At 67.9% G+C, this 57,671-nt stretch carries 45 protein-coding genes and 1 pseudogene (1 of these 46 running past the window's edge); 21 read left to right on the forward strand and 25 right to left on the reverse strand.

All coding sequences use genetic code 11. The features are described 5' to 3' along the window. Nucleotides 1-149: pseudogene (locus Ssi02_RS26015) on the forward strand (IS5/IS1182 family transposase); the annotation flags it as partial. 39 nt (nucleotides 150-188) lie between these two features. Here Ssi02_RS26015 and Ssi02_RS26020 read toward each other — a convergent pair. The 8 genes from Ssi02_RS26020 to Ssi02_RS26055 all read right to left on the reverse strand — a co-directional run bounded on the left by Ssi02_RS26020 (nucleotide 189) and on the right by Ssi02_RS26055 (nucleotide 12,192). Then, the gene (locus Ssi02_RS26020; protein ID WP_204030199.1) at nucleotides 189-1,349 is read right to left on the reverse strand and encodes a Wadjet anti-phage system protein JetD domain-containing protein; all 1,161 of its coding nucleotides are present in this window, start codon (nucleotides 1,347-1,349) and stop codon (nucleotides 189-191) included. After that, nucleotides 1,346-4,756 carry an ATP-binding protein gene (locus Ssi02_RS26025; protein ID WP_204030200.1) on the reverse strand — a complete coding sequence of 1,137 codons (3,411 nt, stop codon included), beginning with the start codon at nucleotides 4,754-4,756 and terminating at the stop codon, nucleotides 1,346-1,348. Before Ssi02_RS26025 ends, Ssi02_RS26020 begins: the two co-directional genes overlap by 4 nt. Further along, on the reverse strand, nucleotides 4,753-5,553 hold the full coding sequence (locus Ssi02_RS26030) for a DUF4194 domain-containing protein (protein ID WP_204030201.1): 801 nt from the start codon (nucleotides 5,551-5,553) through the stop codon (nucleotides 4,753-4,755). Before Ssi02_RS26030 ends, Ssi02_RS26025 begins: the two co-directional genes overlap by 4 nt. Further along, nucleotides 5,546-7,057, reverse strand: a complete 1,512-nt coding sequence (locus tag Ssi02_RS26035; RefSeq protein WP_204030202.1) for a DUF3375 family protein — start codon at nucleotides 7,055-7,057, stop codon at nucleotides 5,546-5,548. The genes Ssi02_RS26030 and Ssi02_RS26035 overlap by 8 nt, the downstream gene beginning before the upstream one ends. A 253-nt stretch (nucleotides 7,058-7,310) precedes the next feature. Next, nucleotides 7,311-8,657 (reverse strand): AAA domain-containing protein, encoded by a 1,347-nt coding sequence (locus Ssi02_RS26040; RefSeq protein WP_204030203.1) that lies wholly within the window; start codon nucleotides 8,655-8,657, stop codon nucleotides 7,311-7,313. Beyond that, a complete protein-coding gene (locus Ssi02_RS26045; RefSeq protein WP_204030204.1) occupies nucleotides 8,647-10,167 on the reverse strand; it encodes a hypothetical protein in 1,521 nt (506 codons plus the stop codon). Before Ssi02_RS26045 ends, Ssi02_RS26040 begins: the two co-directional genes overlap by 11 nt. Beyond that, complete coding sequence (locus Ssi02_RS26050; RefSeq protein ID WP_204030205.1) at nucleotides 10,164-11,315, reverse strand: hypothetical protein; 1,152 nt, start codon at nucleotides 11,313-11,315, stop codon at nucleotides 10,164-10,166. Before Ssi02_RS26050 ends, Ssi02_RS26045 begins: the two co-directional genes overlap by 4 nt. Nucleotides 11,316-11,358: 43 nt before the next feature. Further along, entirely contained in the window at nucleotides 11,359-12,192 is an 834-nt protein-coding gene (locus tag Ssi02_RS26055) for a hypothetical protein (protein WP_204030206.1), read from the reverse strand. 134 nt (nucleotides 12,193-12,326) lie between these two features. On the opposite strand from Ssi02_RS26055, the gene Ssi02_RS26060 reads away from it, so the two are divergent. The 5 genes from Ssi02_RS26060 (at nucleotide 12,327) to Ssi02_RS26080 (ending at nucleotide 19,620) form a co-directional block, all read left to right on the forward strand. Continuing rightward, the gene (locus tag Ssi02_RS26060; protein ID WP_204030207.1) at nucleotides 12,327-13,643 is read left to right on the forward strand and encodes a metallophosphoesterase family protein; all 1,317 of its coding nucleotides are present in this window, start codon (nucleotides 12,327-12,329) and stop codon (nucleotides 13,641-13,643) included. After that, nucleotides 13,640-16,837, forward strand: a complete 3,198-nt coding sequence (locus tag Ssi02_RS26065) for an AAA family ATPase (RefSeq protein WP_204030208.1) — start codon at nucleotides 13,640-13,642, stop codon at nucleotides 16,835-16,837. Before Ssi02_RS26060 ends, Ssi02_RS26065 begins: the two co-directional genes overlap by 4 nt. 629 nt (nucleotides 16,838-17,466) lie before the next feature. Further along, a complete protein-coding gene (locus Ssi02_RS26070; protein ID WP_239129711.1) occupies nucleotides 17,467-17,721 on the forward strand; it encodes a nucleoside-diphosphate kinase in 255 nt (84 codons plus the stop codon). A gap of 91 nt (nucleotides 17,722-17,812) precedes the next feature. Next, nucleotides 17,813-18,976, forward strand: coding sequence for a hypothetical protein (locus tag Ssi02_RS26075; protein ID WP_239129713.1), 1,164 nt, complete (start codon nucleotides 17,813-17,815; stop codon nucleotides 18,974-18,976). Nucleotides 18,977-18,984: 8 nt separating this feature from the next. After that, nucleotides 18,985-19,620 (forward strand): 3'-5' exonuclease, encoded by a 636-nt coding sequence (locus tag Ssi02_RS26080; RefSeq protein WP_204030210.1) that lies wholly within the window; start codon nucleotides 18,985-18,987, stop codon nucleotides 19,618-19,620. Nucleotides 19,621-19,689: 69 nt separating this feature from the next. Here Ssi02_RS26080 and Ssi02_RS26085 read toward each other — a convergent pair whose 3' ends face one another. From Ssi02_RS26085 to Ssi02_RS26095, 3 genes are all read right to left on the reverse strand, one after another. Next, complete coding sequence (locus Ssi02_RS26085) at nucleotides 19,690-19,896, reverse strand: hypothetical protein (protein ID WP_204030211.1); 207 nt, start codon at nucleotides 19,894-19,896, stop codon at nucleotides 19,690-19,692. A 171-nt stretch (nucleotides 19,897-20,067) separates the two neighbouring features. Beyond that, nucleotides 20,068-20,277 carry a hypothetical protein gene (locus tag Ssi02_RS26090; protein ID WP_204030212.1) on the reverse strand — a complete coding sequence of 70 codons (210 nt, stop codon included), beginning with the start codon at nucleotides 20,275-20,277 and terminating at the stop codon, nucleotides 20,068-20,070. Between the two features lie 349 nt (nucleotides 20,278-20,626). Then, nucleotides 20,627-21,286 carry a GntR family transcriptional regulator gene (locus tag Ssi02_RS26095; RefSeq protein WP_204030213.1) on the reverse strand — a complete coding sequence of 220 codons (660 nt, stop codon included), beginning with the start codon at nucleotides 21,284-21,286 and terminating at the stop codon, nucleotides 20,627-20,629. 102 nt (nucleotides 21,287-21,388) lie between these two features. Between Ssi02_RS26095 and Ssi02_RS26100 the strand changes: the two genes are divergently transcribed. After that, nucleotides 21,389-24,208, forward strand: coding sequence for an FAD-binding and (Fe-S)-binding domain-containing protein (locus tag Ssi02_RS26100; RefSeq protein WP_204030214.1), 2,820 nt, complete (start codon nucleotides 21,389-21,391; stop codon nucleotides 24,206-24,208). Between the two features lie 150 nt (nucleotides 24,209-24,358). Here Ssi02_RS26100 and Ssi02_RS26105 read toward each other — a convergent pair whose 3' ends face one another. The 3 genes from Ssi02_RS26105 to Ssi02_RS26115 are packed head-to-tail and all read right to left on the reverse strand — an operon-like array spanning nucleotide 24,359 to nucleotide 26,843. Continuing rightward, on the reverse strand, nucleotides 24,359-24,895 hold the full coding sequence (locus Ssi02_RS26105; RefSeq protein ID WP_204030215.1) for a gamma carbonic anhydrase family protein: 537 nt from the start codon (nucleotides 24,893-24,895) through the stop codon (nucleotides 24,359-24,361). 2 nt (nucleotides 24,896-24,897) lie between these two features. Beyond that, nucleotides 24,898-25,659, reverse strand: coding sequence for an enoyl-CoA hydratase/isomerase family protein (locus Ssi02_RS26110; RefSeq protein WP_204030216.1), 762 nt, complete (start codon nucleotides 25,657-25,659; stop codon nucleotides 24,898-24,900). Further along, the gene (locus Ssi02_RS26115; protein ID WP_204030217.1) at nucleotides 25,656-26,843 is read right to left on the reverse strand and encodes a CaiB/BaiF CoA transferase family protein; all 1,188 of its coding nucleotides are present in this window, start codon (nucleotides 26,841-26,843) and stop codon (nucleotides 25,656-25,658) included. The genes Ssi02_RS26110 and Ssi02_RS26115 overlap by 4 nt, the downstream gene beginning before the upstream one ends. 59 nt (nucleotides 26,844-26,902) lie before the next feature. Between Ssi02_RS26115 and Ssi02_RS26120 the strand changes: the two genes are divergently transcribed. From Ssi02_RS26120 to Ssi02_RS26130, 3 genes are all read left to right on the forward strand, one after another. Further along, a complete protein-coding gene (locus Ssi02_RS26120) occupies nucleotides 26,903-28,258 on the forward strand; it encodes an aldehyde dehydrogenase family protein (RefSeq protein WP_204030218.1) in 1,356 nt (451 codons plus the stop codon). 96 nt (nucleotides 28,259-28,354) lie between these two features. Beyond that, the gene (locus Ssi02_RS26125; protein ID WP_204030219.1) at nucleotides 28,355-29,329 is read left to right on the forward strand and encodes an aminopeptidase; all 975 of its coding nucleotides are present in this window, start codon (nucleotides 28,355-28,357) and stop codon (nucleotides 29,327-29,329) included. 38 nt (nucleotides 29,330-29,367) lie between these two features. Further along, nucleotides 29,368-30,636, forward strand: coding sequence for an aminotransferase class III-fold pyridoxal phosphate-dependent enzyme (locus tag Ssi02_RS26130; RefSeq protein WP_204030220.1), 1,269 nt, complete (start codon nucleotides 29,368-29,370; stop codon nucleotides 30,634-30,636). 64 nt (nucleotides 30,637-30,700) lie between these two features. On the opposite strand, the gene Ssi02_RS26135 is transcribed toward Ssi02_RS26130, so the two are convergent. Then, nucleotides 30,701-31,426: a FadR/GntR family transcriptional regulator gene (locus tag Ssi02_RS26135; protein WP_204030221.1), complete on the reverse strand. Its 726-nt coding sequence runs from the start codon at nucleotides 31,424-31,426 to the stop codon at nucleotides 30,701-30,703. Between the two features lie 170 nt (nucleotides 31,427-31,596). On the opposite strand from Ssi02_RS26135, the gene Ssi02_RS26140 reads away from it, so the two are divergent. From Ssi02_RS26140 to Ssi02_RS26150, 3 genes are all read left to right on the forward strand, one after another. After that, a complete protein-coding gene (locus Ssi02_RS26140) occupies nucleotides 31,597-32,577 on the forward strand; it encodes an aminopeptidase (RefSeq protein WP_204030222.1) in 981 nt (326 codons plus the stop codon). A gap of 33 nt (nucleotides 32,578-32,610) precedes the next feature. Next, complete coding sequence (locus Ssi02_RS26145; RefSeq protein ID WP_204030223.1) at nucleotides 32,611-33,933, forward strand: MFS transporter; 1,323 nt, start codon at nucleotides 32,611-32,613, stop codon at nucleotides 33,931-33,933. Between the two features lie 540 nt (nucleotides 33,934-34,473). Beyond that, nucleotides 34,474-36,819, forward strand: coding sequence for a hypothetical protein (locus Ssi02_RS26150; RefSeq protein ID WP_204030224.1), 2,346 nt, complete (start codon nucleotides 34,474-34,476; stop codon nucleotides 36,817-36,819). 187 nt (nucleotides 36,820-37,006) lie between these two features. Here Ssi02_RS26150 and Ssi02_RS26155 read toward each other — a convergent pair whose 3' ends face one another. Beyond that, the gene (locus Ssi02_RS26155; RefSeq protein WP_204030225.1) at nucleotides 37,007-38,593 is read right to left on the reverse strand and encodes a hypothetical protein; all 1,587 of its coding nucleotides are present in this window, start codon (nucleotides 38,591-38,593) and stop codon (nucleotides 37,007-37,009) included. Nucleotides 38,594-39,472: 879 nt separating this feature from the next. Here Ssi02_RS26155 and Ssi02_RS26160 point away from each other — a divergent pair. Then, the gene (locus Ssi02_RS26160) at nucleotides 39,473-40,312 is read left to right on the forward strand and encodes a type II CAAX endopeptidase family protein (protein ID WP_204030226.1); all 840 of its coding nucleotides are present in this window, start codon (nucleotides 39,473-39,475) and stop codon (nucleotides 40,310-40,312) included. A gap of 233 nt (nucleotides 40,313-40,545) precedes the next feature. On the opposite strand, the gene Ssi02_RS26165 is transcribed toward Ssi02_RS26160, so the two are convergent. Beyond that, nucleotides 40,546-41,196, reverse strand: a complete 651-nt coding sequence (locus Ssi02_RS26165) for an ester cyclase (RefSeq protein ID WP_204030227.1) — start codon at nucleotides 41,194-41,196, stop codon at nucleotides 40,546-40,548. 588 nt (nucleotides 41,197-41,784) lie between these two features. On the opposite strand from Ssi02_RS26165, the gene Ssi02_RS38890 reads away from it, so the two are divergent. Then, a complete protein-coding gene (locus Ssi02_RS38890) occupies nucleotides 41,785-41,952 on the forward strand; it encodes a MerR family transcriptional regulator (protein ID WP_239129715.1) in 168 nt (55 codons plus the stop codon). On the opposite strand, the gene Ssi02_RS26175 is transcribed toward Ssi02_RS38890, so the two are convergent. Then, a complete protein-coding gene (locus tag Ssi02_RS26175) occupies nucleotides 41,939-42,277 on the reverse strand; it encodes a DUF5997 family protein (protein ID WP_239129717.1) in 339 nt (112 codons plus the stop codon). The genes Ssi02_RS38890 and Ssi02_RS26175 overlap by 14 nt on opposite strands. 112 nt (nucleotides 42,278-42,389) lie before the next feature. Here Ssi02_RS26175 and Ssi02_RS26180 point away from each other — a divergent pair, with 112 nt between their 5' ends. Then, nucleotides 42,390-43,097, forward strand: a complete 708-nt coding sequence (locus tag Ssi02_RS26180) for a LysR family substrate-binding domain-containing protein (RefSeq protein WP_204030229.1) — start codon at nucleotides 42,390-42,392, stop codon at nucleotides 43,095-43,097. Nucleotides 43,098-43,204: 107 nt separating this feature from the next. On the opposite strand, the gene Ssi02_RS26185 is transcribed toward Ssi02_RS26180, so the two are convergent. From Ssi02_RS26185 to Ssi02_RS26205, 5 genes are all read right to left on the reverse strand, one after another. Next, on the reverse strand, nucleotides 43,205-43,540 hold the full coding sequence (locus Ssi02_RS26185) for a nucleoside triphosphate pyrophosphohydrolase (RefSeq protein WP_204030230.1): 336 nt from the start codon (nucleotides 43,538-43,540) through the stop codon (nucleotides 43,205-43,207). 81 nt (nucleotides 43,541-43,621) lie between these two features. Beyond that, nucleotides 43,622-44,017, reverse strand: a complete 396-nt coding sequence (locus Ssi02_RS26190; RefSeq protein ID WP_204030231.1) for a hypothetical protein — start codon at nucleotides 44,015-44,017, stop codon at nucleotides 43,622-43,624. 54 nt (nucleotides 44,018-44,071) lie between these two features. After that, entirely contained in the window at nucleotides 44,072-44,455 is a 384-nt protein-coding gene (locus Ssi02_RS26195; protein ID WP_204030232.1) for a VOC family protein, read from the reverse strand. 141 nt (nucleotides 44,456-44,596) lie between these two features. Then, complete coding sequence (locus Ssi02_RS26200) at nucleotides 44,597-45,679, reverse strand: NAD(P)/FAD-dependent oxidoreductase (RefSeq protein ID WP_204030233.1); 1,083 nt, start codon at nucleotides 45,677-45,679, stop codon at nucleotides 44,597-44,599. Beyond that, complete coding sequence (locus Ssi02_RS26205) at nucleotides 45,676-48,858, reverse strand: LodA/GoxA family CTQ-dependent oxidase (protein WP_204030234.1); 3,183 nt, start codon at nucleotides 48,856-48,858, stop codon at nucleotides 45,676-45,678. The genes Ssi02_RS26200 and Ssi02_RS26205 overlap by 4 nt, the downstream gene beginning before the upstream one ends. A gap of 307 nt (nucleotides 48,859-49,165) precedes the next feature. Here Ssi02_RS26205 and Ssi02_RS26210 point away from each other — a divergent pair, with 307 nt between their 5' ends. Continuing rightward, nucleotides 49,166-49,855, forward strand: a complete 690-nt coding sequence (locus Ssi02_RS26210) for a class I SAM-dependent methyltransferase (RefSeq protein ID WP_204030235.1) — start codon at nucleotides 49,166-49,168, stop codon at nucleotides 49,853-49,855. Nucleotides 49,856-49,988: 133 nt separating this feature from the next. On the opposite strand, the gene Ssi02_RS26215 is transcribed toward Ssi02_RS26210, so the two are convergent. Continuing rightward, complete coding sequence (locus tag Ssi02_RS26215; protein WP_204030236.1) at nucleotides 49,989-51,350, reverse strand: GTP cyclohydrolase IIa; 1,362 nt, start codon at nucleotides 51,348-51,350, stop codon at nucleotides 49,989-49,991. 149 nt (nucleotides 51,351-51,499) lie between these two features. After that, nucleotides 51,500-52,018: a MarR family transcriptional regulator gene (locus Ssi02_RS26220; protein ID WP_204030237.1), complete on the reverse strand. Its 519-nt coding sequence runs from the start codon at nucleotides 52,016-52,018 to the stop codon at nucleotides 51,500-51,502. Nucleotides 52,019-52,247: 229 nt separating this feature from the next. On the opposite strand from Ssi02_RS26220, the gene Ssi02_RS26225 reads away from it, so the two are divergent. The 4 genes from Ssi02_RS26225 to Ssi02_RS26240 form a co-directional block, all read left to right on the forward strand. Beyond that, nucleotides 52,248-53,960 (forward strand): DUF885 domain-containing protein, encoded by a 1,713-nt coding sequence (locus Ssi02_RS26225; protein WP_204030238.1) that lies wholly within the window; start codon nucleotides 52,248-52,250, stop codon nucleotides 53,958-53,960. Between the two features lie 14 nt (nucleotides 53,961-53,974). Continuing rightward, nucleotides 53,975-55,294, forward strand: a complete 1,320-nt coding sequence (locus Ssi02_RS26230; RefSeq protein ID WP_204030239.1) for an alpha/beta hydrolase — start codon at nucleotides 53,975-53,977, stop codon at nucleotides 55,292-55,294. A gap of 35 nt (nucleotides 55,295-55,329) precedes the next feature. Then, nucleotides 55,330-56,679, forward strand: a complete 1,350-nt coding sequence (locus Ssi02_RS26235) for an alpha/beta hydrolase (protein ID WP_204030240.1) — start codon at nucleotides 55,330-55,332, stop codon at nucleotides 56,677-56,679. A gap of 130 nt (nucleotides 56,680-56,809) precedes the next feature. Beyond that, a protein-coding gene (locus Ssi02_RS26240) for an MFS transporter (RefSeq protein WP_204030241.1) crosses the window boundary here: on the forward strand, nucleotides 56,810-57,671 show its 5' portion. 572 nt of this gene lie beyond the right edge of the window; the window shows 862 of its 1,434 coding nt (coding positions 1-862); its start codon is at nucleotides 56,810-56,812; the stop codon falls past the right edge of the window.

Raw genomic sequence — 57,671 nt, forward strand, 5'->3', positions numbered from 1 at the left:
CGCTGGGTTGGATGATGCTCCACCGCCGACTGGCCCGCGATTACGAGACCCGGCCCGACAACACCGAAGCCATGACCCGTATCGCGTCGATCGACAACCTCGCCCGGCGCATCACCGGCGAAACCACTCCAACCTGGCGAGACATATAACCGACGATTAATCGTGAACTTCGCTTTTCAGATGCCCTCTCAAGAGTCCCTGATGGCCGACTGTACTGCTACGTTTGCAACACTCAAGGGAACGCGTTCCTGCTCGATTCGCCGGTGACCCCGCAGTGCCGGGTCCAGCAAGCGCTGATACACCGCCCGCTCGGCGTCAGTCAGGTGTGGCAAGGGTTTGGGGACCCCGGGCTGTAGTGGCTTGCCATTGCGGTCGGTGTTGGTGCCGAAAGGTTCGTAGGCGTCGTAGGTGGCCTGGTCCATGAGGATACTGGTGGCCAGGACTCCGTCGTCGCGCCAGCCGTTGAGGATCTCGAAGCCGTAGGCGTCGATATCGCCCCAATACAACAGGTGGCGTGCGCTGGTGAGCCAGCTGAAGGCCGCTGCGGCCTTGCCGCCGAACCCGTCCCCCTCCACAGCGATGCCACCAGGTAGCGGCGGAAAGTGGATCGCGGTGTCCTTGTTCTCGGAGACGATCACGATGTCCGGCTGGTACGCCGGTGTGAACGTGTCGCCGACGGTCGCGCTGTCGTGGCGCCGCCCGCCCGTCGCGCGGTGGCCGGGGTCGAGGTAGGTGAAGTGGATCCGTGACGGGTGGGCCGGCAGCAGGCCGAGGGTTTCCCGGCCTGCGAGGTTCAGGATCAGTGGCTGGTGGGTGTTGAGCCATTTGGCGTGGATGCCGGGGATGGGGACCTGCCGTGGGGTGTATCCGGAGGCGTCGTTGCGGGTGAACCAAGTGGCAACTTCCAGCAGCAGGGCGAAGTCGGTGTCGGTGTGGCCGTCCGCGGCGCGGATGATGCGTTGTGGTTCGGGCACGGCAGGAAAGACATCGGCGAGTAACGCTGCTCGGCGTCGGCCGCGTTCGAGTCGTTCGGCCCAGTCGCCGCCGACGACGACAGCGGCATCGTCGGCGGTGAAGATCTCCAGGTGGCTGGGTACGTCTTGGACGGTGGTGAAAACCTGCCGCGACGCGGTGTGCAGTCGGGCGGGGTGTTGCGCGGCCCAGTCGCGCCAGGTGCGGATCAGCGGGTGAATGATCTTCTGCCATCCACTTTCCAGTGCGTCCTTCTTGTCGGGCACGCTCAGCGGGAACTTGTGCGGCCACGCCTGGCCGACTCCGACGGCCTGGTCGTGCCAGGTGCTCTCCAGCCTTCGTCGGGCATCGGCGACAACCTGATCCGGAGTCTTCACGCCGGCCCCTCATCGTCAGAGGTCTGCTGGGCAGGGGTCTGCCGACTCGGTTCGATCGCGTTGACCGACGAGTAGCCCTTGGGGCTCTTGACCATCAGCAGGACGCGGTCGGCGTGGGGCTCCAGCGAGGTGAACTTGTCGAACGGCGCCCCGATGATCAGCTGGAATCCCAGGCCCTTCCACGCATCGACTGAGCGGCCGGTGAACTCGCTGTCAGCTTTGACGAACCCTTCATCGAGGAACACCGGGGCGTAGCGGGGCCGGACGTTCTCGTCGTCGCCGAGTTGGAAGCGCAGCGCGGCCCCAACAATGAACGCGACCAGTTCCTGGGCTTCGCCTCCGGACTTTCCGCCGATCCTGTCGAAGGTGGCACGCTCGCGGCCTTCGGCATCGTAGGCGACGGCGGTGACGTTGATGTGCTTGCGGACGTCCAGGAAGTAGTCGCGGGTGTTCTTACCCCTTCCCTCGGGGCGGATCTGCTTCATGAATTGCTGAAGCCGGGCGAAGGCGGCTTGGACGTGGCCGTCGGTCATGCCGTCGACGTTCAGGCGCGCCAGGGCGTTGAGTTCGCGTTTGAACTTGGTGATGTCGTCGCGGTTCAGGATCCGTAGTTCGATCTTTAGTCGGTCGCGGCGCGCGCCGAAGGGCAGCCCGGCCAAAATGTTGTTGATGGGCGTGAGCCGATCGATGATCTCGTCGATGGCGTTGCCGAATGCTCCGGCGAGCGGGACAAGGTCTTGGCCGGACCAGTCAGTCAGGCGCCTGGTCCACTCCTCGCGACGTTTGTGCAGTCCGGTGGTCAGGATCCCGTCGAGGATCTTGCGGTAGGAGGGGTAGTCGTCGATGGAGTCGGACAGGTTCGGGTCGTTCCAGGTGTGCTGATAGTGACGGAACACCGTCTCCAGGGCCTGAGTGGCCTGCCGTGCCTTGGCTCGAGCGTCCTCGGCGGATGCGGCCAGGCGCTTTTCGAGACGTTTGACGCCGGTGGTGAAGCCGTTGAGATCGTCGGCGGTGGCGACCTCGGCGAACTCTGTGTTCAGGTAGGCGGTCTGCTCGTCGGTGAGGGTGACCGCCTGCTGGGCGTTGATCCGATCGATGGCGCCACTGATGGCGTCTTTTCGTTCGACCAGCTCGCTCCACGCCTTGTCGAGCCCTGACATTCGGGTGTCGGCACTGTAGTAGGCCTTGTTCGCCTCCCCCAGTTCTCGCTCGACGCCTTCCAGATCGGTGCGGAGTTTGCGCAGCGTGTCGTCGACTTTGAGGATGTCCTCACGCAGCTGCTGCTTGGCCCGGATGTCGTTTTCGATGCCGTCGGGGTCGATGTCTCTGAAGCGGGCGACAGCTAGGACGTGGCCATGGGCCACGCGATCCTCGGCCAGTGCGTTGATCTTCCGGTCGGCATCAGCCAGCTTTTGATCATGATGGATCAGGATCTTCTCGATCTCCTCGATGTCTTCGGCGATCTCGGCGAGGCGTTCGGTGTTGGTGAAGCCGATGACGTTAGGGGCACCTCGTTCGCCGTGGGCGCCGGAGGTGCCAGATCGGGTCTGGCCACTTGCGGTGACGCGAAGGCCGGGGCCGCGCAGGCCTTCCGGGCTGTCCACGCACAAGGCGTCGGTGTTGTCGGCGGTAAGGCGGTTCTGGACCCACGCGGTGAACGGGGAGTCTTTGTATTCGAGTTTCCCTGAGATCCGGTCGGGATGTCGGGTACGTGACCGTGCCGTGGCAGTCAGGTCGACGCCTTCGAAGCTGATCCGCCCTCGCAGCCGCAGCGGGTCGATGATCTTCGAGACATGGTCCAGCTGATCCGCGTCGACGAGCATGACCCTGGCCAGTCCGAACAAGGTGGTCTCGATGGCTTTGCGCCAACCCCGCTGATCGGGCGGGACGTCGATGAGTTCGCCGACGAACGGCAGCATCTCAGCATTGAGGTCGGTTTCTTCGGCGATCTGCATGCGGATCGCGTGGAGCTTGGGGTCCATACGGCCGGCGCGGCCAGACAGGGACTGTTGTTCCTCGAGCAGTTCACGTTTGAGCCCCAGCGGCTCGCGGGCTTCGTCTCTGATTGCGTCTCGCTCCTCGCGAGCGACCTTCGCGGCGTCTTCGTAGCCGTCCAGGAAGGCTGTGGCAGCGGTCTGCGTGCCAGCGAAATCGGATTCGTCGGACAGTACCAGGTGTAGGCGCTGGGTGTTGGTGTTGAAGGTTTTCCGTCGTGACCGGGCAGCCTCGCGATCCTGTCTGAGTTGCTCAATGGCCCGTTCCAGGCCGATGATCGTGGCGTTGGCTTCGTTGCCGCCCAGGTCGGCTTCTAGGTTGGTCTTGCGGCCGTTGAGCTCGATGCGCGAGTTCTCCGCTATGGCTTTGTCGGTCTTGGCTTCGCCGTGCAGGATGCGGTTCGTGGTCTCGGCCGTCTCCAGCAGCTTCTCCTCACACGTCAGCTTCCACAGCCCGAACGGGGAGTCGCCAGACATGATGTGGATGCCGAAGCCGTCGATGAGCCGGGCTTTGGCCAACTCGGCTTCACGGGTGTCGTTCAGCCCCGGGATCGGCTCCAGGACGCTGGCCTTGGCCTCCTCGGTGGCCATCGCTGTATGGGCGTCCTCCAGGTCGCCGAAGTGCTCCAGCGCCGCATCCGCTGCGGCATAGGTGCCGGGCAACTCCAGCACCATGGCGGTGTACAGGTCGTTGACGGAGCTGACCTGGTGGCCAGCTTGGATACGGGCCAGCAGCCGCAGCGCCCGGGCGCCATCGCCGCCGACGCCGATGCCCAGGCGGGTGAAGAACGCCTGCGAGAACGCGGCGTAGCTAGGGTGCATGCTCAGGTTCGGGAACGCGGCGGTCACTGAACGCTGATCGAACTTGTCGGCAGCGAACCGTTCCAGGGCACGCAGGTCGATGGCGCCGTCGATCGTGCACATCTTGCGGACCAGCTCACTGTCGCGCGCCGCCGAGCGCGGCACGTAGTACAGCCGCGCGACGGTGTAGCGCCGCTGCCTGTCATCGATGAACGTCAGCGCGATCGCGCCCCAGGTGGCGCTGTTTTGTCCCCGCAGCACCTGGTCGGCGAGTTCCCCGGTGGCGCTGTCCCGTCCGATGTCTTTCTTGCCGCGTAGGTACGACAGCAGGCTGCGCTGGTCCGCGCTGCGGGCCCGGCCGACGGTCGCGTCGTTGGAGGCCCCGTTGAACGGCACCGAGGAGTCCATTATCACGGCGATGTAGGCGTCCAGGAGCGTGGACTTGCCCGTGCCGGACGCCCCTGACAGCAGCGTCGAGGTGGGCGAGAACGACACGCTGGCGTGGCCGGCGAACCCGCCCCAGTTGACCAGCTGAAGAGTCTCCACCTTCCACTGCGTGATGCCAGCGTCAGCCCCAGGGATGTAGAACATCGAGTCCTGATGCACATTCACGCTAGCGCCTCCATCTCCACCACGTCCTCCGCGTCCTCCACGTCTTGCGGGTCATCGTCGATGTCGGTGCCGAGGTCCTCGGCGGTCGTGCCCTGTCCACCGTTCTTGGCGATCAGCCACTCGTGCAGTTCGGCCAGCCGGGCAAGCGGCAGCAGGACGGCGATGACCGAGGAGATCCGCAGCCGGTCAACGTCGTTGGTCCGGGTCAGGACCCGGCTGGCGACCATGTTGTCGACAGCTTTCTCCGCGCGCCCCTTGTCTCGCGACCGGTCGGTGGCATGCGGTGGCCGGAAGGTGGCGATGTAGTCGAGCAGCTCCTGCCGCTCGACGGTGACGTCGTCGTGGCCGGCCTGCTGCTCGGCGCGGTGCCGGTGCCGCAGATATGCCAGCAGGATCGTCTCCTCGCGGGTGTAGGCGGTGTTCTGCAGCAGGGTCGGGAAGTCGGCGCCATCGGAGATGACTTTCCTCTTGTAGGCGACCTCGTGCTGCAGGTCCAAGTGCAAGTCGAGGAACATGTCGTTGAGCCGTGACTTGATCAGCTGGCTGTGTTCGCGAATGACGCGCCACTCGGCGGGGTTGCCTGTGGCAGAGACGAACTTGTTCCGCATAAGGCATACCAGCGCGCGCCGTTGCTCCAGCGACAGGCCGCCTTCGTCGCCGGAGAACAGGGCGAGGGTGGACCGGTCGGCGTCGCTGTCGTCGGCGAGATCCTCGCCTGTCGCCGAGAATTGCTCGTCGTATCCGCTCAGCGCTTCCTCGAGGCTGTCGTCGATCTCCGACGAATTGAGCTCAAGCATCAGTGATTCCTTCATCAGCTGCGGCGGCAAGTCGTTCGGCGTGGTGGGAGGACAGCAAAGCGGTAGGGGCCAGGAAGGTGCGGCGGTGCCCGTCAGGGCGGATGGCACGGAACTCCTCGGTGGTCCCGTCGGCGATGGAGGAGTCGTCGAGGCCGGAGAGTATGTGCAGAAGTCCCAGGATCTCCACCGGTCGGCGAAGATCTGTCGGGAGAGCGTTGAACACCTGTGCTGCGGTTGCCACGCCGGACTCCATCAGCGCGTCGATGAGGGCGGCTCGCATCTGCTCTAGCGACGGGCCGCCCGCGGCCCTCAACTCCTCCACGCTCGGCGGGGCCGGAATGTCGTCGTCGGCCTGCCGCAGCGGAGGTGGTGGGGCGGCTGCGGCCGGGTCGTACATCTTCTCCCGCAAATGGCCGATCTTCGCCACCGGCGGCAGCAGGTCAACGTCGACCATCGATCTGGGCCCTGCTGTCTCCATCCAGGTCATCAACTCCCGCTGGATACCGCGAAGGACACGCTCCAACTCGCGCTCGGCGAGCGGGTCGTTGTTGACGATATGCTCCTTGAGGGTCTTGGACAGCCGGTGCCGCTGGTCCAGAACGTCCCTGGTGCCCTGGCGGATCACTGTAACCGTGCCCCGCAGCTCGGTCACGTCGCGCCCGTCCAGCGCCTCGGCAGCCGGGTGGCCGAGCAAGACCTGGATGTTCTCGCGCAGCTCGTTCATTAGCTCTGCGTCTCGCAGCAGCTCGAATGCGCCGTCGAAAGCCCGTCCCTCAGGGGTGGTCCGCAGTAGGCGGTCCTGGCTCTCCAGATACTCGTCCAGAACCTCGCCGACCACTCGCTCTTCGTCACGCAGGTCCCGCAGGATCTGGCGGTGCATATCAAGCATGGATTCCTCGACGCGTTTGAAGTCCGATGGCAGCTGGCCGATTAAGTCCATGAGGTTGGCGTATCCGTCGAGCATCCGATCCTCGGATGCGGCGGCCACGCCGCCGCCGCCGGCGATGCGGTCGCGCTCGACCTCCAACTCGCGGATCTGCGCGTTCAGGCGATCGACACGATCCTGGGGATCTGCCGAGGCCTCGGTCGCCCAGCGCCGGACCGTGTCCAGGATCATCGTCAGGCGGGACTCGGAGACCAGCGCCCGATCTCGCGACAGGTTTTGAATCAGGTCGAGAGCTTCCAGTGACGACGATGTCAGCGAGTACACCAGGCTGCCGTCCGGGGCGTTGTCGCGGAACAGCCACTGGTTCTTCACCCACGCGTTGCACAACACCCTGCCGCTCTCCGAGGCCGGCACCTCGATGCCTTCACCGAGCATCTCGCCGAGGTACGTGTCGACCTGCGTATGGAGGGCGTCCACCTGGATCGAACGCTGGTCTCGGGAGAACGCGCTGCGCAGCACAGCCACCCGGAACGCACCCCATTTACCATCAAGCAGCCTCAGAGTAGGGCGAGCTAGGGCATCTCCGGCACGTGCCAGTTCGCCGACAACGCCACTCATTCACCCACCTGCCATAGTTTTCGCACGGATTTCCTGTCGCAGGGTAAGTCACGCTCAAGACCGCATATCGATATGTCGCATTCGCTACGATTCACGATCAGCGAATGACGGATCTGTGGGAGCTGCGCCATCGTCGCTACTCGATTCGGCCGGAATAGTGAGGCACGCCTATAGCTGCGGCCAATTGATTGAAGGCCCCGCGCCGACGGCGTGTTCTGCAGTACCGCGTTGGCTCCCCAGCGTGACATGGCTTCTACCCCGCCACGCGGTGCTGGGCGAGCTTGCTCAGCACCACCTGGTTGGCCTCCCAACCGTCGGGAAACTTCGCCTCGACCGACAGGTGTACCGGCTCGGTCGAAGCATGGCTGTCCAGCAGATCACTGACTCCAGTGCGTGCGACCACGATGCACGCCTGGCGGTGGCGAGAGGTGAGCACGCACAGCCGTCCCGCCTCCAGGTGGAACGTGCTCGCATCCCGGCGACCCGACAGCGGATGCACGACGATGACGACCTCGAACTCGCGGCCCTGCAATCGGTTGGCAGTGTCGACCGTCACTGCTGGCGCGGCGGAGTTACCGCTGAGGACGAGCGCGGCGCGCACCAGGTCGGCTTGGTCCCGGTGGGCTACTCCGATTGCCAGATCGCTGGCGTTCAAGGGCCGGCCGCTCGGATGGCGCTCGCACGTGCCGACCGCGCCGCGCTCCAGCAGGCGGGCTGCTAGGTTGGCGGCGGCCTGGATGGTTTCGGTGTCGGTGCGCGCGACATGACGGCGCGGTAGCTCGTGCAGCGCCCATCCGGTAGTGAACGCCATCTTCAGGGTCTCGTCCAGGTAGGTGTCGCCGAACCCGGCGGTGCGGAACTCCAAGCCACGGACGTCCGGGCCGGTGCCAGCGCGGAAGCCTTCGAACGGGTAGAACGCCGCAGAGATGGTGGGTGCGGCCGATGCCGGAAGTCGCCAGGAGACCGGTAGCCGATGTACAGGGATGCCCTTGTTGTGCTCCAGCATCACCGTCACCCCATTGAGCGTCGGGTCATGCGGCAACCCAATCCACCGCTCGGTGCCAACGACGGTGAAAGGGTCCAGCTGTCCGGGATCACCGACGAACAAGCCGCGGTCGAACCGCTCGACGATCTGCAGCAACATGTCCGAGCGCATCTGGTAGGACTCGTCCAGGATCGCCCAGCCGAACGTGCCGTCGCGGACCGTGGCCCACTTGGCTGAGGTGCCGACGATGATCTGGCAGCCGGCCAAGTCTCGCAGCGTGTTGCCGACGACGGTATTGAGCGGGTCGGATACGGCCGGCGGCGGGAGGTAACTGGAGGCGGACAGCCTGCCGATGGTGACATTGGGGCGTGCGGCAGCCAGACGCACTATGAGGTCGTCGACCTGGTTGTTGGTCTGCGCAACGATGATCGAGTGCTCGGCACCATCGGCGAGTTCGCCGGCGGCGCGCACCACTAGGGTGCTCTTCCCAGCTCCCGGCGGGGAGTCAACGACCACCGCCTTGCGGCTGGTGTGGGATAGGTCGTCCATGATCGCGTTGATCGCCGTATCGGCGGCCGCGGCCGGGTCGAACGCCGCCACATGGTCAGTCTGCATTGCCCCACTCCTCGGCGGCGTTGTCTTCAGGGTTGGTGTCGGGGTCGTCGTCGGCCGGGCTGCTGTGCGTCCACGGCATGCTGTCCGGCTCTGGGAACACCGGGGTCGGCCGCCAGCCGGGGTCGGGCAGGTAGTCCATGTGTTGCCCCAGCACGGGCACGGAGCCTTTCAGGGGGACGACGCCACGACCCATGCCGCCGGTGACCTCGACGAGGATCTGCGTCGATGCCCCGTCCGGGACCGAGGCGATGATCAGCGCCTTGTGGCTGTTCGGCATCGACGGGCTGATCAGGGTGACTCCGGGAGCCAGGCGAACTGGGTCGTAGGTGGTCACGGTGATCCGCGGCCGGGGGACGCGCCTATTCTTTGCGGTGGTGACCACCCGGTCGGGCTCGGCGCCGGTGACGACGCCGGCGAACGCCTCGCCCATGCTGCGCCGGTCGGCGAGGGCCAGCGGGTCATCGAAGGCCATGTCAGCCTCGAAATCGGCCTGGGCCCGCTCCAGTCGGCTCAGCCGCCGTGCTGCGCCGATCGCGCCGTCGTGTTTGCGCTGCGGCAGGCCGCCACCATCCTGATAGTCGGAGTAGGCGGTGAAGGAGGCGAGGTCGCGTTCGAACCGAGCGGCGGTGCGTGGCGCTTCCGGGACGGCACGCAACAGGGAGACCGCTGCCCACATTAGCCGCCAGGTGGGTTTGATCTGCTCGCCGATCAGCTCCCGCAGGTCAGCCTCAGCAGCGGCAGTCGCCGCGATGTCGCCGCGGGCATAGGTGTCATCGAACCGACGTATTGCCGGTGCGAGGTAGGTCTTGTCGAACTCCGGAGAGGTCGCGGGGCCCGCCGGCGGGCACACGGCCGGATTCTCGGCGTCGGCGATGGCCTGCGCGACGCTCAAGCCCTCGGGCGGGTCGATCCATCCCATGATCGAGGCAAGGTTCTGGTCCTCCATGGTGCTCTGCCCGGTGGCCCAGTGCTCGGCGAGCATCCCGGTGACCGGCAGCAGCATTGAAGTTCCGGCCTGCTCGGCGGTCTCGGCCAGGAACGTCAGCCACATTCCCAGCTGTGGCACCACCGGCGCCACCGGGTAGGGGCCCTCAGCCTTGCGGTACCGACACATCCGGCCGAGGTCGATCAGGGCTTTGATGCCGCCGGGGTTGGGGACCAGGATCTGGGGAGCGTCGGTGTACCGGGAGGTTGGGCCCTCAACGCGGGAAGCCACCTCGCGACGGTGCAGTCGGTGGGAGTCGATGTAGTTCATCACGATTCGGCCGAGATCGGCGGCGAACGCGAAACGCTGGTCTCGGTTGCGTGGCTGGGCGACGACCAGCAGCTTCGGGGCCGTCCGGGACGTCCCTGCCATCGCCGCCAGCGGGGCACCGGCCTCGCCCGCCATGGTCAACGGCACGATCACCAGCGGCTTGGCTGACAGACGCCGGTGTCGGAAGACGGTGAGCGACACCGCCCGCATCTGCTCCATCGCCTCCAGGTGCGCCATCGCTGACACTCTGCTCATGCCGTAGCCCCCGCCCCGTCGGCCTGGCCCAAGACCTCGGTGCGCAGGCGAGCGGCGTGCCGCAGCGCGGCGGCCATCTCGGCCTGGTCCGCGTCTGGTGTGAGCTCGCCGCGCGCCAGGCCCAGGGCCATGGTGGCGGTGTCGATTCCGCCGAGCTGCTCGCGCACCGCAGAACCGAGTACATCCAGCGACGCGCATGCGCGAGCACGGGACCGGCAGAAGAAGGCCATCTCGCAGTGGCTCAAGCAGTCCGGGCGATACAGCGCAGGCACCTGATCCAAGGCCTCGGCGAGTTCTTCGGCCGGGCGCAGCGCCCGGCCGGACTTATCGATGGCGAGGTCGAAGGTGAGGTCTTCGGGTAGCAGAGACACCAGGTCGCCGATGTGCTCGATCCGGGTCAGCTGGCGGGTCAGCGTGGCGACCTGCTTACGGGCGTCGACGAACGCCGCGGTGGGGCTGTTGGTGAAGTCCTTGGGCGCGACGAGCAGCATCGTGTCGGACACGGCGTCCGGGCCGATCCCGGCATCCGCCAGCATCGCGCGCAACGCGATGACATAGGCGCTGGCCTGCGTCGTCGCCGCCTTGACCTGGGCCGCGTCGGCCCGGCCGTCGATGATCGGGAAGCTCTTGATCTCCACGACGTGGAACCGGTCTTCGATGCGGAACGCCACCAGGTCCGGCTCGAGGAACACCGTGTGCCCGCCGACCTGCAGACGCAGCATGGGGTGGTCATACAGCGTTCCGGGAGATTTCCCGAGAGCCGTGTTCACCAGCAACTGCCGGGTGCGGGAGTGACGAACTTCGGGGCTGGCGTTACCGCCGACGTCGTTCAGGTCCTGATACGCCACCTCCGGCAGCGTCAGTTTCAAGGTTTCGCGCAGCACGCGGATCAGCTCCGCGCAGCCGTTCGCCTTAACCAACGCTTCGAATACGTTGCCACGGGCGATAGCGAAGGGGGACTGGCCGAACGGCGTCGGGAAGCCGGCATGCGCGGCGATTGCGGCCTTGTCGGAGCCGGAGGCATCCAGAACGGCCCGAAGCGTACAGCGGGGGTTGTTCTCCAACGCGGCCAAAGACCGGGCGCTGTAGGTCAGGCGCGGTGCGGAGCCGCGTAGCCCGTCGAGACGTTCGTCGACTGCTGCTTTCACGGTGTCGGGATCCTTGAAGGGGACGAAGGGATCGCTGGCGGGGTCAAGCTTCGGCTTGGTGTTTGCTGACGTTACCCAGCGGCGCGCCGAACAGCTGCTGGGCATCGGTGAACCGGTGTGCGCGCCGGGCTGCCGCCGCGCGGTCGGCGCGGTCGGTGTCTATGTGCACCTGCAGTTCCGCACCCGCGGCGTCCATCACCTGCCGCGGGTCTACGGGGTGCTCGTGGCTGGCCGGGCCCGTCGGCGCCGCATCAGGGATACTCGCCGCGAAACGCCACAGTAGCCGCAGCGCCGCCGGGCTGGGTCCGGTTTGACTGGACCCGGCCACAGCCTGCACCGCCTCGGCCACGCGGATCGCACTGGAGAGGTAGTCGACGCGAGGTGACAGCGGGCCGATAATGCGTTGCTCCAGTGCCCAGGTGCTGACTGTGATGAGCGCGCGCATCGGGGACAGCAGGTCATACGCAAGTGCAGGACACAGGTAGTAGGGCCGCGAGCCGGGGGTCGCCCGATAGGAGCGCTCCTCGTCCCGGCGCAGGCTGGAAAGTTTGGCAGCAGTCAACTCACCGACGAAGAACGCCTCATGCACGCTGACGATCAGCTTCGGCGCCGCCGGCACACCGAGGAGCATCAACACCCGGTGCACGTGTTCCCGGGCCGGCAGCATCGCCCCCCCCATTCTCAGCGCGGGTGCCGACGGTGGCGCATGCGTCTCCGCTGGAGCGTCATCGGTGTCGACGAGGGCGTCCCAGGCCCGTTCAGCGCGGCGGAGTTGGGCGCGCAGCTCCGCGGTACGCTCAGCGTCCCCGGTCGCATCACGGATGGCGCGGCGCAGCTGGTTGATGCGCGTTTCTAGTGCGTCCAACGGATCACTCATGGACCACACCATACCAGTCTTCCCGAGTCTTCCAGACTTTCCCCTGGTCTTGGTGTACGGTCGTCTTCAACATCCTTCCGACCGCGTCGTCGCCGCCAGCGGCGATCCCGCGGATCTTCCCCTGGAGGCATCCCGTGACGGGACGCGTATTCCACACCTCCGACTGGCACCTGGGCCGCCAGATCGGCCGCCACCGACGCGACGCCGAATTCGACGCCGTCCTGGCCGAGATCGTTGAAATTGCCGCCGATTTCCGGCCCGACCTCATCGTGCACAGCGGAGACCTATTCGACAGCTCCCGGCCAGGGCTGGACGACATCGTTCGCGCTGCGCAGACGCTTCGCCGCCTCGAACAGGTCGCCCCGGTCGTCGTCGTCGCCGGCAACCACGACACGCGCAACGTGCTGACGTTCCTGGAGTTCATCCTGAACGACATGGGCAGACAGGACAGAACGCAGGCGCGGGTCCGCTTCGCCACCGACGCCCGCCCCGACGGGCTTCTCATCGCTGAATACCCCGCTGCCGACGGGGAGTCGACCATCCGGATCGGCGCGCTGCCGTACCTGCACCCCAACCGGTTCGCCTACGACTTTGCCGACCCGGCGACTGCGACCGCGGCCTACGCCGAGCGGATGCGCGCCGTCCAGGCCGACGTCCACCAGCGCCTGACCTCGGGCGCCAGGCCGGACCACCTTCTGGTCTTCGCCGCCCACCTGTTCGTCGAAGGCGCCGTCCCGTCGCGTTCGGAGAAGCCGATAAGCATCGCAGACGACTACGCCGTCGTAGCGGGCGCCCTACCAGGCGTCGTTTACGGCGCTCTGGGCCACATCCACAAACCTCAAGCGATCACCAGCGCCCCCTTCCCTGCCTATTACGCTGGCAGCCCACTGCAGCTGGACTTCGGCGAGATCAACGACACCAAGAGCGTGGTGCTGGCCGAGATCGCGCCGGGCCGCGAACCCCGCATCACCACCGAGCCGCTGACGTCGGGCCGCCGCCTGGTCAAACTCGAGGGCACGTTGGACGAGATCGCACAACGCGCCGGCCGCGTCGGCGACGCCTGGGTGAAAGCCGTGGTGAAGGCTGAAGCCTCCAACCCGCATCTGGGCGAGACCCTGCAGAAGATGCTTCCGGAAGCGACGCTCGTCATCATCGACGAGATCCGCCCCGGAGCGGCGAACCGCGTGCTAGATCGCAGCGCGGCTGCCGAAGAACTGCCCGGCGTCGACGAGCTTCTCCGCTCGTACCTGGACGACCGAGGCACCAGCGGCGTCGGCCTCGATCGTGTCATGGCCGCCTTCGGCGCCTTGTGCGACGAGCCGGACCCGGAGGCTCCCTCCCCGTGCTGTGAGGAGACGCTGCTGTCTGCGGCCATCGCCGGCTCCGGTCTGGACGGGATCGACCGGTCCGGCCTACTCACCGCGATCCCCTCGCCGGAGGGCGTGCGATGAAGCCTTTGACGCTGTCGCTGACCGGGTTCCGCAGCTATCCCAACCCGGTCACCGTAGCCTTCACCGGCAAGACCCTAATCGCCGCGCTCGGCGACACAGGCGCCGGCAAGAGCAGCCTGCTAGAGGCCATTACGTTCGCCTTGTTCGGCAGGAGCTCCTGGGACGGCAAGGCGTCCCGCCAGCTCATCGCCGACGGTACGTCGGCCATGAGCGTCGAGCTGCTCTTCCTGCACAACGACGAGCGGTGGCAGGTGCACCGCACGAGCCACGCCACCAACCCCAACGCTGGCCGGCACCACCTGAAGAACATGGACACCGGCGAAGAAGCCGACGGCGCCACCAGCGTCAATATGCGTATCAAGACCCTGCTGCATATGAACGACGAGACGTTCCTGCGCGCCGCACTGCTTCCGCAAGGCCGCTTCGACCGGCTGCTGGTCGCCACCATGAGGGACCGCTCCAAACTACTCCGTGAGCTGTTCGGCGCCGACTCCCTGGAGACCGTCCGCGCTCAAGCCGACCGCCAGCTGCACTCCGTCGAGCAGCTATTGGCCGTGGCCACGGTAAAGCGGGACACCATGCCGGCCGACCCCGAGCAGACCGCGAACGACGCCTGCCTCGCCGCCGAAACCGCCGAGGCGATCGCTGGCCGCCTGGAGAGCACCATCACCGCCGTCAAGGCGTTGCAGAACCAGGCCTCTCAGGCCGAAACCGCTGCCGCAGCGGCACGCACGCAGGCACAGACCCTATCGACGCTCGCCACCACCGACGCCGACGCGGTCCTGGCCCGGCTCGAGCCCATTACTGCTCAAATCGCCGACCGACGCAATGATCTGGACCGCCGCGCCAGCGCCGCCGTTGCCACCGAAAGCGACCTCACCTCAGCCATCGGGGGCGCGGACCGCGATGGCGAAGGACTCGCTGCGCTCGGCCAGGCGGCAGCGTTGCTGGAAACCCTCGCCGCCCGCACCGAGGAACAGCGGACAGAACACGACCGGCTGACTGCGACCGCCGACCAGCTTGCCGCCGAAGCCGCCGACATCACCGATGCCCAGAGGGAACTTGCGGTCCGTGCCACCCGTGCCGACCCCCTCACTACCGCCGCTGCGGCCGCAGCCGACCTCAGCGCGAAGGTCCGCACTCGCGTATCGGCAACCCGCGAGGCGGTAACAGCAACGGCAACCGCGGCCCGGCAGGTCGCCGATGCTACGCAGGCCCAAACGACCGCGGAACAGAAGCGGGATGAACTCCAGGTTCGCATCGCACCGGCCGAACAACAGGCCGAGGACGCCCAAAAAGAGCTCACCGCCGCGCAGACGCTCCTGGAATCCTTGCGCTCACGCGACCGCGTCGCCGAGTTCGCTGCTGAACTGCACCCCGGCGACGACTGCCCAGTGTGCCAGAGGGCCGTTCCCGACGACTTCGAACCCGTGAGCAAGGCCGGCACCGCCGCCATCAGAAAGGCGAACGCGGACCTGCGCACCGCCCAGGAACTGCTGGTGGACGCCAACACCCGAGTCGCCGAGGCTAAGGCTGCACTGGCAGCTGCCGAGACCAGTGTCAAGGAACGTGAAACTGCACGCCGAAAGGCTGCCTCCCGCGCTGCGCAGGCCGCCGACACCGCCGACACGATGCTGCAGGAACTCTCCTCGTCGGCGAGTGACGCCGTGCCAGGCGCCCAATTCGACACGGTTGCTGCCCAGGCGACCCTCCAACACGCCATCGCGGTACTGACCACCGCTCCCGCCGACGACGCGGCAGCATCGGAACTCGCCGCGCCGATCACCACCGCGCTGTTCGAGTACGAACAGGTCGCCGCCAGTCACGCCGAACAGCTGCACAGCAAAGCTGCCGGCTACACCGCCACTATCGCCGCCGACGGCAAAGCCCTGGACCAACGCAAGGCGGCCTACGAACGAGGACTGGCCGACAATGACGCCGCCAATAAGCGGCACACGGCCGCAACCGCCAGACTGGCCGCCGCCGTTGGTTCCTTGCCTTCGCGCTTCAGACAAGTGCTGCCCGCCGAATGGCTCGCCATCACCGCAGCCGAGGCGAATGCCGCGGCCGCTCAGGTCAACGCCCGCATGGCCGAAGTCCAGAAGCTTATCGACGATCGGGAACGAGCCCGCGCTGAGGCAGCCGAGGTGAGCAGACTGCAGCGCGACCTCGAGCGGGAAGCGGCGGCCGCAGTCGATCGTCCGCTGGGCCAACTGCGTGCCTCCCTCGAGGTCTGGTCTCAAGCCGCCCAGCAGGCCGCCTCCCGGCTGAACGACGGCCAGGCCGCAGACATCGAGGTGCCCCGCGTTGACACCGATGCCGCCGACATCGGGGAGCTGAGATCGGTTGCCGCGGCCCTGTCGACGTCCACCGCCGCACTGGACCGTGAACTGCACGCTGACGCGGCCCGGTGCGCTTCGCGCGAAGCCGACGCCGTCGCCGCTCTCGGCGAGTACGCCAAGGAACTCTCCGACATCGAAGGTTTGGACACCTCGATCGATCTGACAACCCCGGACGCGCTAATCACCCTGGCGACCGCCGCCGGCCACGCGAAGCGCGAGGCCGCCGGCCGGCGCAAGGAACAACAGACCGCGCAAGAACAGATCAGACCGGCTGCCGACCTGGACTTCGCCATCACCGCCGGACAGACAAGGCTGGACACGTTGAGCGTGCTGCGCCGGGAGCTCGTCGACGCCAAGTTCCTTGGGCACCTGACCACGCTGCGGACCCGCGCTCTGCTCGGCGTTGCCAGCGACCTGCTCGGGCAGATGTCCGACGACCGGTTCGGCTTCGCCGAGACCTTCGACATCATCAGCCGAGGCTCCGGGGTGGAACACCATCCCAACCGGCTCTCCGGCGGAGAGAAGTTCCTCGCCTCGCTCGCCCTCGCGCTGGCTCTGGCCGAGATGCATTCCCGCGGCGGTACGCGCCTTGGTTCGCTGTTCCTCGACGAAGGCTTCGCGGCGCTGGATACCACCACCCTCGAGGCGGCGCTGGAAGTGCTCCGGGCACAAGCCGGGGGTGACCGTCTGGTCATGGTGATCAGCCACCTGCACGCTATCGCCGAAGCCGTCGACGACGTGTTGTGGGTGGAGAGGACCCCTGCAGGATCCTCGGCGCGCTGGCTGACCCAGGAGGAACGCGACGAGTTGGTGCAGGCGAATCTGGCCAGCGGGCTGCAAACGCTGGCATGACGCAGAGAGCATCCCGTGTGCCTCTACTTGGCCCCAAGACCGCAGCGGACGATGGCACACGGGATGCAACTCTCTGCGCGCACACTCCTGCATTCCTCGCCGGAGCCGCACGGCACACGCACTCTGAGAGCGGCCGGCAACCTGTCTGCCAGCCTCGGCGGTAGCCCGATTACCGACAGCGACCGGGGTCGACGTCGCAGACGGTAATCGGATTCGGGAAGATCGACGATCTCGCCTCTTGCAAGTAGTCGCCAGTACGGCCCGCTCGTCGACGAACTCGCCGTCGCGCCGGTGCTCGGTGGGTGGGACCACGATCGCGAGGACGAGCGTGTCGCTGCCCACGTTGCGGCCGAGTCAGAAGACCAGCCCTTCGTTGGACCGGTGCTCACCACTGCTGGCCCTGCAGCGCGGACCTGGTCGGGGCTCCATCGGACTTTTTGACCTGTGATTATTTGCTATGGCTTTCGGCGTTGTGTTTTAACGTGGCGTTCCGGGTAGCGCCTTAGAGCGTATCGGCGAGCAATTGATGTTTGAACCGGTCAGCGCGATTTCGGGCGGTGTGTTGCGCGGCCCGACTCGCCTTTAGGAGCAGGCACGCGCACTACGTCGGCCAGGAGGTCACCGTCGCAGTGGGCCATGAAACCGGCGAGGACACAGCTCAACGAGTTCGGGACCTGCTCGGCCACTACGACCCCTCCCGCGCTCGCTCCGACACGATCCGCGGCCACTTCGGTGTGGACAGCGCCGCCATCGCGGCGGCAGAAGGCCGGTTCATCGACAACCTCATCCACACCAGCGACGACGCCGCAGGCGCGGCACGCGAGTTCGCGGTGTGGTTCGGGCCGGCGCACCTGCCCGCACTCCGCCTCCAGGAGGTCCGATGAAGCAGCCCGTCTACCTTGGTGACATCTCCCTGTCCCGACGCCCGCTGAAGCTGATGCCCGCCCAGCAGCAGGCCGGGTTGGACACCCCTACATGGCGCAGATCGTCACCAACCGCAAGTCCGGACTCTCGCTCAACCACATCATCGGCTGCCCCCTGGACTGCGGCTACTGCGTCCGGCACTTCTGGGGGAACTTCGAGCAGAAGATCCCCCAGCTTCTCATCCCCACCGAGGACGCCGTCGAGATGCTCCTCACCCACCGCGAGTTCCGGCCGCACACCACCCCTGTCCAGCTCTTCAACAAGGCCACCGACCCGATGCTGCCGGGAGTGAAACCGCACACGTTCGCGGTGCTAGAGGAGATGGACCGGCGCGGCCTGAGCAACCTGGTGCTCGTCATCACCCGCTTCCACGTCACCGCGGATGACATGGCCCGCTTGGAAAGGCTCCGCCATGTGCGGCCGACGCTGCTGTTCACCTACTCGGGCATCGAGGACGCCCGGATCGAGCCGATCGCCAAGTCCACCACGACGGTGGACTCGATCCTCAACGCGGCACGCCACCGCGAACGGTCGCGTGTCATCCTCTACTGGAGACCGATCGTGCCCGGCTGGAACGACACGCCCGAGACCATGGCCGGTGTGCTGGAGGTCGGACGCCACGTGAACGCCATCGTGTTCACCGGCTACTACCACAAGGAGGAGAACGCCGGCCATCTGCGTGACCTGGGGGTGGAGGTCCCCTATGGCACCGGCTGGGAGCGGCGCAAGGTCCTGCCCGCCGAGGTTGACGCCCGCGTGGTCCAGGCGTGGAAGGACTCTGGCATCGCCACGCCTCTGTTCCGCAAGGCCAGTTGCGGGGTGACCTACGCACACCGGGAAGCCGACTACAACGGGCACCTGGGCGTGCCCGAGCTGTGCGACATCTGCCCCGCCGCCCAGCTCGCACGCTGCACGGACGCGCACCGCGCACCGACCCGCGCCGAGTTCCGGGCGGCGCTGGAGTCGTTCGGCTACGACGAGACCACACCGTTCCTCGTGGAGGACGGCCATGTCCTCACCCATGCGCTGGGAGAGCAGCGCCGATATGCCCTCCAGCATGCTCTGGGTTACCAGATCTGGGAGGTCGACCACCCGCATCTTCACGCCGCGCACGGCCGTGCCCTGCAAGGATACGAGCCAGGTGAAGACGATCTCCGTGTGCTGGCCGACGCCCGCGACAGGCTGACCGAAAGCGCACGCTACGACGACGACTGAGGGGTGCCATGCTGGATCGGCCCTGGACAGCGGCTCCACTCGTGGTTGTGGATCTAGAGGGCACCGGAGCCCAGGACCGCGAGCACGAGGCGATCCTCGAGATCGCCCTCATCCCGCTGTCCGGTGGCCGCCTCGACATGAGCACCGCCTTCACCAGCCTGATCAACCCCGGACGGCCCGTCCCCCGCCGTCCGTGGATCTCCCCGGGAATAAACGACGCCGTTCTGAGGAATGCCCCGGCATCCTTTGAGGTCGAGCCGGAGTTGGTCACCCGTCTGGGTGGGGCATGGCTGGTGGGCCACAACGTCGGTGTCGACTGGCGTCTGCTGCATCGCCGCCATCCGTCGGTCGGCCCGGCGGGGCTGATCGACACGCTCAGGCTCGCCCGCCGCTCCGGTCACGGCCGGCGGGCCTCTCTGATCTCGCTGGTGGATGAGTACTCGCTGCGAGACGACGTCGACCGTCGCGTTCCGGCCGGCCGGCCGCATCGCGCGCTGTGGGATGCAGCCGCGACAGGGCTGCTGCTGGCAAAACTCTTCGCTGGCCACTGGAACAAAGAGCCGACGCTAGGAGAACTGCTGGCAGCGGGAGGCCCACCTAGCGATCCCGCTGTCAGCGACGGGGCGCAGGAGCAGCTCTGGTGACCTGATAACAGATCCACGGAAGGATGCACCCGCCTGCCTACCAGTAGGCGGCCCCTTGGACGAGGCGGGTCACCGTCTGGGGCTTCGACGATTTCGAGGGCAGTCGGCCGTGGGCACCCTCCACGCCGAGCTGACCTGGGGTGGGATCTGGATCAGGACCATCTCTTCGGCACCGCCCAGGGCCAGCCCGCCGTTGGCGGTGTCCAGGCGGTGCAGCAGGTCGCCGCAGATGGCGACTCTGATCTCCAAGCGGGTGGTCGCCCCGGTGAGGTCCACCAGTTGGCCGTCCTTTAGCCAGCGCAGTGTGCACTGGACGGTGGTTGCCTAGTCGATCTCGAGGTGGTAGGTGGCGGCCAATTGCGTCCCTTCTCTATTGCTGGAAATGAGAAACAGCCCTCACCTGAAGGGAGTGAGGACTGGTGGAGTTCCTTCTTCTTACGCCGGGGGCTACTCGGAGGCCGCGCTCTTGTCGTTGTGCAGGAAGGTGATGAGGGCGGTCAGAAACGCCCGGCCGAGGGAGAAGCCGATGAGCTTCCAGTGGATTCCGGCGCCGGCCTGGAGCGAGGCGAGTGCCCGGCCGATGTCGATCAGGACCGAGGCGAGCAAACCTTGTAGGCCGGTGTGCTTAGCCCGGTAAGCAATGTTGGTGACCTTCACGTCTCCTGTGCTTACCGTGTCGTCCAGAGGGTGGTCGTCCAACTCATGCAACTCGGCATGCGGTTCGACGTAAGGCTGGTCATACGGCTCGGCCCGGTCGATCTCCGGTGGGGCAGAGGAGCGAACAGGCCGGTGTGGTCGACACCCGCTTTTGGAGAGCGGTGCTTGTGGGTCTGGCTCACATGGCGTAGGCGAGACCGCCATACGCGCTGGTTGAGTTATCGTCGGCCTAGCCGATAACTGAACGACCGTCACCCGGGTGATGGCGATGCGCCCATCGAAAGGCCCGCGAAGCGTGGGGACTCTGACCGGTCCAGAGCATGACGGTGCCCGGTCGCGGATGGCCGACTCACGGCTCGAGCCAGGCCGCGAGGTCGTGGCCGGCTGAGGGGTCGTCGGCGATCAGGAGGCCGGTGGTGGTGGCGAGGTGGTGGCGCATCGCTCGTTCCGCGGCGGCCTGGTCGCCGGCGACGATGGCGGTGGCGATCGCGGTGTGTTCGGCGATCACCTGGGCTACCGCGCGGGCGGCGGGCACGGTGGTGCGGCCGTGCAGGACGACGGTTTCGCGTAGGCCGGCGACCATGTCGGCCAGGCGGCGGTTGCCGCTTGCGCGCAGGATGATGTCGTGGAAGTCCCGGTCGGCGGCGAACATGGCGTCGGGTTCGTCGCTTAGTTCGCGCATGCGGTCGAGGGCTGCGTGCAGGCGGGCGTGGTCGGCCTCGCCCATGCGCAGGGTGGCCACTCGGGTGGCTGCGGGTTCGAGTAGCAGTCTGAGGGCGCCGACCTCGACCACGTCGTGGATGTCGCTGCCGAGGACGCGGGCGCCGCGGTTGCGCTCGATCTTGACCAGGTTGGCGTCGGCCAGACGGAGCAGTGCCTCGCGCACCGGGGTGCGTGAGGCGCCGAAGCGCTCGCCCAGTTCCTGTGCGGAGTACAGCACGCCGGAGATCAGTTCGCCGCGGCGGATGGCGTCGCGGATCGCGATGGCGAGGCGGTCGCTCTTGGTCAACGGCGGTCTTCTTTCTACTGGTGGTGCTGGTAGTCAAGCATGCCGGGACCGTCCCATAGTTGCATGCTACTGTTGCATGCAACTATGCGAACAGGAGACATCATGGGCACGGTAGCCGCCCTGCTGCGCGAACGGCTCGGCGTGGCATCGCTGGTGCGTGACGGGGAGGCGGTCAGGGCCGCCTATTCCAGTGACGCCTCCATCTATCGGATGCCGCCGCTCGCGGTGGTGACGCCACGTGACGGGGCGGACGTGGAGCGGGTGCTGGAGGTGGCGCGGGAGACCGGCACGCCGGTCACCGCGCGTGGGGGCGGGACCTCGGTCGCGGGCAATGCGATTTCCTCCGGCATCGTGCTCGACTTCTCCGCTCGCATGAACCGGATCCTGCGGATCGACCCGGAGGCGAAGACTGCCGTGGTCGAGCCGGGTGTGGTGCTCGACGATCTGCGCGACGCGGCGGCGCCGTACGGGCTGACCTTGGGGCCCGATCCCTCCACGCACTCGCGCTGCACGCTCGGCGGCATGATCGGCAACAATGCGTGCGGGTCGCACTCGGTGGCGTGGGGCACCACGGCGGACAATGTCGTCTCGCTCACCCAGGTGCGTGCCGACGGCGGAACGCACACCGCCACCGCGGGCACCTCCGGCGATCTCGCGCTCGACGAGACGCTGAGGCGCTGGCGGGGTCCGCACCTGGCCGCCGTGCGCACCGAGCTGAACCGCTTCTCCCGTCAGGTCTCGGGATACGGTCTTCACCACCTGCTGCCCGAGAACGGGTTCGATGTGGCCAAGGCACTCGTCGGCAGCGAGGGCACCTGTGGCATCCTCACCGAGGCGACCGTACGGCTGGTGCCGGCGCCGCGCAGCAGGGTCCTGCTCGTGCTGGGCTTTCCCGACGTGTTCGCGGCGGCGGCCGCGGCGCCGGAGCTGGCGCGCTCCCGTGCGCTCACGGTGGAGGGCATGGGGACCGATCTTTTGGCCGCGCTCCGGGCCCGAGGCGGGAAGGTCCCGGACCTGCCGGCCGGCGACGCGTGGTTGTACTGCGAGTTCGGCGCGGATGAGCCCGGCGCTGCCGTCGAGGCGGCTCGGCTGGTCGCCGCCGGGGTAAGCGCGAGCGCCGAACTGGTCGAGGACCCGGCGCGGGCACGTGCGCTGTGGCGGATCCGCGAGTCGGCCGCGGGCATCGCCACGCGCATGGCGGACGGTGGCGAGGCGTGGCCGGGCTGGGAGGACTCCGCCGTGCCTCCCGACCGGCTGGCCGGCTATCTGCGCGATCTGTACGCGCTCCTGGCGGAGCACGGGCTGCGCGGCGTGCCGTTCGGCCACTTCGGCGAGGGGTGTCTGCACCTGCGCTGCGACTTCGAGCTGGGCAGCGAGCGGGGGCTCGCCGCCTACCGCGCCTTCATCACCGACGCCGCGTCTCTCGTGGCGGCGCACGGAGGGTCGGTGTCGGGTGAGCACGGCGACGGCCGGGCGCGCTCCGAACTTCTCGGGGCGATGTACTCGCCGGCGATGCTTACGGCGTTCGCCGGGTTCAAGTCCGTGTTCGACCCGGACGGGCTGCTCAATCCCGGCGTACTGGTCTCGCCCGACCCGATCGACGCCGCGGTCCGTCCCGGTCCGGGGCGCGCCGCGTTCGAGCTGCGGCCGGTGCACGCCTTTCACTCCGACGGCGGATCGTTCGCCACGGCTGTGGACCGGTGTGTCGGGGTGGGGCTCTGCCGTACGGAGAACTCGGGGAGCATGTGCCCGTCGTTCAAGGCCACGCGTGACGAGGTGCACTCCACGCGGGGGCGGGCGCGGGTGCTGAGCGAGTTGCTGCGCGGTGCGACGGTGACGGGCGGTTATCGGTCGGAGGAGGTGCGCGACGCGCTCGACCTGTGCCTTTCGTGCAAGGCGTGCGCGAGTGAGTGCCCGGTCGGTGTGGACATGGCTACGTACAAGGCCGAGTTCCTGCATCACCATTACGCGGGCCGGTTGCGGCCGGCGGCTCATTACACGATGGGCTGGCTGCCGGTGGTGTCGCGCCTGGTCACGGCCGCACGGCCGCTGTCGCGGCTGGTCAACGCCGCCCTCGCCCGCCCGCGTGTGGCCGCTGCCGTCAAACGGGCCGGCGGTGTGGAGCCGCGGCGCGACCTGATCCGCTTCGCCGACAGGTCGTTGCGTTCGTCGGTACGGCTGCGCGACAAGGCGGGCCGGGCGCCGGGCGATGAGCGACCGGGTGTGGTGCTGTGGCCCGACACGTTCACCAACTACCTCCAGCCGGAGATCGGGCGGGACGCGGTGGTCGTGCTCGAGGCGCTCGGTTACCGGGTCGAAATGCCGCGCGGGCCCGTGTGCTGCGGACTGACCTGGCATTCCACCGGCCAGCTCGGCGTGGCGCGCAAGGCGCTGCGCCGCGGGCTCGACGCGCTCGAGGAGCAGCTCGGCGAGGGAATGCGGGTGGTCGGTCTTGAGCCGTCGTGCACGGTCATGTTGCGTGACGAGGCGCGTGAGCTGCTGCCGGGCGACGCGCGGGCCGAGTTGCTCGGCTCACGCGTCGACACATTCGCCGAGGCGGTAGCGCGGGCGGGGACGTGGCCGTTCCGCCGGCTTGAGGCGTCGGCTGTGGCCCAGGTGCACTGCCACCAGGAGGCCAAGGGGTCCTACTCGGCCGACCAGGAGGTGCTGAGGCGGCTCGGGGTGGCGGTCGACGCGGTCGGGTCCGGATGTTGCGGGCTGGCCGGGAACTTCGGCTTCGAGCCCGGGCACTACGAGGTGTCGCAGGCGTGTGCCGAGCGCGAGCTGTATCCGAAGGTGCGGGCGTCGGGCGAAGATGATCTGGTGCTGGCCGACGGGTTCTCCTGTCGCACCCAGGTCGCCCACGGCACCGACCGGACCGCCGCGCACCTGGCCCAGATCCTCCGCTCCGCCCTCCACTGAACCGCACCACGCTGTGATCCGGGCCCCCGCTCCGCACCTCAACGCGGGGCGGGCGGCCCGGTGACGTCGGTCTCCACTCCGCGCCACGCTGTAGACCAAGCAGGCCCGGACCGCGCCACACTGCGGTCCGAGCCTGCGATCCCCACACCTCTACACAGGCTGGGCGGCCCGGTGGCGTTCCGCGTTGGCGCGGTAGTCGCGCGCGTTCTCCTCGATGTCGGCGATCTCCGCCGCCGTGAGCGGCCGGAGCACCCTGCCTGGCGACCCGACCACGAGGGACCCGGCGGGGATGACCGCTCCCTCAAGAACGAGGGACCCGGCCGCAAGCAGGCAGCGTTCTCCGACCACCGCACCGTTGAGCACGATCGCCCCCATCCCCACCAGCGACCCGTCGCCGATCACCGCACCGTGCACCACGGCCCGGTGACCGATCGTCACCCCCGCGCCTATCTGCACGGGAAACCCGGGATCCGCGTGCAGTACAGCCCCGTCCTGCACGTTGCTGCCCGCCCCGACCACGATGCGGTCGCCGTCGCCGCGCACCACGGCCGAATACCAGACCCCGACGCCCACCTCCAGCACGACGGCGCCCACGACCGTCGCCCCCGGCGCCACCCAGGCCGAGGCGTCCACGGCGGGTGCCGCGCCGTCCAGCGCGAGCACCAGCGCCCGATCCTCCGCGCCCATGTTCACCGTCCCTTGAACTGTGGCGTCTGCCGCGCGAAGAACGCGGCGATGGCGTGCTTGTGGTCCTCGGTCGCCGACAGCTCGGCGAAGTGCTGCAGCTCGCGCTCCATCGCCTCGGCGTAGGGCAGGTCGAGCGCCTCGCCGATGGCCTGCTTCGCCCGCCGTACCGCCAGGGGGGCACGGCCGGCGATCTCGCGGGCGGTGTCCATCGCGGTGGTCAGCACGTCGGCGCGTGGCACCGAGCGGGCGACGATGCCCAGGCTCTTAGCCTCGGCGCCGGTGAAGGTCCGCCCGGTCAGAATGACGTCCTTGGCGACCGCGGGGCCGGCCAGCCTGGTCATGCGGGTCGTGCTCACCACCAGCCCGACCCGCACGCCTGCCGCGCGCAGCAGCGCGTCGTCGGCGGCGACCCGGATGTCGCACGAAAGCGCCAGCTCAAGGCCGCCGCCCATGCAGTGGCCGTTGATCGCGGCGATGACCGGGATGGGAAGGTTCTCCAGGCCGTCGTAGATCTCGCAGTCGTCGTCGAGGAATCTCCGTACCGTCTCCGGCGTGAGATCGGCCTCCTCGTTGAGGTCGGCGCCGGCGCAGAAGGCGCGCTCGCCCGCGCCCGTCACCACCAGCGCGCGGATCTCGGGATCGGCGGCCACCTTGGTGATGGCGGCGACCAGATGCGGGCGCATCCCCGCCGTGATGATGTTGAGCGGCGAGTTCTCCAGGGTCAGCAGGGCGACGTGCCCGTCAACGCTCAGCGTGGCGTTCACGCGATCACCTTCGCGTCCCTGAGCTCTGCCAGGTCGGCGGCGCCCAGGCCGAGCTCGCCGAACACCTCGTCAGTGTGCTGGCCCAGGTCGGGAGCGGCGGTACGTACCGACGCCGGCGTGTCCGACAGCTTCACTGCGGGGCCGAGCGCCTTCAGCGGGCCTAGGGTCGCGTGTTCGATGTCCACGACCATGCCCCTCGCACGGGTGTGGGGGTCCTCAAGCGCCTCCGGCACCGTGTGGATGGGGCCGGCGGGGATCCCCGCCGCTTCCAGCAGGGCCAGCCAGTCGTCGCGTTTCCGTGTCACCGTGCGTTCCTCGATCTCAGCGACCAGCGCGGCGAGGTTGGCCAGCCGTTCGGTGTTGGTGGCGAAGCGTGGGTCGGCGGGCAGGTCGGGGCGGCCGATCACTTCGCAGAAGCGCGGCCAGTGCCTGTCGCCGTCCGCGCCGACGGTGAAGTGCCCGTCCGCGCAGCGGAAGGCTTGGTACGGCGCGCCGAGCCGGTGCGCGGAACCGGTGGGCCTGGACGTGACGCCCGTGTGGAAGTATTCGACCGACTCCCACACTTCCAGGCCGAGCCCGGCTTCGAACAGCGAAGCGTCAACCTGCTGGCCGACCCCCGTGCGCTCCCGGGCGGCCAGCGCGGCCAGGATGCCGTATGTGGCGAAAAGGCCCGCGGTCAGGTCGGTGATGGGCACCCCGCATTTGACCGGCGGGCCGTCCGGCTCCCCGGTGATCGACATCAGCCCGGTCATGCCCTGCGCGACGAGATCGAAGCCGCCGCGCGCCGAATACGGCCCCGTCTGGCCGAAGCCGGAGATCGAGCAGTGGATCAGCCGCGGGTTGGCGACCGAGAGCGTCTCGAAGTCGATGCCGAGCCGCGCGGCGACCCCCGGGCGGAAGTTCTCGATCACGATGTCGGCGTTCTCGGCGAGCCTGCGCACGAGCTCACGGCCACGCTCGTCCTTGAGGTTCACAGACACACCGCGTTTGTTGCGGTTGACCGCGAGGTAGGCGCCGCTGACGTTGTCGGCGACGCGCGGCGCCATCTGGCGGCTGTGGTCGCCGTGGCCCGGCGCCTCGATCTTGATCACGTCGGCGCCGAGGTCGGCCAGCAGCATCGCGGCGTACGGCCCGGCGAGGACTTGGCTGATGTCGAGGACGCGGACACCGGACAGTGCACTCATGAACCTACCTTTCTCACATGTATTGTCAGACCATACATAGGTCAGGGTAACGAAGGAAAGTGAACTCTTTGATCGTCGAAAGCTGGAACCCCTATCGCTCCGACGACCTGGTCGCCACCGCGCCCGCCGCCTCCCGCGACGACGTCACCCGCGCCGCGCAGGCCGCCCGCACCGCGCAGGCGGAGTGGATGTCGATCGGCCCCACCGCGCGCGGCGCCGCCCTGCGCAGGATCGGAGACCGCCTTGAGCAGGAGGCGGGCGCCCTGGCCGGCCTGATGGTGCGCGAGGTGGCCAAGCCGGTAGCCGAGGCGAAGGGCGAGATGGCACGTGCGATCGGCATCGTCCACTACGCGGCCCAGCAGGTGCTCGACCCCTACGGTGAGACCTACCCGAACGACGCGGAGGGTTACCTTCTCACCCAGAGGCGGCCACGCGGGCTGGCAGGGCTCATCACGCCGTGGAACTTCCCGATCGCGATCCCGCTCTGGAAGGCGGCGCCCGCGCTGGCCACCGGGAACGGCGTGCTGCTCAAGCCCAGCCCCGAGGCGCTCGGCTGCGCCACGGAACTGGTGCGGATCCTGGCCGCCGAGCTACCTGAAGGGCTCGTCGCACTGCTCCCAGGCGGCGCGGAGACGGGAAGCGCGGTCGTGTCGGCGGCCGACGCGGTCTCCTTCACCGGGTCGTGCGCCGTGGGCCGTACGGTGATCTCCGCGGCGGCCGGGCGCGGGGTGCCGGTCCAGGCCGAGATGGGCGGGATGAATCCGGCGATCGTGCTCGCCGACGCCGACATCGAGCGCGCGGCGGCGGACCTCGCGTATGCGGTGACGGGATACGGCGGGCAGAAGTGCACCGCCACGCGGCGGGTGCTGTGTGAGCGGGCCGTATACGACGACGTGGTGGCGGCCTTGCGCGAACGGCTGGCCGGTGCCGTCGCGGGAGATCCCGCCGACCCGGCGACCGTGGTCCCGCCGCTGATCAACGCAGCGGCGACGGAGCGGGCCCGCGCCGTCGTCGACGAGGCGGTGGCCGCCGGGGCCACGCCCGTCTATCGCGGGGAGGGCGGGGTCGCGCTCCTCACGGGCGTGCCCGCGCGGGCCGTGCTGGCGCGCGAGGAACTGTTCGGTCCCGTCGTGCAGGTGGCGGCGGTCGACTCCCTCGACGAGGCCGTCGCGACGGCGAACGACACCGAATACGGACTGACCGCGGGCGTGTACGGCAGAGCCGTCGACGCCTGCCTCCGCGTCGCCGAGCGCCTCGACGCGGGCATGATCAAGATCAACGCTCCGACCACGGGCGTCGGGCTCCACACCCCCTTCGGCGGCTCCAAGGCCAGCAGCTACGGCCCCCGCGAACAGGGCAAGACCGCCCGCGACCTCTACACCCAGATCCACACCATCACGCTCGGCACCCCATGAGCCTCCCGCGCGTGCGCCTAGCCCTTACCTCCCGTTGACCAAAAATGGTCTTTATTTATATGGTCAGTCCATACTAATGATGATCTGGAGACCGCCTTGCCCGATCACTTCCTCCTCCGCCCCGCCCACCGCATCCTCGAGCAGTGCCTGGCGCTGAGCCCGGACGAAACCCTGCTGGTCCTCACCGACAGCGCCACCACGAAGTACGGCGCCGCGTTCGCCGCGGCGGGCCACATCATCGGCGCCGAGGTCGTCGAACTGACGATGACGCCGCGCACCCGCCACGGCGAGGAGCCACCGGCGCCGGTGGCCGCCGCCATGGCGGCGGCCGACGCGATCGTGGCCCCCACCACCTTCTCGGTGAACCACAGCCAGGCCAGGCTGGCCGCCTCACGCGCCGGTGCCCGCCTGATCTTCATGCCGGACGTCTGCGACGAGGTGTTCACCGACGGCTCACTGGAGATCGACTTCGCCGAGCGCAAGGTCGTCATCGACCGCATCGCCGCGATTCTCGACGCGGGCTCGACTTACCGGGTGACCACGCCGGGCGGCACCGACCTGACCGCGTCCATCGCCGGCAAGAAGGCCGTCCCCCAGTCTGGCATCTGCCACGAACCGGGCACGATCTCGCCACCGCCGTGCATCGAGGTGGCAGTCGCCCCCGACGAGGGCACGCTTGAGGGCGTCATGGTCGTGGACGGCGCCCTGGTGCCCGGCGGCCCCGCAGAATCGCCCGTGCGCGTCACCTTCCAGCAGGGCCGCATCACCTCGATCGAGGGCGGCAGGCAGGCCGACGCCTTCAGGGCGCTGCTGGAGTCCTACGGCGACCAGAACATGTATCACGCGGTCGAGCTGGGCCTCGGCATGAACCCCAACGCGCGCATCGGCTCGGGCGGCGGACTGGAGGACGAGGCCGAGCTCGGCACCATGCACGTCGGCATCGGCAACGGCATCACCTTCGGCAGCAGCGTGCGCGCGCCGGGCCACTGCGACCTGGTCACCCGCGATGCCCGCGTCACCGTCGACGGTGTGGTGATCCTCGCCGACGGTGTCACCCTCCCGCAAGCCTAGGCGCCGGCCTCTCCGGCGACCCGATCGTTAGGAAACGCATGTCCCCCACGCTGTCCGAGCAGGCCGCCCGCCTCTTCCCGCCGGCCGCCGCCCGGCACACCGACCTCGCCATCGTGAGCGCGGAAGGCGCCTACGTGACCACCGACGACGGCCGCGTGATACTCGACTTCGCCAGCGGCGTCGCGGTCACCAACGTCGGGCACGGCCACCCCGCGGTCATGGCGCGGGTGCGCGCCCAGCTCGACACGCTCGTCCACGCCGGCCACAACGTAGGCGTCTACCCGACCTACATCGAGCTCGCCGCCGAGCTGGTCGAGCTCGCCGGCGGCGATCGCAAGGTGTTCTTCGCCAACAGCGGGGCCGAGGCTCTGGAGGGCGCGGTCAAGCTGGCCCTGCACGTCACCGGGCGAGCGGGATTGATCGCCTTCAAGGGCGGCTTCCACGGCCGCACCCTCGGCACGACCGCGTTGTCGGCCTCCGCCTCGGCCTACCGAGGCGGCTATCTGGCCGCGCTACCCGCCGTGAACCACCTCGACTACCCCTCCGCGTTCGCGCGGCAGGAGACCGAGGAGGCGGAGGTACGGCGCTGCCTGGCCCAGCTTGACGAATACTTCGACCTGGTGGTTCCCGCCGACCGGGTGGCGGCGATCGTCGTCGAGCCGATCCAGGGCGAGGGCGGCTACCTGCCGGCTCCCGCGGCGTTCCTGCGCGGCCTGCGCGAGCGGTGCGACAGGCACGGCATCGTGCTGATCTTCGACGAGATCCAGTCCGGGTTCGGCCGCGCGGGCGACATGTTCGCCTACCAGGACAGCGGCGTCGTGCCGGATGCGCTGGTGCTGGCCAAGGGGATCGCCAACGGGTTCCCGCTGTCGGCGCTGGTGGCGAACGCGGAGCTGATGCAACGCTGGCCGGCCGGGGCGCACGGAGGCACGTTCGGCGGAAACCCGGTGGCGTGCGCCGCCGCTCTCGGCGTTCTCGAGGTGCTGCGCGACGGCGCGCTCGCGAACGCCAGGACGGTGGGCGCGCGGTTGCGCGACGGACTGGCCGACATTGCCAGGCACCTGCCGTACCGCACCGATGTCCGTGGGCGCGGCGTGATGCTGGGTGTCGAGCTCAGACACAACGACCACACACCGGCTGTGGAAGCGGTCGCCCGCGTCCGCGCCGCCGCGCTTGAGTCCGGGCTGCTGGTGCTGAGCTGCGGCGTCCACCGCAACGTCCTGCGCCTGATGCCGCCGACCACCCTCACGGCGGCGGAGGCCGACTCCGCCCTGGACATCCTCGCCAAGGCCATGACCGTCGCCTGAACCGCCGCCCTCACGAACGGGAGGTCCCCCCTGGGCCGTTCCAGCCCGGGGGGCCGCCTCGTGCTCAGTCCGCCTGTCCCTCGACGAGGGCGTCGTAGAAGCCCTCGACGTGGGCACGCATAAGCGTGGTGGCGCGGGCGCCGTTACGGGCGCGCAGCGCGTCGAGGATGTCGCGGTGCTCGCCCACAATCGCGGCGACGAACTCCGGCCAGTCGGGCTGGGCGTTGAAGGCCGCGAGCATCGAGGTCGCGATGCCGTCGCGCAGCGCGTTCATCATGTCGGCGAGCAGCGGGTTGCCCGCCTTGGTCGCGAGCATGAGGTGGAACTCGGCGTCGAGGTCCTGCACCTCCGACGGCGTCATGCCCGGCTCCGCCATCTGGTCGAGCAGGTCGTCGAGCTCGGTCAGGTCGAGGTCGTCCTGGGCGGCGAGCAGTTCCACCGCCTGCTTCTCGAGCCCTACGCGCACCGTCATCAGGTCGGCGATCTTGTAGCTGGCCAGGCCGACGTGCAGGCGCATCAGATTGGACAGCGCGACCCCCGGCCGCGCCGTCATGATCAGCCCTGACGTGGGCCCGTTGCCCGGCCGGGCGTTCACAATCTCCATCGCCTGCAGGGCTCTGATCGCCTCGCGGACCGACGCGCGCGAGACGCCGAGCTGCTCGGACAACGCGCGCTCCCCGGGGAGCCGGTCGCCCGCGCGCAAGCGCCCGGCCAAGATCTCGGCCTTCAATCGCGAGATGACCACTTCGTAGGTCGGTTCGCGGTTCACGGGTGCCAGATCGAGCTCCATCGCCGCATTCCTCGGGTTGTCGGGACGGGATTGCCAGGTTGACCGTAGCGCACCCGACGGGGGATTCCGCCCCTCAAGGATACGTGCCGTGCAATCAAACCCTTGACCACCATATGCTACGAGATTAGTTTGGTCTGACCGAAGACCAAAGAACGAACGGAGAGCACCGGATGAAGGACGAAGCGGTGTCCCGTGGAGCGGCACGCCTGGTCGCGTGCGCAGCTCCGCGACCGGGCGAGCAGGTGCTCATCCTCACCGACGACGGCCTCGACGCCGCCATTGCGCGGGCGTTCCGCGCAGCCGTGGAAGACCACGGAGCGGAGGTCACGGTTGTGGAGATGCGCCGCCAGGATGTGGCGCGATCCCAGCCGAGCCCGGTGGCCGCCGCCGGTTTCAACGCCGCCGACGTCGTCATCGAGCTGACCACCCAGTTCGTTCAGCACAGCGTCGCCAGGCAGAACGCCCAGCGCGACGGATTGCGTTACCTGTTCATCGGCGACATCGACGCCGCGATGCTGGCCGGGCCCGGCGCCGTGTACGCCGACTTCGACCACCTCGCGCCCCGCATCGTCGGCGTGGCCGACCTCGTCACCGCCGCCGAAACCATGCGGCTCACCACCGCCGCGGGCACCGACATCACACTGTCGACCGCCGGGCGGCCGGGCCGCGCGCTCACCGGCCTGGCCAGGGAGCCGGGCCAGTTCGGCGCGCCTCCGTGCCTGGAAGCCGGAGTGATCCCGGTCCGCGGCTCCGCGAACGGCACGATCGTCGTCGACGCCTACTGCGTCGGCGTCGGCCTGATCACCGAGCCGTTCACGGTCGAGGTCGAGGACGGCAGGGCGGTCGCCGTACACGGTTCCGCCCAGGCGGACCGCCTGCGCCGCATCCTTGCGGACACCGGCAACCCGCACGCGTACGACGTGTGCGAGGTCGGCATCGGCCTGAACGACCAGGCGCTGCTCATCGACAACGTGACCAGCGCCGAGGCGTGCTACGGCACCGCGCACATCGCGGTCGGCACCACGCCCGCAGACCCCGGCATCCAGATCGTCGACGCCGGCATCCACGTCGACATGGTCTTCCATAACCCGACCATCGAGATCGGCGGCCAAACGGTGTTCCGCAACGGCACCCTTCTCCACGCCATCTGACCCCCCAACCTGTTGCACGTAGTAGGAGTACCGATGTCCGTCCCCACCCCCAAAGAGCGCAGGACCGCAGCCTTCGCCTCCGCAATCGGCACCACGATCGAGTGGTACGACTTCTTCATCTACGGCCTGGCCGCGGGTCTCGTGTTCAGCACGGTGTTCTTCCCCGCGAGCGACCCGTTCGTCGGCATCCTGCTGTCCTTCGGCACGTTCGCGGTCGGCTACATCGGCCGGCCGATCGGCGCCCTCCTGTTCGGCCACTTCGGCGACCGGATCGGGCGAAAGTCCGCGCTGATCATCACCATGATGATCATGGGTGTATGCACCACGCTCATCGGCCTCCTGCCCTCCTACGAGTCGATCGGCATCTGGGCGCCCGCGCTGCTCATCGTGCTGCGCATCGCGCAGGGCATCGGCATCGCCGGCGAATGGGGAGGCGCGGTCCTGCTCGCCGTGGAATACGCGCCGGCCAAGCGCCGCGGCCTGTACGGCAGCTGGCCGCAGATCGGCGTGCCCGTCGGCCTGGTGCTGTCGAGCGCCGTGTTCTTCGTGCTGACCGGCACGCTGAGCGACGCCGACATGCTGGCCTGGGGGTGGCGCATCCCCTTCCTCGCCTCCGTCGTGCTCATCGTCGCGGGCATGGTGATCAGGCTGAAGATCATGGACAGCCCGGCCTTCCGCAACCTGCAGGAGCAGGGTGAGGTGGCCAAGGCGCCGCTGCGCGACCTGCTGAAGACGCCCAAGAGCACGATCTTCCTGGCCATGGGCACCAAGTGGGCCGAGGGCGTCGGCTTCAACACCTGGGCTGTCTTCGCCGTCACCTACCTCACCGTGCACGCCGGCATGACCAAGGACTCCGTGCTGCTGGCGGTCACCATCGCCGCCGTGGTAGCCGCCGTGTTCATCCCCATCTGGGGTCTGGTCTCCGACCTGCTGGGCCGGGCCAAGATCTACGGCGCGGGCGCGATCGCACTGGGCCTGGCGGCCTTCCCCGCGTTCATGCTGTTCGACACCGCGTCCGAAGTCATCGTGACGCTGACGCTCGTCGTCGTCTTCGGCATCGCCTACCCGCTGATGTTCGCCCCGCAGGGCGCGCTCTACTCAGAACTGTTCCCGGCGAAGGTGCGTTACAGCGGCATCTCGGTGGTCTTCCAGTTCGCGAGCATCGTCTCCAGCGGGCTGACCCCGCTCATCCTGACCTACCTCCTGGTCCTTGGGGGCGAGGAGCCCTGGCTCATCTGCCTTTACATGGCCGCCGTCGCCACCATCACCACCCTGTGCGTGTACGGCTTGCGCCGCCGCCTCATCCACACCGACGAGGAGATCGCCACCGAGGGCGCCAGGGTCGGCGTTTCCTAAACAGAACCGGCTCGCGGCCAGACCGTTGCTACGTCGCCGTGCCTGCGGATAGGTGGGCAGGCTGAGGACGGCAGGCGCGATGGGCGCGGCGGCGACGTGGCGTAGCTGAAAGGCGGAAGGGGCGAGCGCTTGAGCGCGCTCGCCCCTTCTGCGTTAGTGCTCTCTGCCGATGCCGGCTGGAGTTGCTTCGCGGCTCGTAACCTGCCATGCACTACCACTGATTGCAGAACGGCCAGAGTATGACGTTCGTCCCGACACCTTCGGAACGGCACCCGTCACCGGCTCGTTTCCTTGCCGGCCGTCAACGGTGGCGCCGCTCCGGCCGATGACGGTGAGGGCGCCCGGGCATATACCGCGCCTCGCCTCTATCTCATCAGTACGATGTTCCTACTGCCCATTTCGGCCCTGAAATCACGTTAGGGCGATTCCAGGGCACCGGCCGAGGCGCAGGTCTCTAGAACGTCATTTTTGTGCACTTCTAACGATGTTCCAGCTGGTCCTGAATTCCATACTGAAGCCCATCTGTGGAAGGAGGGGCACGTGCCGCCGATCAAGCCAGAGGATCTGCCCGCCGAGATACACGCCATTCTCGGCGAAGCTGCCCGGGAGGGCGCATGTCCGGACGAACAACCGGTGTGCCAGCCGGACGTGCGGGTGACGGCGCAGCTGACCGACGACCCACCGCCGAGCGAGGTCGTTCTACCGTGGCGAATCTCCAACGCTCAAAAAGGCGACCTGATCCTCGCGCCAGGCGGCCCGCACGGGTTCATCGGCGGGTTGTTGCTGCAACTCGAACCCCCGCAGATCTTCAGCCATATGGGAATCATGACCAGTGATTTCACCGAGGTGCGGCAGGCCACGGCGAACCCGACCTGGATGAAGAAGTTCTATAACGGAAGCATCTTAGGCATCGAGCCGGCTCCGACCAACGGTTTTCACGAGGACGCATTGCGTCACCAGTGGCCGGGCACGGTCACCCAGTCGGTCGAGTCCGCTTACCTGACGTGGCGGGATCATCCCGTCGAGCGGGATTCGAATGGGGAGGCTCGGAGATATCCCGACGGAGACGAGATTCCACTCTCCGGGTTCTCGGAACTGGATGAGACAACCGGACGCCGCTATCACATCGACTCTCTGTCCTTCGAGCCCAAGATCATGACGATCGAGGGCACCGAGCGGCTCGTGTGGCCCATCGTCGTGCAACCTTGCTGGCACCAGGAGTCTCAATTTCCCGAGATCCGCAGGGCATTGCATCGTGTCGCGGACGCGTCCAAAGACATCCATGGTCACTACCGGTTCTATGCCTACACTAAAGGCGATATCGGTGGAGATTCGGCGATGTTCGGACCGCCCCGTCTGGAGAGGATGGGTGCGGACCTGTCCAGCGAATGCACGGGCCTACGACCGCTCGTACCGCTGACCGCATCGGTCCCCCTCCAGTGCGCCAGCCTTGTGTGGCAGGCCGTCCAGCTGGCCAACGAACGTGCGGCGCGCCTGGGGCACCGGAGAATCGTTCTGGACGGTCGCCAGGAGATCTTCTATCCGGGTTACGAGTGCTCCGCCGAGTCGCACCTGCCGCGGAATCCGTTCGGGTACAAGGTCGAGCCGACTACACCGGACGGGCTGTATCACTACGACGAGGGGGACCGGAGGAGGGCCGGGGAGTGGCTGTACGAGCGGGTGGTCACCGAGGTCAGAGATTCTTTGGGTGAGCAGCTTCCCGAGGTCGAGGCAAGGCTCGGTTTGGCCGCGGGAGTTCTGCAGCTGGGCACGTTGCTCACCATGCTCGCAACCTTGCCGTTGCAGCTCGTCACCACGTTACTGGGCATCAGCGTCGTCACCGTCAAGGAACTTATCGTTCTGCTCAGTGACATGCCGTCGGATACAGCGAACCAGATGTGCAACGCTTTCGCGTCCGATAAGTGCGACGCCAGCGCCACGGACGACGACTCGTGGCGACATCCCGGGACCGGAGACAGCGTCAGCCCCGACAACACCTACCATGCCTGGGCACCGCACAACGTGGACACGAGCAGCGAGATCGTGCACGGCATCTATGGATTCAACGACAGGATGCGGGTCAGCCCGCCCACCCTCGTGGCCAACCCACCGCCACCGAGCAGCTGGCAGATCTCGCAGGGAACCGGAGGTGTCCAGGGGCGGGTTTTCTATCGTGAAACACAATCAGGCACCGAGGTTCCGGTTCCCGCAAGGGTGCGAATCGGATGCTCGTCGTTCTACGCCCACAAAGACTCTGGCGTGTTCGAGCTGGGTGGCCTACCTGCGGGAAAGTACTGGTGCGAGGCGCTCTACAACGACCACGACCAGCAGATCGTGATGAAGTCGGCCGGACAGGTGGTCGAAGTTATCGCCGAAGGATTCACCGACCACTTCGAGATCGAGCTGATCCCGCCACCTTCGGTCCGGCGCGAGATCGTCATCGAGGTCCGTGGGCGATCGGTCAACCGGCGCCTGATCGGCGAAGACCGATGGAAGCACACCACCTACGTCCTACCGCCGGTATATCTGGGCCTGGACTACTTCCCGGCCGGGCATCCCCGGCACGCGGAGGCTCGCAGGGCGACACAAGTGTCGAGCGTCGCCATCACGGACTTCGGTCGCGCCGAGGTCCGAGTGGACCTCGAACTTCTTGACGACACGACCATCAGAGTCGTCGCGGCCGCCCGCCTCGTGGACGCCGACGACGACGTCACATTCGACACCCCCGCGTGGGAGGGCCAGTCCGAGACCTTGATCGCGCCCAAGTCGAACGCTAACGACGGAGCCACCGGCCGCATTTCCGCCCATTCCGAAAAGATCTCTGTCGAACCCGTTCATGCATGGACGGAGCTGACAATCCACAACAATCCTGTGACTTGGTGGTAGCGCCGCGTCGCGCTACGGCCTGAGGCCGGCGATCACGGAAATCCCTGCCGTGATTCGCATCACGTGATTCCTCTGCGGCGCCACGCATTTCCCCTTTCTCGCTCACTGCCCCGACCACAGCACGTGAAGTGGCCCCGGAGCATCCTCCGGGGCCACTTCATGTGCAGGGGGTGTCGTTAAAACTCGTTCAATGGTCGAAGGAACGGGCCGTCACGCTCCCAAGCCCATTACTCCCGTCCTTTGACAGATAAACGGTTATCCCTTCTTCGTGGAGGTTGATCCACCCGCCACCCTGCCCGTAGGGGGCATCCTTCGCGCGTATGGAGTCGGCGTACACAACGCCATGGTTGTCCGTTCCGCCCTGGTATACCTGCACCCCATACCTGAGGAAGCTGATCCATCCGTCATCGTTGTTCCTTCCCTGCACCCATTCGGTGTTGACGCCCCTGAGGTCGGCCTTATCGGCGTACAGGACGCCCGCGTCATTGGAGCCGCGGGTGCGCCAGACTTTCACGCCACCCTGGAGGAAGGTGATGTCCCCGTCACCCTCATTGAGCCCCTTCACATACTCCGCGGCCAGGCCACTGACGGTGGCCTCACCCGCATACAGGACCCCCGCGTCGTTGGAACTACGTGAACGCCAGACCTTCACGCCACCCTGGAAGAAGGTGATGTCCCCATCACCCTCATTGAGCCCCTTCACATATCCCGCCGCCAAACCACTGACGGTGGCCTCACCCGCATACAGGACCCCCGCGTCGTTGGAACTACGTGAACGCCAGACCTTCACGCCACCCTGGAAGAAGGTGATATCCCCATCACCCTCATTGAGCCCCTTCACATACCCCGCCGCCAAACCACTGACGGTAGCCTCACCCGCGAACAGGGTGCCCAGGTCATTGGAGCCGCGCGTGCTCCAAACCTTCACCCCTCCCGGGAGGAGAGCGAAGGCCCCGTCGCCCTGGGCCGCCCCCTGGACCCACGGGGTGGTGACGCCATCGGTGGCGGTAAGAGTTTCCAGGATGGGATTGCGCACCTGAACGGTCGTGGTGAGGGTGTGCAGCCGGCTGCCGAAGCTCGCGATAAGGGTGTAGGTGGTGTCGCGTTTGGGGGCGTCGGCGGCGTCCAGCACCAAGGAGTACGGACCATGCGACCCCGTGTGCTTGACCTTGGGAACGGTCTTCCGGCCACCCGGGAACAGGATCTCGTATGTGAAGTCGTCGGATCCCTCCCAGCCCAGCGTGACCTTTGTTCCAGCGTCCACTACGGCGTTGTCCGCGAGGAAGCTGTGCGGCGCCGGTATCTCCTTTGGCGCGGTCTTCACCAGCGCCACCGCCGTATGGCTGTCGCGCGGCTTCCCAGTCTTGCTTCTGCTGGAGGCCTCGGTCACCCGCAGCACGGCCAGTCCGGGTTTGGGGGCGACGGTGACGTTCTCCAGCGTCAGCACCACGTAGTCACCGGGGCCGAAACTGATTGCTTTACCGCCCTGGTCGGTGACCTCGAAAGCGGAGCCTTGCGTCTGAACGGTCACCGAACGGGTGCCACCTGTCTTAATGTCGGTGTACTCGCCTTTGGGGGTGATCGTGGTGATGTCCTGGGTGAGGTGGCCGGCGTCAGTGCCGACGGGAACCGTTACCGTGATCTTGGAGTACGCCGTCTGCCCGGTGTTCGTGACGAGCAGATACACCGTCCCCGTGGACTTGGACTTCCGCCCCGCCTCTGACGCCACCAGAGGCGCCGGGTCGGTGATGACGGTGTAGGTCAGCATGGTCAAGGTCGCGACTCCTTCGTTTGGAGGACGGCGCAGGCTGATGAGCGGTGCGCCCAGACAGGACCGAACTGGGCGGGACAGGCAGCGATACGGGTGACACATCCGAAACCCGCCGCTTGCGACGCACCGCAGAAGATCACCCCTAGATCCAATCGCCCAGCGTTGGACCGTGACAAGATCACTCAAGGCGGTCATAACAGGGCGACTTGGCAACCACCTCAGTGTCTTGACACACCTTCGGACCATGCGTTAGGGCGCCACGAGGCCCTGGCAAGGTGATGTTGGGGGCGGTGCCGTACTTCGCTCAGTCTTCCTGCCGGAGGCTCCGTACACCGGTCGAGGCCCTAGCCGGAGCAGCTCGTCGCCCGTGAGCTGCCATAGGGACTGCATCCCCTGAATCGTCTATTCGCAACTGATGTGGGTGGCGTTCGGCCGCATCAGGGCGGGCCACACCGATGAGTCGCGTAGCGCCAGGCTAACGTCGATTCCGACTGACTCGGTGGCGGCCATGGCAGCGCGGAGGAACTGGACTGCAACTCCGTCATTGTCGACATACCGCGCTTCCTTTGCCCTGCGCCGACGGTAACAGACATGCGGTCGCCGCCAAAGGCATGGGAAACGGGCTTCCGGATTGCTCCAAAGACCCTTCTCGCCTGCATCTTCTGGTGGGGTGTTCACGAGAGGTAGCGACCTGGCGGGATTGGGACCGTTTGCAGATCGCTTCGCTGCGAAGCCCCGGACGCGCAGGGCGGGTGAACCGGGGGCGGAACCGGGGCCAGGTCAGGGAAGTCCCCTATTTCTAGGCGCCGTGATCTCCAGTTGACTGTGTGACCGTGTGCGCAGCGGCTCAGCCTGGCCGGTTGCAAGAAAGACGGAGATCAGATGAGCCCAGCCCAGCAACCCGTGTCAGGAATGACATTCCGATCGCTGCGCGCCTTCTTGGCCATAAGCTTTGGATTGACATGGGGCATCGCCCTGCTCCTGATTCTCTTCACGGCCCAGATCGAAGCCGTCTTCGGCGAACTCAGCCTGACGAACCCGCTGTTTATTCTGGCCGTCTACGCTCCCGGTTTCGCCGGTGTATCACTGGTATGGCGTCACTACGGACTCAAGGGCCTCGGCAGCTATTTCCGGCGCCTCACCTTGTGGCGGATGCCGGCCGCCTGGTGGGTCTTCCTCGTGGCCGGTATCCCGCTCCTGTTCTACGTGGGAGCGGCGATGAAGGGAACGATCAGCGATCCCTTCCCGTACTCACCCTGGTATGCGGTACTACCGGCCCTGGCGATGCACCTTTTCATCGGGCCCATCGAAGAGTTCGGCTGGCGTGGTGTCGCACTACCTCTGTTGCAGCGCCGTATGGCGCCGCTCTGGGCGAGCCTGGTTTTGGGCGCGATCTGGGCCCTGTGGCACCTGCCCGCCTTCCTCCTTAGCGGGACGCCGCAGAGCGCCTGGTCGTTCGGCCCGTACGTCATCGCGGTCATTGCCATTTCGGTCATCGTCACGCCCATGTTCAATGCGGCGCGGGGCAGCATCCTCGTCGCGGTCCTGTTCCATTTCCAGATGAACGGGCCTGCATGGCCCGACGCCCAGCCGTGGGACACGCTCGTGTTCGTTGTCGCGGCCGTGATTGTTGTCGTGCTGAACCGGAAGTCCATGTTGAGCCGCGACGGGGCCGCGACGGAAATCCTCATGCCGGAGCCCGTTACATCATCAGTGAAGTAGCCGAACGTGAACAGGCCGTGTCACAACGGAGTAGAGCAGGGCCGGGGGCGGCCGACATGGCGCCGAGTGCGGGCCGACTGGCAACGGCCCGCAGAGATCGGTCATCCCGGAGAGGCGAGCCGACGGTCGGCACCGGAGAAGATGAGGAGCCGGACGTCGACCGGGGACCAGGGAAGAGCCCCACAGGACGACAGTCCGGCCGTGGAGTCAACGGGCGGCCGAGGCCAGCGCGATCATGGCTCCCTATGCGTCACTGGGCAGCCGCCGGTCAGCTTGCCGAGGAAGTCATTGGGGTCGTAGTAGTGCTCGACCTCCACCAGCTTAAGGTCGTCGGTTAGCTTTGCCACGCTGATGCCGTACATTTCGACCGTCTGCCCATTGGGCGGGAAACCCTGGTACTCGCCGTCAAACGCGCCCCAGTGGCGCCACTTGAAGGTGACGACAGGTGGCGGGCTGAGCACTTCGAGAACCTCCCAGAAGAATCCGCCGGGGAAAGCCTTGTGGAAGACGCGGTGTGAGGAATCGAAGGTCTCCTGCCCGCTCCGGTAGAAGACGCTGTCTCCGATCAGAATGTTGTAGCTGCCGATCTCCGCGATATCCGCCGCGGTGGCCCACGGACCGCCGTTGACATTGGTCCGGAAACGCTCGGTGACCATCGAGGTCCAGGTCGCCGGATCCTTCTTGTGCGAGACCTCCATCTCGAAGACCTGCACGATCCGCTCGACTACGGCCTCCAGCGAGTCAGGCTCGAAGTGATGCGTCCGCTGTTGCGGCATGACTTCATGTGACAGGTCGTAGTCGGGCAGACCGTCGCGCCATTCACTCGAATCCGCGGCCTCGACCACCGCGGAACGTCCCTGGAGCCATAACGGGGTTTCGGACAAGAAAATTCCATCCTTTCGGACTGCTACCTTAGAAACGAATTAAGCCGGTAAATCCTGATGGATGTGATCTGTCCCGTCAAGCGCCCGGCCTGCGGTGATCCACTTAACTCGATACCGCTCTCGGCTGAGGTCTCCTGACCTGGGCCCTCGATCAGCCGGTTCTCATCCCGCCGACGTCTGAAGGGTGCGTCACCGCGGGCTGCAAGACGGGGGAACTGCGCACACTGGGACAGCGGCTGACCAAGTTGCGTGAGCCCATCGCAGCGGCGAACCGCCGGTCATGACGGGACTGGGTGATGGCATGCCTGCCGTACCTCGACGAAGAGCTCCGCATCCGAGTGACGAACACTTCATGGGTCCCTGCCAAGGATTGACCGGGTTCGGCGGCATCTCGGGCAACCTCGCCATCACGTTCTGGCCCTCCCCCGAGAACGTGGAGCGGCTGGAGGCCACCGCCGTGCACAAGCTCAATCACAACCTGCGGTGGAGCCCGGGCGGAACTGGAGGAACGGAGCGGACGATCCAGGAACTCGCGGCGAGGGCCGGCATCACCAGCCGGACCCTCGTCACTACGACCGCGTCGGGCTCGTGGTCCCGTCCCGGGCCGGCGCGAACGGCTACCGCTACTACAACTCCACCGCAGTCGCCCGGCTACAGCGGATCCTGCTCATGCGCCGGCCCGGCATGGGCTTGCCGACCATCGCCGAGGTCCTGGCGGAGAAACGTGCAGGATCTCAGCTGTCTAGCGTTGCTTGAGGCGGAGAGCTTCTTCGCGGACCTTGACCTGGATGGACCGCTCGTGCTTCAGCCACTCCGGGTTCTCCGCTTTCAGCGCATCGATCTCATCGGTGGTGAGCGGTCCGGTGATCCCACCTCGGGCCAGGCCGGCGATGGAGACCTTGAGCTTCGCGGCGATGACCTGCTTGGTGTGCGGGCCGTTGCGGCGCAGGTCGGCGAGCCAGGCGGGTGGCTTCGACTGCAACTCGTTCAGCTCGTCCCTGGAGATGACACCCGCCTGGAACTCGGCGGGAGTGGCCGAGAGGAGGACACCCAGCTTCTTGGCCGCGGTCACGGGCTTCATTGTCTGGACGGTCTTCGATTTGGGCGAGGTCATGGGGTCAAGAATAGTCAGCCAGAATAGGCTCCTCTGACATCGGTACCCTGAGGAAGTGACTGATGGAGAGACCGGCAGGATGTTTCGACTGGCGTATGTGCCCGGGGTGACACCCGCGAAATGGGTCAACATCTGGGCCGAGAGAATGCCCGGTGTGCCGCTCACCCTGGTCTCGGTTCCCGCCGCCGAGGTGGTGGGAGTCCTGCGTAGCGGCGACGCCGACGCCGGCTTCGCCAGGCTGCCGGTCGACCGGGACGGACTCAGCGTGATTCCCCTCTACGTGGAGACCACGGTGGTCATTGCGCCCAAGGACCACGCGATCGCCGCCGCCGACGAGGTAACGATCGCCGACCTTGTCGACGACGAGGTGTTCCATCCCCTGGACGACACCATCGAGTGGACGGTCCGGCCCGGGCAGCCCGCGTTCATCCGCCCGGCCACAACGGCGGACGCGGTCGAGCTCGTAGCGACCGGCGCCGGGATTCTCATCGTTCCGCTGTCACTGGCGCGCCTCCACCATCGCAGGGATCTCACTTACCGGCCGGTAACGGACGCGCCGCAGTCTCAGGTTGCGCTGACCTGGCCCACGGACGCGACCACCGATCTGGTGGAAGATTTCATCGGCATCGTCCGCGGCCGGACGGCGAACAGCTCGCGGGGCCGCACCCCCGCCTCCCCTGCGGAGAAACCGGCGCAGCGGCAGGCACGAAAGCCCGCACGGAACGGCTCCGCTCGCCGGGCCGCGCCGCCAACCAGCCGGAAACAGCGGGGCCCCCGGCCTCGGTGACCTTCAGACAGATACGTCGCTGCTCACCGGACGACACCAACCGGAGATCCGGACGTACGGGCTCAGCCCACTCCCGCAGCGCCGTGAGACCGTTGGCAGAGGGTTCATCACCCGGAAACCTCGTCGAGCCACAGGCGGTCGCCGAAGCCGCCCCGTTCGGCCCGCTTGTGGCGGGCTGCCTCTTGGAGCTCCTCGAAGGAGAGTCCAAGTGTCTCGGCGAGGGCCCCCAGCACCTCGTAGATATCGGCCAGTTCCCCGAGACGGTCCTCAGGCTCGGCTCGGCGCAGTTCTTCGGCCTCTTCGGCGAGTTTGGCGATCAGCGCGGGGAACAACTCGGCTTCATCGAGGACGCGCACCTGGGCCCTCCGGCCGGCGGACTCGATGATCTCCGGGATCCGGTCACGCACCAGCTTGCCGTACGTGATCGTCTGTTCCTGGCCCAAGATGTCGCCCTCCTGGTCGATACCGCTCGCGTTGACAACCCGGCCTCAACGGCCCCAGCGCACATCAGGTGACCGGCATTCCTAGCAAGAGTCGATGCCATACACATGAAGGGGTGACGCCGTGGTCAGGCCTGCTGCTGCTAAGAAGTCGGACAGGCCGATCTGCCTGCCGGACGTGCCGTCGTCCCACCGAGCGATCAGGCGGCCCTTGTCCCAGGGGGCGACGTCTGGCCCGGGGTGGCGTTCCACGGTGCCCACGCCGCGGCGGTAGTGAAGGTGGAGATACTCGTCTTCGGCCGTCCAGGCGTACCACTGGCTGGGGCAGGCACGGCAGGTCTGCTCAGTGCGGGCGATCACCCACTCCCGGGCTTCGCCGTACTGAGAGGCGGCTGAGGCCTGCTCTATGCGCAACCGCACCTCGGCGTCCACCGCCCATCGCTCCGCGGTCAGTACGGCGGGGCCCCCGTAGCGGGTCACGGAGCCTCCCCGTAGCGGATCACTGGCATCGCCGGGCGGCGAAGCAACGGCTGGTCAGACGGGCTTGAGCCGGGCGTGCAGGAGGCAGAACTCGTTGCCCTCCGGGTCGGCCAGGACGTGCCAGTTCTCCGTGCCGGTCTGGCCGACGTCGACGGGTTTGGCGCCGAGGGCGAGTAGCCGTTCCAGTTCGGCGTCCTGGTCGCGGTCGGTGGCGTTGACGTCGATGTGCAGCCGGAGTTTCCCGGTCCGCGGCTCGTTGCCGGGGCTGAGGATGATGGTGGGCTGGGGGCCGCCGAAGCCGGTGCCGGGTGGCCCGATCTCGATGCTTCCGTCGTCCTCCCTGCCGAGTTCGACGTAGCCGAGGACCTCGCTCCAGAATGCGGCGAGCCGGTCGGGGTCGGCGGCGTCGAGGACCAGCTCACTGATGCGGCATGCCATGCCCGTCAGTGTATGTGGACACCCCGGTCGACGCCTCTCGTTTATAACCCGGTTGTCGGCGTCGGACATTTACAAAGGGCCAAGACCGACGTCGCCGTACCCTCCGCCGACGAGACCGCGGGAGTGGACGACTGGAAGGACTCACGAGGCTGAGCCGGTGCGGCGGCGCCAGAACAGGGCGTCGGGCCAGCGGTTTTCCATGGCGTACACCGCGGCGCGGTTGTGGAGGTAGGTGTCGCAGGTGGTGTCCAGCTCGTTCTCGTAGGCGGAAAGAACACCGGTGTCGCCCGCCAGCAGGGCGGGGACCAGGGTGGCGGCGGTGCGGGCCGTTTGAAGGGCACGGGTCACGCCGCTTCCCGTGACGGGGTCCACGGTCAGAGCCGCGTCGCCGACCGCCAGCCAGGGGGCTGTGTGGTCGGGGCGGTGGAGGCGGTGTGAGGCGGCGGGGAACACCCTGGGGCCCCAGGCAACCATGCCCTTGGCGCGGTTTGCGGTGACGGGGGCGGTTGACGACAGCAGGTCGGGCCAGCGGGCCGGAAGGGATTCTCTACGGCAAATGTCGCCGTCCGTCATCAGCACCACTGCCATGCCGGAAGGGGGAACGGGGGCGGAATACCACCACCCCGACGGCATGGTCTCCACGCACACATAACCTTCGCCGCTCACATCTACCCCGCCGCACAGGACCGTGATCCCCACATGACGGTCGAACAGCACCCTCCCCGCGCCCAGTCTCCGGGCCACCGCGGCGGCGCGGCCCGTCGCGTCGATCAGCACGCGAGAACGCACCACACCGCCCCCCGCCGTCCGCACCAGCCAGCGGTCGTCGGCCGGCCGGTCGCAGCCGACAACCGACGTGTTCTCCAGCAGCTCGGCCCCGGCGGACCGGGCGGCGAAGGCCAGCATGCGGTCGAACGCGCACCGGTCGACGTGCCACCCGCAACCGTGGCGGTTCATCACATAAGACTGCGTCAACGGGTCGGAGCCACCCCAAACGCTGCGTGTGCCGTACGAAACCAGTGGCCCCAGCCCCATGAAACCGTCCCACACCCCCAACTCGGTCAGCAGCGGCCGCACTTCGGGTGCCAACGACTCGCCGGCGCGCGGTCCGCGGAAGTCCGACCTTTCCAGGAGCACCACCCGGTGCCCCTCCAGGGCGAGGCGGCGGGCGGTCGCCGAGCCGGACGGGCCGGCTCCGACGACCGCCACATCGACATCCGTCACGGGTCGGCACGCCCCCGCCGGACCGGGGCGGGCTCGCGGTCGCCGCCTCGCCACACCGCGCCCGTCAAGGTCTTCTCCCGCACGAACACCTCGCCCGCGAGCGTGGTGCCGCGGGCCCGCATCCGGATGCGGTAGACCCCGGGGCCCGTCGTGTCGAAGCCCTCGGTGAAGCGGCCGGGTTCGCCCTCCGGAAGGGACACCCGGGACTGGCCGCCGTCAGGTGCGGTGATCTCCGCCCAGACGTCGGCGTGCTGCCCGAGCGGCACGCCTGACTGCGTCAGTGTGGCGTGCAGAGTGATACGTGCCCCGGGTTCCATGCCTGCCTGGTCGGCCCGCGCGTCGAAGGCGAGGTTGGAGTAGGTGTGCACGACGAGGCCGTACGGCACAGCCAGCCAGGCCGGCGGCTGTTCGGCGGCCAGGACGCCGGCCCGCCGGTCGCGGGCGTCCAGCGGGGCCCTCGATCCTCCCTGTGCGAGGGCGGTGTAGCGGACGGAGGCGTCGGCGCCGTCGCGGGTGTCGTTCGGCTCGGTGCGGGGGAGGCCGATCTTGAGGACGGCGTGCCAGGTGCCGCCCGCGTCGTATCGGTCGGCGGTCAGTTCGGCGGGCAGGGCCAGCCGGTAGTAGCTCACTCCGTCCGCCTGCACATAGCGCATGCCGGGCTCCGAGACTGCCCGCCAGGGTTCGATGAGCTGCCCGCTCGGGGTCTCCACCCGGAAGTCGACGACCCGGGTGGACGGGGTCAGGAGGATCACGTCGACTCCGCTGTCGGCGGCGGTGAGCCGGAAGGGAATACGTTCGACGCGGTCAGGGAGGAGCGTGCCCTCGGGGTCGAGCACGATGCCGGCGTCGCTCACTCCGGCGAGGATCTGCAGGAAATACTTTTGCAGGAGGAATCGACTGCCCGTCTCCCCGGTCATCAGCAGATAGCCGCCGTTGTTGCCGGAGATCGCCTGAAGTGCGGACACACTGATGTTGTGCGGCCGCCCGAGGCCCACCGCGTAGGTGGGCTCGTTGATGCCGGGCGCCACCTCGGAGATCGGGCGGGGGTGGTTCTCCACGCCGCCGGTGACGACCACCAGCGATTTCACGTCGAACTCCGCGGCCTCGCCGAGCGCCTCGCGCCCTTCGGCGATGCCGTCGCCGATGGAGGTCTCGCCTTCGGGGTCGAGTCCGGGGCCGCGGATGGCGTCCTTGACGGCGTTGCGGGCTGCGTCGGACCGGCCGCCCGCGCCGAGCGGCACCACCGGGGACAGCACCTGGGCGTCCTCGTTGAACCCCACGACGCCGACGCCGTCACCCTCCAGCATGACGTCGGCGAAGACGCTCGCTGCCCGCTGGAGCGCGGCGTGTCTGGACTGCCCGTCGGCTCCCTGACCGGACATGCTGCCCGAACGGTCGAGTACAAGCGCCGCGGCCGCCGTCCTGCGGGCGACGGTGTCGCCGATGACGGTGATCTCCCAGACTCCGGTGCCGCCCACCTCCTCCACGGTGAGCTTCTGCGGCGGCAGCACCGCCCCGGCCGCGCCGGTACGGTAAACCACCCACAACCGGGCGGTCACCACGGAGTTGCCCTCGGTGACCTCGACGGTGACGGAGGTGTTGGCGGCGGCCAGCCGGGGGTGCGAGGGGGCGCCGTCCGCGGTGTAGCGCAGGGCCACCGCCCTCGACGGCGAGCTCACCTCGAAGGTGATGGGCAGCGCCGTCTCCCGCACCATGCCCATCGGCCCCTGGGGGACGGCCTGGAAGTTGAGCAGCGGGGTCAGCAGGTGGACGCTCACCACGTTGGTGTCACACCGGTCGACTTCCACGATTTCCGTGCCCTGCCGTACGACGAAGCCCAGCCGGTGCCAGTTGTCCACCATGCTCTGCCAGTCGTCGACCAGGCCGGCGGTGAAGAGCTGGCGGGGTGTGCCCTGGCGGGTGACGAAGTTGGGCCGGGGCACCGGCCACCACTGGTCGCCGCACGCCCAGAAGTCGCTCTGCCAGGGCAGGGCCATGAGGTGGGTGAGGGCGCCCGGTGTGAGGAGGTCGTGGTTGAGGCGGAAGGGTTCGAGATATTTCGAGGCGTCGATGATCGTACGGCTGGAGCCTGGCAGGCCGCCCGCTTCGATGCCGGGCGCGAAGGACCCGCCGACGCACGCCTCCAGGGCCGCCCGGTCCAGGCCGCCGGGTGTGATGTCCTGCTCGGGCGAGGGCGGCCCGGTCCAGTCGTTCTCGTAGTCGCCGTTCTTCCACCGCTCCATATGCGCGTACTGCACGGCGGTCAGCCGGCCGTCGCCGTCCCCGTCGTTGAGGGACGGCATGTTGCCGCCCTCTCCCCCGGGTGCCTTCAGCCGGTCGAAGATCGCCTCGCGCTGCGCGGTGCCGGTGACGGGGTCCGGCCAGGTGTGGGCGCGCCCGGCCGGCGCCACCCATCCGCTGTCGCGGGCACGCTGCAAGACGGGGTGGATGTCGCCGGTGTAGGACGTGGTGGCGGGCGCGGGCAGCAGGCCGCCGTCCACCATGGCCTGGAGGACCCGGTCGTAGAGGGTGATCGAGTTGTCCTGGTCGGGGGCGAACTTCGGCGGCCCGACAAGCACCCACGCGCCGAGTGCCCGGTGTTCCGAGTCGTCGGCGCGCAGCCGGATCGTCGCGGAGACCGGGCCGTCGGCCACGTCGTCATACCAGTCGTCGTTGGCCCAGAAGTCGCCCAGCGCGGTGCCGATCGGTGAGGCCGCCGCGCCATAGCCGCCGAGGACGAGCAGGTGATTCTCCGGGGTGCTGCGAATCTCGCCGAGGGGCACGGTCGTGACCGGGGCGCCGGCGAATGTGATGGTTCCGGTGTCGAACGCCTGCTCCTGGCCGGGGCCGGTTAAGGTGCGCGGGCCGGGGTCGATGCTCAGGTCTGCGGGGGGCTCGTTGTTGCCGCGGTCGGGGTGGGCGGCCTTGGTGTTGGCAAGGTGGACGACCCAGGTTATCTGGGCCTCCGCATCGGTGATCTCCTCGGTCGTGCCGTCGTCGTGGTGGGCGTAGACGCGGAATCGGGCCGCCTGCCGTTTCACCCGGCATTGCGCGTCCTTATATCCGCCTTCGGGTTCCGGACGCTGACCTATCCGCTCCGGGCCGATGAAGAACTCGTCGGGGCTGTTGCCTACCCGGGCGATTCCGATGGCCGGGTGAATTTTGTAGACGGTCGCCAATGCTCCCCCTTCTCGTCGCGCGGCGCTGTGAAGAACGTGAAATCGCGCCCCTACCCCGTCTCCCGTGGCCTGCCTGCCGGTATGCAGCCCGAGGTCGGCGAGTGCCCTCCGTTTCCCAATGCGGAGGGCACCCCGCAAATATGGATTTCCCGACTAGCCATGTCAAGACACTTGTCCACTATCGGCCTTGTTGCAGCAAAAACTCAGGCGAATATCTTTGATTTCACGAGTCAGCCCCTTTGACGGACAAGAGCCCCACAGAGGCCGTCGAATCTCATCCCGCAATAAAATCTGCAATAATCCCAAAATGCCTGCACGCACCGCCTACCACGACGACCTGGGCGACCACTTCGCCCGGCACGCCGCCGACAGCCCCTACAACGCCTACGTCGACCGCCCCGCCATGCTCGACCTGGCCGGGGACGTCACCGGCGCGAAGATCCTCGACGTCGGCTGCGGCGCCGGCCACTACACCGCCGAGCTGCTCGACCGGGGAGCCGAGGTGGTGGGCGTCGACGGCAGCGCCGCCCTGATCCGTCACGCGCGGGCCCGCACCGGCGGGCGGGCCGACCTGCGCCTCCACGATCTGGAGGAGCCGCTCGACCTCCCAGACGGTGCGTTCGACGGCGCGTTGTGTGCCCTCGTCCTCCACCACATCACCCGCCGCGCCCAGCTGCTCGGCGAGTTGCGCCGCGTACTGCGCCCGGGCGGGTGGCTGCTGATCTCGACGACCCACCCGACGGCCGACTGGGTGCACTTCGGCGATTCCTACTTCACCGACGAGTGGGTGGACCTGCCCGTCGGCGGGCCGCTCTCCATCCACTATCAGCGGGCGACCCTGGAGATGTTCCTGACGGAGGTGCTGAGCGCCGGTTTCGTGCTGGAGCGGCTCATCGAGCCGGTTCCCGTGCCGAGCCTGCGGGAGGTCGACCCGGCGGCCTACGAGAAGCTCACGCGGCGGCCGTCGTTTGTCGGGGTGCGGCTGCTACGCCTCTAGCCGGAGCCGGTCGGTTGCCGGGCTTCTGCCGTACAGCACCGTCAGGAGGAATGCGCCGGCAGTCGGCCTGTTCCGCTTCCGCGCCGTGACCGCCCCCACCCCGATCCAGGTGAGGGGCGACCGGTGGACCGGGCTACCCGTTGACCAGCCGGTACGGCTGGCGCGGGCGGCCGGCGTGGGGGGACTTGACGGGGGGCAGGGCCCAGGCGAGGCCCTCCTCGACGAGGTTTTGCAGCACCCGTCTGGCGCTTCGCTGCGCCACGCCGAGGATCTCGGCGACGATCTCCGCGTCGACCACCATCGCCTCCGGGTCGTCCCCGAGGTGGCGCAGGAGGCGGTCGCGCACCTTGACCGCCTTGGACTCGGTCTCGGGCTCGGTCTCCACCTCGACCTTGCGGCGCTGCCGCAGCGGCAGCGACAGGGAGGTGCCGTCGTCGCCCACGAGGAACGCGGCGGCGGCGTCCGAGCCGCGTGCGCGTTCGAGGGCGGTGAGGGCGTTGGCGTCGGCGTCGCGGGCGGTGTGGCCGAGGCCGATGCCGACGTCCACGGCGACGCCGACGTCGGCCCGCACGCGGTCCATGAAGGGCGCGACGGTGAACTCCTCGGTCGCGTGCGTCAGGGCGCCGACGGTGGTGGTGACGACGTAGCTGTTCTCCTCGCGGGGGGCCACGGTGGCGCCCATGAGCCGGACGTCGGCCAGCAGGGCGCGGTGGAGGGAAAGCTTGAGCTCCTGCTGCCAGTAGTTGCCGGGGCCCGAGTAGGTGGGGCGGGCGGAGGCGCCGAGCTCCACCAGCACGATCGCGATCTGCGCCTCCCCCAGCCGGCTCCCGGCGCCGAGCAGCGCCGCGGTGTCGAGGGACTGCCGCACGGTGTCGGTGGTGGGTTTGACGCGGAGCACGGGCACGCCGTCGTCGGCCAGCTTGTCGGCCACGGACCTGACGGTGGTGACGGCGGCGCCGGTGGCGCCGCTCTTGTGCAGGCGTTCGTGGAAGCCGTGGAAGTCGCGCACCGAGTCGGGCCGGAGGTATTCGCACACGTGCACGCCGGAGGCCGGCACGCCGATCTCGTCGTATGCCTCGGCGACCTCGTCCTGGGAGAGGGAGTCGATGCTGATCCTGGCCGGGTCGATGCCGTGCCGCAGCACCCCCCGCAGGAGGCAGGCGTAGAGCCCGGCGCCGCTGACCGGCACGTGGGTCGCCGGCACGGGCAGCTCACCCGTCTGGCGGGCCAGGTCGTGCTGGAGGGGCCCGGTGAAGAGCACGGCGTCGATGGTGCTTAAGATCTTGGATAACCGGTCGGGTATTTCGAGCTCGCAGGGCTGGGACGCCCCGACCAGCCGCAGCGACGCCGCCGACGGCAGGCCCGCGCCGATGTGCACGATCTGTTCGACAAGGTCGTGTGGCCCGACCACTCCAATAGCGATCTTGGACCGCAGGCGCTCCATATCACCTCCCATTCTGCCGAGCAGGGCGGTGACGGCCTCCCTGAGAACCACCGCTCTCTCGTCATTGAGACCTGAGAACATTACCGGTCCCGGCGCGACGCGAGGCGGTCGGCTCCCTCCTTCGCGAGCACTCCGACCTTGACTTCTCCTGTCAGCTAATCGGCTTTCCCCATTCAAGCTACGAGGAAGGCGCCGGGCGGTCAGCCCTCCAGGCGGGCGGCGTCCTCCGGCCATGCCTTGCGCACGCCGCCGGCCTCCAGCCAGCGCTCGTAGCGTTGGAAAACCTGCGGGGTGTCCTCAAGCAGGAAGGTGTAGAAGTCGCGCATCGAACGGAGCTTCACCGCACTGACGGAATGCGGCTCACGCGCCATCACCTCGTCGTCGAGCGTGTGCAGCAGCTTCCTCAGCTCTTCGTCGCCGTTGAGCTGCGCGCGCTGCCACGCGTCGAGCTCGATGCGGAAAAGGTCCCGGCGGGTCTCCACCGACACCTCCCGGTCGACCAGCCCGAGGGAGTTGAGCAGCCGGGCCATGGTGGAGATCGACGACGAGCTGGCGGACAGGTGCTCGGCCAGCTCACGGCTGGACAGGTGCGGCTCGTCGGTGACCAGGAGCGCAGCGAGGATCCGGCAGGCCATGGGCGGCAGGATCCCCTGGAAGAGCTCGGTCAGCCGGTCGACGAGCGCCGCCTCGCCGAGGTCGCCCGATTGCGCTTTGGGCATGTTCCCATCCCTCTGCCGAAGCCCGCGCGGGAACCCCGGCTGGTGTCGTCTGTGCGATCGCTGTCGTCTGCCGACAGGCGCGAGACCTTCGCTCGACCTCCGGTGGACTGCTCTCAACTTACCACGTAACGTCGTTCAGAGATTTCTGAATAGCCATCAGTATTGACTAAACGGCACTCGCCATCGAATAATCGCCGAAATCCCTGATACGAGCAGCTCTGGAGATTTGGTGCCCGCAGAACCCTCCGATCCACGCGCCAGTTCCCGTCTGGCCGAGCTCGGCGACGACTACTTCACGACGTTTCTCGCCAGTGACCCCTTCAGCGCGAGCATGCTCGGCCTCCCCGGCTACGACGCCCTTGTGCCGGACCCGGGCTTGGCCGCGAGGGACGCGCTCGACAAGGACCTGTCCCGCATCCGGGCCGCGCTGGAGGAGGTGGCCGACGGCGACCTGTCCGACGAAGACAAGGTCACCAAGGGCGCCCTGACCCGCGCGCTCCACGACGGCCGCGCCGAGCTGCGGCACGGCGTGTCCGACGTGGCGGTGACGGCGAGCATCGTCGCCCCGCAGATCCAGATGCTCCACGCCGTCGCATCCATGCCGGTCACCGACGGCGACCGGGGCCGCGACTACCTCTCCCGCCTCGACGGGCTCGACGGCTTCCTGGACGGCTGGCGCGACGTCTACCTCGCCGCCAAGGCCGGCGGCAGGTTCCCGGTGCGGGCGGGGGTACGGCAGGCCATCGGCCGGCTCGACCGCAATCTCGCGGGCGACGTCGCGGCCGACCCGCTGCTGCGGCCGGTGGCGGGCGGCGACGAGGCGGCCGAGCCCTTCCGCGAGGAGGCGCTGCGGCTGATCGAGGAGAAGGTGCGGCCCGCCGCCCGGCGCCTGCGGGACACCTTCGAGCGCGACCTGCTCCCCGTGGGCCGCTCCGACGACGAGCCGGGCATCTGTCACATCCCCGGCGGGCTCGCGGCGTACGCGGACGCCATCGCCCAGCACACCACCACATCGCTGACGGCCGAGGAGATCCACCAGATCGGCCTGACCTGCCTGGCCCGGCTCCGCGAGGAGTTCGCCGAGGTGGGCGGCAGAGCGCTCGGCATCACGTCGGTGCCCGAGATCCTGCGCACGCTCAAGGACGACCTGTCGCTCAGGTTCGAGACGTCCGAGGAGATCGTGCGGCTCGTGGACGGCGCCCTGGAACGTGCCAAGGGGGCGGCGGGCGACTGGTTCCCCGCCTACGACATCCCGCCGTGCGTGACCGAGGAGATGGACGAGTTCGAGGCGGCGGCCGCCCCCGCGGCCTACTACCGGCCCCCGGCGCTCGACGGCTCCCGGCCCGGCACCCACCGGGTGGCAACCGTCGACCCGCGCTCGCGCTCCCGCTTCGAATACGAGGCGATCACCTTCCACGAGAGCATCCCCGGCCACCACCTGCAGCTCGCGGTGTCCCAGACACTCACCGGCCTGCCTGACTTCCGCCGCCACCTCGGCGCCGCGCTCACCGCCTATGTCGAGGGCTGGGGCCTCTACGCCGAGCGGCTCGCCGACGAGATGGGGCTCTACAGCTCCGATCTGCAGCGCCTCGGCATGTTGTCCACCGACGCCTGGCGGGCGTGCCGGCTCGTCGTCGACACGGGCCTGCACCACTTCGGCTGGTCCCGGGAGCAGGCGATCGCCTTCATGCGCGACAACACCGCCACCAACGAGGCCAACGTCGTCAACGAGGTCGAGCGCTACATCACGATGCCCGGCCAGGCACTCGCCTACATGATCGGGCGCCGCGAGATCGACCGGCTGCGTGACGAGGCCCGTGCCGTACTCGGGCCCCGCTTCGACATCAAGGAGTTCCACGGCCAGGTCCTCGGTCACGGCGCTCTGGCGCTGGACGTGCTCGACGACACCATCACCCGCTGGGCCGCCCGGGCCACCCGCTGAGACAGGAGACCACGATGACGCAGACCCTTGAATCGCCCAGGCTCACCCGTTTTCTGAAGGCGGTCGAGAACGGCGAAGCCGACGCGGCCGACGCCCTGGCCGACGAGCTCAAGGCCTCGGGCGGCCCCCTCCTCGACGAGCAGGAGGACGGGAGCGTGCTCGTCACGTTCGTCTACATCGGGCAGGCGAACACCGTACATCTCAACAGTCAGGCGACGGCGGACGTCGACGGCCGTGGGCCCCTCATGACGAGGGTCCCCGGCACCGACGTGTGGTATTTCTCCGCGCCGATCAGCGACCGGAGACTCTCGGTCACCTACCACTTCCAGCTCGACGACCGGATAGCCGAGATGTCGGCGGTGGAGATGATGCAGCTCTTCCGCGAGCCGCCGAAGGTCGAGGCGATGATGCGGGAAGCCGTGCTCCACTCGCGGCCCGACCCCTTCAACCCGGACGAGAGCATCCACAAGATCGAGGATCTATTCGAGGAGGAGGAACGGTGCCTGCTGCGCACTTCCGTGCTGAGCCTCCCCGACGTCGACCGGGCCACGTGGTTCGGCCCACCGCGCCTTCCGGGCGCGACCCTCCACACGCACACCCTGCGCTCGGAGATCCTCGGCAACGAGCGCAAGGTCGTGGTCTACCTGCCTCCCGTGCCGCTGCCGGAGAGCGGAGATCACCCCGTTGTCGTCGTGCAAGACGGCGACGGCTTCCTGAGCGACGGCTTCGAGCACATCTTCACAAATCTCATCGCGGACGGCGAGGTTCCGCCTTTCGTGGGGGTTTTCATCTACAACCCCACGGTCATGTCGCGCATGGAGGAGATGAGCTGTCAGCCGCAATACGCCGCGTTCTGCGCCGACGAGCTGATGCCGTGGCTGCGGGAGAAGTACGGCGTGACCGCCGACCCGGCGCGCACCGTCGTGGCCGGGTGCAGCTATGGCGGGCTTGCCTCGGTCTGGCTCGGCTACTCGCGCTCCGACGTGTTCGGCCGGGTGCTGTCGATGTCCGGGTCTCTGTGGTGGGGCAAGGTCGGCTTCTTCGACAACGAGGGCGGGCCGCTGGAGTTCGGCCGTGACGACGAGCCCCAGTGGCTGAACCGGCAGTTCGCGTCCGCGCCCCGCAAGCCCGTGAGGTTCTGGATCGACGCGGGCACGCTGGAGACCAACCCGCTGGAGGACGGCGTCAGCCTGCTTTCGGCCAACCGCAACCTGCGCTCCGTGCTTGAGGCCAAGGGCTACGAGGTGCGCTACCACGAGTTCTCCGGCGGGCACGACAACGCCGGATGGCGGCGCTCCCTCCCGCTGGGCCTGCGCTATCTCCTCGGCGCCTGAGTCCGCTCACCCGCTTTTACTCAAGGGAACCACGCATGACGACATCCATGATTCAGCCGGCCGTCGATTCTCCGAGGATCAGCCGCTTTCTCCAGGCGGTGCACGAAGGCGAGGCCGACGCGGTCGAGAGACTCCAGAGCGACCTGCGGGAATCGGCGGGCCCGCTCCAAGAGGAGATGGAGGACGAGAGCGTCATCGTCACCTTCGTCTACATCGGCCCCGGCGACCAGGTCAATCTCTACTGCCAGCTCGTCGTCGACCCGGGGCAGATGAACAAGGCGATGACCCGCGCCGACGGCACCGACGTCTGGTATCTGTCCCACCGCGTCACCGACAGGAAGCTCTCAGTCGGTTACCGCTTCCTCGTCGACGACCCGATGGTCTCGCTCAGCATGGACGACGCCATGGTGCTGATGCAGCAGCCGGACAAAATGACCGCGCTGATGGACGAGAGCGCCCGCTGCTCCCGGGACGACGCCTTCAACCCCGACCGTTTCGACATCGGCATGGACCAGTATCTCGACCCGGCCAAACCCCATGTCACCGTGTGGACCTCCGTACTCAGCCTGCCCGATGTCGACCCGGTCACCTGGCACGGCCCGGCCCGCCTTGAGGGCGCGACACTGCACACGCACACCTTCCGCTCGGAGGCATTCGACAACGAGCGCACCATCACGGTCTACACCCCGCCGGTGCCGCTGCCGGAGGGATGCGACCACCCGGTCGTCTTCCTGATCGACGGGGAGATGATGCTGGCCGAGGGATACGACCACATCCTCACCAACCTCATCGCCGCCGGGGAGATCCCCCCGCTCGTCGGGGTGTTCGTGCACAACGTGTTCGCCGACTCGCGCATGCTGGAGATGAGCTGCCGGCAGGAGTTCGTCACGATGTACGCCGACGAGCTCATGCCCTGGCTGCGCGCGGAATACGGTGTGACCGCCGACCCGGCGCGCACCGTCGTGTCCGGCTCCAGCTACGGCGGGCTCAGCTCAGCCTGGCTCGCCTACAACCGCAGCGACGTGTTCGGCCGGGTGCTGTCCATGTCGGGCTCCCACTGGTGGGGCAAGCGCACCGCCTACGGCGCCGACTCAGGCCCCTACGACTTCGGCCGCGACGACGAGACCGAGTGGCTGACCAGACAGTTCGCCACCGCTCCCCTGCTTCCGGTCAGGTTCTGGATCGACGCGGGCACCCTGGAGAACGACCCCGGCGTCGACGGGCTGAGCCTGCTCTCCTCCAACCGCAACCTGCGCACGGTGCTCCAGGCGAAGGGCTACGAGGTGCGCTACCACGAGTTCTCCGGCGGGCACGACACCGCCGGATGGCGGCGCACCTTCCCCCTCGGCCTGCGCTATCTGCTGGCCGGCGGCCACGACGGCTGACGCCGTACCTCTCGAAGTCGCGCGGTGGCGGGGGCCGCCGCGCGACCCGCCCCTCCTGACCACCCCACCCACGCCACCCGCGCACCGCGCCACCTCACCTCCGCGCGGCGCGCCCTCTCAGGAGAGAGCCATGTCGAAAGCCCACGCCGAAAGCCCCCCGGAAGACGACTCCTCCCCCGCTGCCGAAGGCGTCTCATGGACGGTGACCGCCTCCCTCGGGGTGATACTGGCCTCGATCGCCGCCATCGAGGCCATGCCCGCCGTCGCACTTCCCCTGCTTCAGCGCGAGTTCAACACCACCCCGGCGGGCGGCTCGATGCTGATCGTGGTGTCCGCGCTTATGGCAGCGGTCATCTCTCCTCTCGTCGGCAGGCTCGGCGACAGATACAACGGGCGTGACGTGACGCTAGTCCTCCTGCTCGTCGTGGTGATCGGTGGCACGATCTCCGCCCTCGCCCCTACCCTCGCGCTTCTGGTAGTGGGCCAGGTCTTCCTCGGCTGCGGCATCGGCTTCATGCCGCTCGCCTTCGTGCTCCAGCGCAAGCTTTTCCCGCCGGCCAGGATGAAGGTCGCGACGGGGATCGTCATCTCCACGTTCATGGCCGGCGGCACCGCGGGCGCGCTCCTCGCGGGCCCGATCGCCGAGGGGCTGTCGTGGCATTGGATGTTCGGCCTGCCGACGATCCTCATGACCGCCGCCGGCCTCATCTTCATGCTGGTCACGCCGCGCGCCCCGCTGGCCTCGCCACCTGTGCGCGGCGCCTTCGACTGGGCCGGCGCGATCCTGTTCACCGCGGCGCTGATCGTGCTGACGCTCTTCGTGTCGATGGTGTCCGACGCCGGGCTGTTGTCGGTGCCGTCCCTCGCGGCCCTGGCCGTGCTCGCGGGACTTGTCGCGCTGTGGGTCCGTGCCGAGAGGCGGGCGAAGGAGCCGCTGGTCGACCTCAAGATGCTGCGGGGGCGTGCCATCCAGGGTGTGGCCGTCGTGGAGC

Source organism: Sinosporangium siamense (assembly GCF_016863435.1).
GTDB lineage: Bacteria > Actinomycetota > Actinomycetes > Streptosporangiales > Streptosporangiaceae > Sinosporangium > Sinosporangium siamense.

Excerpts from the sequence above, each read along its gene's own strand:
- Ssi02_RS26075 (WP_239129713.1), top strand. The coding sequence starts at position 17,813 with ATGGCGCAGATCGTCACCAACCGCAAGTCCGGACTCTCGCTCAACCAC.
- Ssi02_RS26045 (WP_204030204.1), bottom strand. The coding sequence starts at position 10,167 with ATGAGCAGAGTGTCAGCGATGGCGCACCTGGAGGCGATGGAGCAGATG.
- Ssi02_RS26065 (WP_204030208.1), top strand. The coding sequence starts at position 13,640 with ATGAAGCCTTTGACGCTGTCGCTGACCGGGTTCCGCAGCTATCCCAAC.
- Ssi02_RS26210 (WP_204030235.1), top strand. The coding sequence starts at position 49,166 with ATGCCTGCACGCACCGCCTACCACGACGACCTGGGCGACCACTTCGCC.
- Ssi02_RS26130 (WP_204030220.1), top strand. The coding sequence starts at position 29,368 with ATGTCCCCCACGCTGTCCGAGCAGGCCGCCCGCCTCTTCCCGCCGGCC.
- Ssi02_RS26080 (WP_204030210.1), top strand. The coding sequence starts at position 18,985 with ATGCTGGATCGGCCCTGGACAGCGGCTCCACTCGTGGTTGTGGATCTA.
- Ssi02_RS26105 (WP_204030215.1), bottom strand. The coding sequence starts at position 24,895 with ATGGGCGCGGAGGATCGGGCGCTGGTGCTCGCGCTGGACGGCGCGGCA.
- Ssi02_RS26180 (WP_204030229.1), top strand. The coding sequence starts at position 42,390 with ATGTTTCGACTGGCGTATGTGCCCGGGGTGACACCCGCGAAATGGGTC.
- Ssi02_RS26145 (WP_204030223.1), top strand. The coding sequence starts at position 32,611 with ATGTCCGTCCCCACCCCCAAAGAGCGCAGGACCGCAGCCTTCGCCTCC.
- Ssi02_RS26040 (WP_204030203.1), bottom strand. The coding sequence starts at position 8,657 with ATGCAGACTGACCATGTGGCGGCGTTCGACCCGGCCGCGGCCGCCGAT.
- Ssi02_RS26030 (WP_204030201.1), bottom strand. The coding sequence starts at position 5,553 with ATGCTTGAGCTCAATTCGTCGGAGATCGACGACAGCCTCGAGGAAGCG.
- Ssi02_RS26100 (WP_204030214.1), top strand. The coding sequence starts at position 21,389 with ATGGGCACGGTAGCCGCCCTGCTGCGCGAACGGCTCGGCGTGGCATCG.
- Ssi02_RS26230 (WP_204030239.1), top strand. The coding sequence starts at position 53,975 with ATGACGCAGACCCTTGAATCGCCCAGGCTCACCCGTTTTCTGAAGGCG.
- Ssi02_RS26195 (WP_204030232.1), bottom strand. The coding sequence starts at position 44,455 with ATGGCATGCCGCATCAGTGAGCTGGTCCTCGACGCCGCCGACCCCGAC.
- Ssi02_RS26135 (WP_204030221.1), bottom strand. The coding sequence starts at position 31,426 with ATGGAGCTCGATCTGGCACCCGTGAACCGCGAACCGACCTACGAAGTG.
- Ssi02_RS26220 (WP_204030237.1), bottom strand. The coding sequence starts at position 52,018 with ATGCCCAAAGCGCAATCGGGCGACCTCGGCGAGGCGGCGCTCGTCGAC.
- Ssi02_RS26140 (WP_204030222.1), top strand. The coding sequence starts at position 31,597 with ATGAAGGACGAAGCGGTGTCCCGTGGAGCGGCACGCCTGGTCGCGTGC.
- Ssi02_RS26115 (WP_204030217.1), bottom strand. The coding sequence starts at position 26,843 with ATGAGTGCACTGTCCGGTGTCCGCGTCCTCGACATCAGCCAAGTCCTC.
- Ssi02_RS26235 (WP_204030240.1), top strand. The coding sequence starts at position 55,330 with ATGACGACATCCATGATTCAGCCGGCCGTCGATTCTCCGAGGATCAGC.
- Ssi02_RS26160 (WP_204030226.1), top strand. The coding sequence starts at position 39,473 with ATGAGCCCAGCCCAGCAACCCGTGTCAGGAATGACATTCCGATCGCTG.
- Ssi02_RS26055 (WP_204030206.1), bottom strand. The coding sequence starts at position 12,192 with ATGAGTGATCCGTTGGACGCACTAGAAACGCGCATCAACCAGCTGCGC.
- Ssi02_RS26035 (WP_204030202.1), bottom strand. The coding sequence starts at position 7,057 with ATGAGTGGCGTTGTCGGCGAACTGGCACGTGCCGGAGATGCCCTAGCT.
- Ssi02_RS26175 (WP_239129717.1), bottom strand. The coding sequence starts at position 42,277 with ATGAAGCCCGTGACCGCGGCCAAGAAGCTGGGTGTCCTCCTCTCGGCC.